At 40.9% G+C, this 57,671-nt stretch carries 44 protein-coding genes and 7 pseudogenes (1 of these 51 cut by a window edge); 27 read left to right on the forward strand and 24 right to left on the reverse strand.

Annotated features, from left to right (window positions below; genetic code table 11):
• On the forward strand, positions 1-254 hold the end of the coding sequence (locus FD724_RS09225) for a radical SAM/SPASM domain-containing protein (protein WP_256874499.1). It extends 1,069 nt beyond the left edge of the window; 254 of the gene's 1,323 nt are visible here — the last part of the coding sequence; its start codon lies off the left edge, out of view; its stop codon occupies positions 252-254.
• Between the two features lie 672 nt (positions 255-926).
• Here FD724_RS09225 and FD724_RS09230 read toward each other — a convergent pair.
• From FD724_RS09230 to recQ, 3 genes are all read right to left on the reverse strand, one after another.
• Positions 927-2,120: an MFS transporter gene (locus FD724_RS09230; RefSeq protein WP_179072402.1), complete on the reverse strand. Its 1,194-nt coding sequence runs from the start codon at positions 2,118-2,120 to the stop codon at positions 927-929.
• A gap of 12 nt (positions 2,121-2,132) precedes the next feature.
• Positions 2,133-2,696 (reverse strand): Uma2 family endonuclease, encoded by a 564-nt coding sequence (locus FD724_RS09235; protein ID WP_179072403.1) that lies wholly within the window; start codon positions 2,694-2,696, stop codon positions 2,133-2,135.
• A gap of 103 nt (positions 2,697-2,799) precedes the next feature.
• The gene (gene recQ, locus FD724_RS09240; protein ID WP_179072404.1) at positions 2,800-4,959 is read right to left on the reverse strand and encodes a DNA helicase RecQ; all 2,160 of its coding nucleotides are present in this window, start codon (positions 4,957-4,959) and stop codon (positions 2,800-2,802) included.
• Positions 4,960-4,987: 28 nt separating this feature from the next.
• Here recQ and FD724_RS09245 point away from each other — a divergent pair, with 28 nt between their 5' ends.
• Complete coding sequence (locus FD724_RS09245; protein WP_159402468.1) at positions 4,988-5,155, forward strand: hypothetical protein; 168 nt, start codon at positions 4,988-4,990, stop codon at positions 5,153-5,155.
• Between the two features lie 7 nt (positions 5,156-5,162).
• On the opposite strand, the gene FD724_RS09250 is transcribed toward FD724_RS09245, so the two are convergent.
• The 4 genes from FD724_RS09250 to FD724_RS09265 form a co-directional block, all read right to left on the reverse strand.
• On the reverse strand, positions 5,163-6,176 hold the full coding sequence (locus FD724_RS09250) for a hypothetical protein (RefSeq protein WP_179072405.1): 1,014 nt from the start codon (positions 6,174-6,176) through the stop codon (positions 5,163-5,165).
• A 328-nt stretch (positions 6,177-6,504) separates the two neighbouring features.
• Positions 6,505-8,067, reverse strand: coding sequence for an AAA-like domain-containing protein (locus FD724_RS09255; RefSeq protein WP_179072406.1), 1,563 nt, complete (start codon positions 8,065-8,067; stop codon positions 6,505-6,507).
• 360 nt (positions 8,068-8,427) lie between these two features.
• The gene (locus FD724_RS09260) at positions 8,428-9,813 is read right to left on the reverse strand and encodes an AAA-like domain-containing protein (RefSeq protein WP_179072407.1); all 1,386 of its coding nucleotides are present in this window, start codon (positions 9,811-9,813) and stop codon (positions 8,428-8,430) included.
• A 222-nt stretch (positions 9,814-10,035) separates the two neighbouring features.
• Positions 10,036-10,698, reverse strand: a complete 663-nt coding sequence (locus tag FD724_RS09265) for a class I SAM-dependent methyltransferase (protein WP_179072408.1) — start codon at positions 10,696-10,698, stop codon at positions 10,036-10,038.
• A gap of 70 nt (positions 10,699-10,768) precedes the next feature.
• Between FD724_RS09265 and FD724_RS09270 the strand changes: the two genes are divergently transcribed.
• The 4 genes from FD724_RS09270 (at position 10,769) to FD724_RS09285 (ending at position 16,201) form a co-directional block, all read left to right on the forward strand.
• Positions 10,769-11,044 (forward strand): hypothetical protein, encoded by a 276-nt coding sequence (locus tag FD724_RS09270; protein WP_179072409.1) that lies wholly within the window; start codon positions 10,769-10,771, stop codon positions 11,042-11,044.
• A gap of 31 nt (positions 11,045-11,075) precedes the next feature.
• Positions 11,076-13,097 carry an alpha-amylase family glycosyl hydrolase gene (locus FD724_RS09275; protein ID WP_179072410.1) on the forward strand — a complete coding sequence of 674 codons (2,022 nt, stop codon included), beginning with the start codon at positions 11,076-11,078 and terminating at the stop codon, positions 13,095-13,097.
• Between the two features lie 178 nt (positions 13,098-13,275).
• Positions 13,276-14,898 (forward strand): IS1634 family transposase, encoded by a 1,623-nt coding sequence (locus tag FD724_RS09280; RefSeq protein ID WP_179072411.1) that lies wholly within the window; start codon positions 13,276-13,278, stop codon positions 14,896-14,898.
• Positions 14,899-15,262: 364 nt separating this feature from the next.
• Positions 15,263-16,201: a phosphoribulokinase gene (locus FD724_RS09285; RefSeq protein WP_114084002.1), complete on the forward strand. Its 939-nt coding sequence runs from the start codon at positions 15,263-15,265 to the stop codon at positions 16,199-16,201.
• 105 nt (positions 16,202-16,306) lie between these two features.
• On the opposite strand, the gene FD724_RS09290 is transcribed toward FD724_RS09285, so the two are convergent.
• Entirely contained in the window at positions 16,307-16,879 is a 573-nt protein-coding gene (locus tag FD724_RS09290; RefSeq protein WP_179072412.1) for a hypothetical protein, read from the reverse strand.
• A 169-nt stretch (positions 16,880-17,048) separates the two neighbouring features.
• Between FD724_RS09290 and radC the strand changes: the two genes are divergently transcribed.
• Together radC and FD724_RS09300 are read left to right on the forward strand one after the other, a co-directional pair.
• Positions 17,049-17,780: a DNA repair protein RadC gene (gene radC / locus FD724_RS09295; RefSeq protein ID WP_179072413.1), complete on the forward strand. Its 732-nt coding sequence runs from the start codon at positions 17,049-17,051 to the stop codon at positions 17,778-17,780.
• Between the two features lie 231 nt (positions 17,781-18,011).
• Positions 18,012-18,284 (forward strand): annotated as a pseudogene (locus tag FD724_RS09300) (transposase); the annotation flags it as partial.
• A gap of 89 nt (positions 18,285-18,373) precedes the next feature.
• Here FD724_RS09300 and FD724_RS09305 read toward each other — a convergent pair.
• Positions 18,374-18,748 (reverse strand): hypothetical protein, encoded by a 375-nt coding sequence (locus tag FD724_RS09305; RefSeq protein ID WP_179071699.1) that lies wholly within the window; start codon positions 18,746-18,748, stop codon positions 18,374-18,376.
• Between the two features lie 118 nt (positions 18,749-18,866).
• Between FD724_RS09305 and FD724_RS09310 the strand changes: the two are divergent.
• Together FD724_RS09310 and FD724_RS09315 are read left to right on the forward strand one after the other, a co-directional pair.
• Positions 18,867-20,263 (forward strand): annotated as a pseudogene (locus FD724_RS09310) (IS4 family transposase).
• A gap of 210 nt (positions 20,264-20,473) precedes the next feature.
• Positions 20,474-20,974: pseudogene (locus tag FD724_RS09315) on the forward strand (transposase); the annotation flags it as partial.
• A 419-nt stretch (positions 20,975-21,393) separates the two neighbouring features.
• Here the strand turns inward: FD724_RS09315 and FD724_RS40300 are convergent.
• Positions 21,394-22,361 (reverse strand): annotated as a pseudogene (locus tag FD724_RS40300) (IS110 family transposase).
• Positions 22,362-22,676: 315 nt separating this feature from the next.
• On the opposite strand from FD724_RS40300, the gene FD724_RS40730 reads away from it, so the two are divergent.
• Together FD724_RS40730 and FD724_RS40735 are read left to right on the forward strand one after the other, a co-directional pair.
• Positions 22,677-23,057 (forward strand): transposase, encoded by a 381-nt coding sequence (locus tag FD724_RS40730; RefSeq protein ID WP_256874500.1) that lies wholly within the window; start codon positions 22,677-22,679, stop codon positions 23,055-23,057.
• A 108-nt stretch (positions 23,058-23,165) separates the two neighbouring features.
• Positions 23,166-23,633, forward strand: a complete 468-nt coding sequence (locus tag FD724_RS40735) for a transposase (RefSeq protein ID WP_256874501.1) — start codon at positions 23,166-23,168, stop codon at positions 23,631-23,633.
• Positions 23,634-23,745: 112 nt separating this feature from the next.
• On the opposite strand, the gene FD724_RS09325 is transcribed toward FD724_RS40735, so the two are convergent.
• Both FD724_RS09325 and FD724_RS09330 read right to left on the reverse strand, forming a co-directional pair.
• A complete protein-coding gene (locus FD724_RS09325; RefSeq protein WP_179072414.1) occupies positions 23,746-29,142 on the reverse strand; it encodes a translocation/assembly module TamB domain-containing protein in 5,397 nt (1,798 codons plus the stop codon).
• Between the two features lie 877 nt (positions 29,143-30,019).
• Positions 30,020-30,217, reverse strand: a complete 198-nt coding sequence (locus FD724_RS09330; protein ID WP_012407746.1) for a hypothetical protein — start codon at positions 30,215-30,217, stop codon at positions 30,020-30,022.
• 485 nt (positions 30,218-30,702) lie between these two features.
• Here FD724_RS09330 and FD724_RS09335 point away from each other — a divergent pair, with 485 nt between their 5' ends.
• The 7 genes from FD724_RS09335 (at position 30,703) to FD724_RS09355 (ending at position 37,798) form a co-directional block, all read left to right on the forward strand.
• Entirely contained in the window at positions 30,703-32,568 is a 1,866-nt protein-coding gene (locus FD724_RS09335) for a Mu transposase C-terminal domain-containing protein (RefSeq protein WP_179072415.1), read from the forward strand.
• A gap of 3 nt (positions 32,569-32,571) precedes the next feature.
• On the forward strand, positions 32,572-33,114 hold the full coding sequence (locus tag FD724_RS09340) for an ATP-binding protein (RefSeq protein ID WP_256874502.1): 543 nt from the start codon (positions 32,572-32,574) through the stop codon (positions 33,112-33,114).
• Positions 33,115-33,116: 2 nt separating this feature from the next.
• On the forward strand, positions 33,117-33,350 hold the full coding sequence (locus FD724_RS40740; protein ID WP_256874503.1) for a hypothetical protein: 234 nt from the start codon (positions 33,117-33,119) through the stop codon (positions 33,348-33,350).
• Complete coding sequence (locus FD724_RS09345) at positions 33,343-33,858, forward strand: TniQ family protein (RefSeq protein ID WP_256874504.1); 516 nt, start codon at positions 33,343-33,345, stop codon at positions 33,856-33,858. The genes FD724_RS40740 and FD724_RS09345 overlap by 8 nt, the downstream gene beginning before the upstream one ends.
• A gap of 313 nt (positions 33,859-34,171) precedes the next feature.
• Complete coding sequence (locus tag FD724_RS09350) at positions 34,172-35,218, forward strand: ATP-binding protein (protein ID WP_179072417.1); 1,047 nt, start codon at positions 34,172-34,174, stop codon at positions 35,216-35,218.
• Positions 35,202-35,888 (forward strand): hypothetical protein, encoded by a 687-nt coding sequence (locus FD724_RS40745; RefSeq protein WP_256874505.1) that lies wholly within the window; start codon positions 35,202-35,204, stop codon positions 35,886-35,888. Before FD724_RS09350 ends, FD724_RS40745 begins: the two co-directional genes overlap by 17 nt.
• An 86-nt stretch (positions 35,889-35,974) precedes the next feature.
• Entirely contained in the window at positions 35,975-37,798 is a 1,824-nt protein-coding gene (locus FD724_RS09355; protein ID WP_256874506.1) for a S8 family peptidase, read from the forward strand.
• A gap of 112 nt (positions 37,799-37,910) precedes the next feature.
• Here FD724_RS09355 and FD724_RS40750 read toward each other — a convergent pair whose 3' ends face one another.
• The 8 genes and pseudogenes from FD724_RS40750 to FD724_RS09390 all read right to left on the reverse strand — a co-directional run.
• Positions 37,911-38,042: a hypothetical protein gene (locus FD724_RS40750; RefSeq protein WP_256874507.1), complete on the reverse strand. Its 132-nt coding sequence runs from the start codon at positions 38,040-38,042 to the stop codon at positions 37,911-37,913.
• Between the two features lie 2 nt (positions 38,043-38,044).
• Positions 38,045-38,650 (reverse strand): hypothetical protein, encoded by a 606-nt coding sequence (locus FD724_RS09360; protein ID WP_179072418.1) that lies wholly within the window; start codon positions 38,648-38,650, stop codon positions 38,045-38,047.
• Positions 38,650-38,997 carry an STAS-like domain-containing protein gene (locus FD724_RS09365; RefSeq protein ID WP_179072419.1) on the reverse strand — a complete coding sequence of 116 codons (348 nt, stop codon included), beginning with the start codon at positions 38,995-38,997 and terminating at the stop codon, positions 38,650-38,652. The genes FD724_RS09360 and FD724_RS09365 overlap by 1 nt, the downstream gene beginning before the upstream one ends.
• 16 nt (positions 38,998-39,013) lie before the next feature.
• Positions 39,014-39,889 carry an ATP-binding protein gene (locus tag FD724_RS09370; RefSeq protein WP_179072420.1) on the reverse strand — a complete coding sequence of 292 codons (876 nt, stop codon included), beginning with the start codon at positions 39,887-39,889 and terminating at the stop codon, positions 39,014-39,016.
• 70 nt (positions 39,890-39,959) lie between these two features.
• Positions 39,960-40,421, reverse strand: coding sequence for a restriction endonuclease subunit S (locus FD724_RS09375; RefSeq protein ID WP_179072421.1), 462 nt, complete (start codon positions 40,419-40,421; stop codon positions 39,960-39,962).
• Positions 40,422-40,488: 67 nt separating this feature from the next.
• A complete protein-coding gene (locus FD724_RS09380) occupies positions 40,489-41,058 on the reverse strand; it encodes an IS630 family transposase (RefSeq protein WP_179075367.1) in 570 nt (189 codons plus the stop codon).
• On the reverse strand, positions 41,040-41,549 hold the full coding sequence (locus FD724_RS09385) for a helix-turn-helix domain-containing protein (RefSeq protein ID WP_179071244.1): 510 nt from the start codon (positions 41,547-41,549) through the stop codon (positions 41,040-41,042). The genes FD724_RS09380 and FD724_RS09385 overlap by 19 nt, the downstream gene beginning before the upstream one ends.
• A gap of 64 nt (positions 41,550-41,613) precedes the next feature.
• A pseudogene (locus FD724_RS09390) lies at positions 41,614-42,109 on the reverse strand (transposase); the annotation flags it as partial.
• Between the two features lie 174 nt (positions 42,110-42,283).
• On the opposite strand from FD724_RS09390, the pseudogene FD724_RS09395 reads away from it, so the two are divergent.
• The 4 genes and pseudogenes from FD724_RS09395 to FD724_RS09410 form a co-directional block, all read left to right on the forward strand.
• Positions 42,284-42,601: pseudogene (locus FD724_RS09395) on the forward strand (alkaline phosphatase PhoX); the annotation flags it as partial.
• Between the two features lie 272 nt (positions 42,602-42,873).
• Positions 42,874-43,812, forward strand: a complete 939-nt coding sequence (locus FD724_RS09400; RefSeq protein WP_179072422.1) for a ferritin-like domain-containing protein — start codon at positions 42,874-42,876, stop codon at positions 43,810-43,812.
• Between the two features lie 23 nt (positions 43,813-43,835).
• Entirely contained in the window at positions 43,836-44,594 is a 759-nt protein-coding gene (locus FD724_RS09405; protein WP_179072423.1) for an isoprenyl transferase, read from the forward strand.
• Positions 44,595-45,779: 1,185 nt separating this feature from the next.
• Positions 45,780-47,699, forward strand: coding sequence for an iron uptake porin (locus tag FD724_RS09410; RefSeq protein ID WP_179075457.1), 1,920 nt, complete (start codon positions 45,780-45,782; stop codon positions 47,697-47,699).
• 237 nt (positions 47,700-47,936) lie between these two features.
• On the opposite strand, the gene FD724_RS09415 is transcribed toward FD724_RS09410, so the two are convergent.
• Entirely contained in the window at positions 47,937-48,101 is a 165-nt protein-coding gene (locus tag FD724_RS09415) for a hypothetical protein (protein ID WP_159402432.1), read from the reverse strand.
• Between the two features lie 203 nt (positions 48,102-48,304).
• A complete protein-coding gene (gene trxA / locus FD724_RS09420) occupies positions 48,305-48,622 on the reverse strand; it encodes a thioredoxin (protein ID WP_114082710.1) in 318 nt (105 codons plus the stop codon).
• 460 nt (positions 48,623-49,082) lie between these two features.
• Between trxA and fabG the strand changes: the two genes are divergently transcribed.
• From fabG to FD724_RS09435, 4 genes and pseudogenes are all read left to right on the forward strand, one after another.
• Positions 49,083-49,829 carry a 3-oxoacyl-[acyl-carrier-protein] reductase gene (gene fabG / locus FD724_RS09425; RefSeq protein ID WP_179072424.1) on the forward strand — a complete coding sequence of 249 codons (747 nt, stop codon included), beginning with the start codon at positions 49,083-49,085 and terminating at the stop codon, positions 49,827-49,829.
• A gap of 638 nt (positions 49,830-50,467) precedes the next feature.
• Complete coding sequence (chrA, locus tag FD724_RS09430) at positions 50,468-51,688, forward strand: chromate efflux transporter (protein ID WP_179072425.1); 1,221 nt, start codon at positions 50,468-50,470, stop codon at positions 51,686-51,688.
• Positions 51,689-52,264: 576 nt separating this feature from the next.
• Positions 52,265-53,228: pseudogene (locus FD724_RS40305) on the forward strand (IS110 family transposase).
• 637 nt (positions 53,229-53,865) lie between these two features.
• Positions 53,866-55,083, forward strand: a complete 1,218-nt coding sequence (locus FD724_RS09435; protein WP_179072426.1) for a glutathione S-transferase family protein — start codon at positions 53,866-53,868, stop codon at positions 55,081-55,083.
• A gap of 234 nt (positions 55,084-55,317) precedes the next feature.
• Here the strand turns inward: FD724_RS09435 and FD724_RS09440 are convergent, their stop codons facing one another.
• Both FD724_RS09440 and rppA read right to left on the reverse strand, forming a co-directional pair.
• Positions 55,318-56,580 (reverse strand): cell wall metabolism sensor histidine kinase WalK, encoded by a 1,263-nt coding sequence (locus tag FD724_RS09440; protein ID WP_179072427.1) that lies wholly within the window; start codon positions 56,578-56,580, stop codon positions 55,318-55,320.
• A gap of 337 nt (positions 56,581-56,917) precedes the next feature.
• Positions 56,918-57,589, reverse strand: coding sequence for a two-component system response regulator RppA (rppA, locus tag FD724_RS09445; RefSeq protein ID WP_179072428.1), 672 nt, complete (start codon positions 57,587-57,589; stop codon positions 56,918-56,920).
• Positions 57,590-57,671: the final 82 nt, after the last annotated feature.

Here is a 57,671-nt window from a genome sequence, read left to right on the forward strand (position 1 = left end):
TATCCTCTGTTGACGCTCAAGATCCTTTAACTGTTGTGCGACAAGATAAAACAGGTATTCAGAATTTATCTGTTGAGGAAAAAGAAGGCTGTCGTACATGTGAGTGGAAATACTGGTGTACGGGTGGTTGCTCTTTGGCTACGTTTAAGGCTACAGGTCGTTATGATATTCAATCTCCAAATTGCAATATTTATAAAGCTCTATATCCTGAAGCTCTCCGCTTAGAGGGCTTACGCCTTCTCAAATATACTTAAGTTAGCTAATTTCACTTCTTACCTCTGTGTTCTCTGCGCCTCTGTGGTTAAATTAATTACTTTTTAACCGCAGAGGCACAGAAAACGCAGAGAGAAAAGAGATTTTACGAGTCAAATTGAAATTATAAGAATATATTTAGTTAGCTTATAACCGATAAAAGAAATTAAAATGCTGCTTTGAAGCAATTGTACTAATTTTGCTTCAAACTAAAAATATAGTAAACACCAATTTTGAAATAAGGACGATCGCACATGAGTTTAATCGATGGTATATTACTGACGCTGCTAAATACTGTTGCTTGCCTTGCGCTGCCTAAATTGCTAGTAATTCTGTCTGCAAAAAGCCAAAACACTTCACCATCGCGCTCTACTGCAACATCAAAAGATTCTAACTCTGAAATCCCCAGTTTTTCGTAAAATAAGCTGATTGTGTCTAGATATCGCTTTGATGAGGAGAAAATTTAGTTATTGGTGCAAAGCGATATCTTAAAGAAAGTTATGCACATTTTTTTCGGAAAATAACGAGTGTGCATATTTCTCCAAAATAAAATTTTATAGAGAAAAAAGCTGGTCTACAGTACAACGAAAACCAAGTAATAGAGAATAATTGTAGTATTACTACTAAATAAAGTTTTTAGCAGCTTGATTTGACTTTGTTACCGCGATTTTTTGTTATTCTTTATTTATTTTTACTATAATTTTTTTAGGTCTGACGATAATAAAAAATCCGAGCAAAGTAAAAACTAACATTTGCCAAGTCACCAAATTCCAGCCACCAAGATTCCAACATAATAGACCAATACTAGTACCTACGGAACCGCCGATAAAATAGATAGTTATGTAAACTGTGTTGATTCGACTATTCGATTGAGCATCAAGAGTGTATATCCTTGCGACATTGGTGACTTGGATTGCCTGCACACCTACATCTAGTAACAATACAGCAACAGCGATCGCGATCGCTGAACTAGAAGCAATTTTAGCAATTACTAAACTTGCAATCACGAGCGATACAGCAATTGTCAAGGAACGTTGCGAGTTACCTCGATCGGCTAGCTTACCAAAAACTGGAGCCATCAATGCACCTGCGATCGCCACAAAGCCATACATCCCAATTGTGTCAGATTGAAAATTGAAAGGCGCTCCGCTTAAATGGAAAGTTAGCGTTGTCCAAAATGAGCAAAATACACCAAACAATAACCCACCAATTAAAGACGCTTCTCTTAACAAAGAAAAGCGTTTGAATTGTTGAATTGTTGAGTTTAATAATTCCAAATAATAACCGTTAAATTCATTTTTAACATTAGGTAAATATATATTTAGTAATACAGTAACAATTAAAACCATTACTGCCGAAAATCCATATACATAACGCCAATTCAACCATTCAGCAATATATCCACTAAAAACCCTTGCTCCTAAAACTCCAATTAATATACCAGTAAAAATGTAGCCTACAGTTTTGCCTGTAGTTACTCTATCTATACTTGCTGCTAAGGGAAGAATAACTTGAGCCGATACTGTCGCAATTCCAATTGCTACACTCAATATCCAAACTTCGATGATGTTTTGTGAAAAGGTCATGAGTATCAACAAACAAAACAAACATATAAGTAAGGAAAGAATTAACTTTTTCTTGTTTATTTTATCGCCCAAAGGGATTAAAAAGAAAAGTCCAAAACCGTAACCAACTTGTGAAAGTACAGATATGCTACCCACTTCGCCTTCACCAACTTGAAAAGAAGATGCAATATCTTTGAGGATTGGCTGATTATAATAAATGTTGGCAACACAGACACCAGATGCGATCGCCATAATCAGTACCTGGACTTTAGTTAATCCGCTACTTGAGATTTGTTTTTCCATTTAACCTAAAATTTATACAGGAAAAAACTGGTTTACATTACAGCTAAAACCAGGTAATAGCGGAGAAATTATATTATCACTACTAAATAAGGTGGCTACCAATTTAAGTTGACTTTGTTCGCGTTGATAGACCTCTAGTTTACGCGATCGCCAATCAGCAATCCAATATTCTTTTACTCCTCTGGAAGAATAAAGTTTAAGTTTCGCTTCCTTATCTCGTCTTAGGTCTTCGTTGCTAGCAGACAAAACTTCGACTACTAAATCTGGTGCGCCAGTTAAATGTCCCGCTTCATCCAACATTACCGCCAAGGTTTCCTTTGTAGCCCAAACTACATCAGGAATCACATTATCTGATTCTGAAAACAAAACGCCGGGGTTGATTACAGTTTCTCCTAAACCAGTAGACTCTGACCAAATGTTAAGCTGTTGGAAAATTTTGCCACAAGTTTGCTGATGTTTAAAGTGAGGTGTCCTGGTCATAAATAATTCTCCATCAACTATCTCGTAGCGCGTCCCCTCATTTTCTGGGAAGAGTTCCACATCATGAATTGTCCAGCGTACTCCTGTATTAAGCATCTGACTCGTTAGGTAACTCCTTTAATCTTGCTTTTGTATTTTAATAAAATAGAATTCATCATTCATACTAACTGATTCTGTATTCTGTGTTCTTCTTTAATCATCACTTGCGATTGTCGCGCCGCCACTTACACCGTACTAAGCGAATTTCATCAAAAGTGTAGCTTTCACCTAATTGTTCTTTAATGGGAGTGAGGGAAATGTCACCGAGTACTTCTAAAACTTGCCAAATTTTTTGTTGATGTTCTAAAGGTACTAATTGATTTAAATCAACTGGCTGATTTTTCTCAATTAGTTTTTCTAAATGATTGCTAACTGTTGCCGGACTAAGGTTCCGCTTTTTGGCAATTTGAGTGATATTTAAACCTTGTTGATGTAATTGTAATGTTTGTAATTCGGTGTAAGAAGAAGATGATTTGGGAGAGGATACGGAAGTAGCAGATTTATTTTGCAAACCTTTTTCTTGGCGGTAGGCGCGAATTTCTGTAATAAACTTTTCGCCATATTGAGCGAGTTTATGACTACCAACACCAGAAAGTTTGGCAAATTCAGTTAAGTTTTGGGGTTGCACCTGTACCATCAATTTTAAAGTGGAATCGTGGAAGATGACGTAAGGTGGTACAGATTGCTCATCAGCCAATTCTTTACGTAGCGATCGCAACTTCTGTAATAATATTTCTGCTTCTTCTGCTTTTTCACTCCCCTGTTCCCAGGTAATCTTTTGGACTGTGGTTACAGCTAGCGAAACTGTGCGTTGTTTTCGCATTACTTCCCAACTGTGGGCATTTAGTTTTAAAACTGAGTAACCATCGCTAGTTTGTTCTATTAACCCTTGATGTAAAAGCGATCGCCCCAACATTCGCCATTCATCTACAGTTCTATCTTTACCAATACCGTAGGTGGAAAGCTTATCGTGTTCGTACTGGAGAATTTTATCTTTTTTTGCCCCTCGTAACACATCAATTATGTGTAGCATCCCAAATCTTTCTTTACAACGCGCCACACAAGATAAAAACTTCATGGCTTCAACTGTCCAATCTTGCATGGGTTTGGGATGACGACAATTATCACAGTTACCGCAATTCCCAGGAAACCTTTCGCCAAAATAACCCAGTTGAATCGTTCGCCGACAATCAGTGCCTTCAGCGTAATCGATCATTTGCCGCAGTTGTTGTTTAGCAATCAACTGTTCTTGAGGGTCAGTTTTTTGATCGATACTCCATTCAATTGTTTTAACATCACCAAAGCTGAAAAATATTGTACACCGAGATGGTTCTCCGTCTCTACCTGCCCTACCCGATTCTTGATAATAACTTTCTATATTTCTAGGCATATCAAAGTGAACTACCAGCCGCACATCGGGTTTATTAATTCCCATACCAAAGGCGACTGTTGCCACCATCACCCGGACATCATCTCGAATAAATCGCGTTTGATTACTACTACGTTCCTCATCAGTTAATCCGGCATGATAAGGCAGAACACCAATCTTATCATTTTGTAGTTTAAAAGTTAGTTCATCAACTTTTTTACGAGTTAAAGAATAAATAATTGTCGAACCTTCTGTTTCTCGAATTAGTTCTAATAATTCAGCGTAAGCATATTTAGTTTTAGGACGAACTTCGTAATAAAGATTTTCACGGTTAAAACTGGCAAGATGGATGCTTGGTTGCTTTAATCCTAATTGTTGAATGATATCACTACGGACGCGATCGGTTGCTGTGGCGGTGAGAGCGACGGTAGGAACATCAGGATAGCGTTTCCGCAGAGATTTCAACTGGCGATATTCTGGACGAAAGTCATGTCCCCATTCCGAAACGCAGTGCGCTTCATCAATAGCGAAGCTAGAAATACCGATTTTTTCTTTAACTAAATCAAGAAATGGGAGAAACCTTTCACTGAGGAGACGTTCAGGGGCGACGTATAGTAATTTTACTTTACCACTGAGGATAGCTTCTTCCCGCGATCGCACCTTGTAAGCATTCAAACTGCTATTGAGAAATGTCGCGTTAATATTATTATTTCGCAGTGCTTCTACTTGGTCTTGCATCAAAGCAATTAACGGCGACACCACCACCGTTAATCCATTTTTTAACAATGCTGGTAGTTGAAAACACAGAGATTTTCCCCCACCAGTCGGCATCACAACCATTAAATCTCGATTTTGCAGCGCATCTTCGATAATTTGCCGTTGTCCGGGGCGGAATCTGTCGTAACCGAAGTGATATTTTAGCGCTTGTTCGAGATGGGGATACTGAAGCATAGCGATCGCTTTTTCGGGGGCTGTCTGCGTGAGTAGTTATGAAGATATCAGGATTTTAACTCACATCATCGGCAGCTTTGGTCACACCTGCATTTCTATTGGCGATGTCTACGACGGGCTACGCCTACGCTTGATTTTCAAGATTGTCGCTACAAGATTAGCGATCGCACTTATACATATCCACCTGTTCCTCTGAATTATCTTCACAAAGTTGGGTAAACAGTATCTCCAGCTTTATGTAAGTTGATCTGGTGTCCTCTGTTTATTCTAACTTTGGTATCTGTGGGAAATAGCAAGTTCGCAGCTACATCCTGTTGCCGAGTGTCAGGGAAGTCCAATGCGATCAGTGTCCGTACATGCGAGGGTGGCATCCAATTCGGAAACATGGTACTACTTTTTGTGGCAGTACCATTACTCCAGCGCCACATCAGATTGTGGACTTTAGTCGCGGAACCTTGAATGCTCACTTGCTGAATACCATTTGGTAGGCCACCGTTGGTATAAGCGTGAAGACCTACAGGACTGGCTGGGTTTGGTAATCCACCGCTAACCGGTAGCGCATTAAAAATGTGCCCATCGAGGTTGGCTTTAATGTTGTTGCTCAAAAGAGCAATGGTTTTTTGTGCCCTAGCCCCTCTTCTATGCTTATCACCTCTTTTTTGCTCATTTTTTACAGTTTGAATCATCCCCTGTAAAGCCCCACCATTTTGCTGCACCATCGGCTTCATTTGCAATTCTTCTTCCTCTTCAGGCAAAGACTCGCGCTGAAGTTTATCGCTCTGTGGCTGATGAATACTTTGCACAACCTGACGTGCTGTTTCGTCTGCCTCTTGCTCGTACTTATCTCCAGGTTCCCCAATTGTTAGCTTTGCCTGAATTGGTGCTGCTATATGTGGTCTTCTTAGTGGAATATTGGCAAAGTTATGACCAAATCGAGTTGCGTGTTCCAGTCGAGAATTCAATAATCCATCCATCTTGGCTTGCAGCACAGTCAGCCTTTCCTGTCCCTCTGGCGTAATCTTGCCATATTTTGCTTGTAATTCCAGTCCAGTTGCCTCAATACTTTGTTCTGCAAAGGTAATATCCTCTATGTCTGTTTCTGTCACTGGTGCAACTGATGCTTTTTGAACTTGGCTACCAAACGGTCTATAGGCCAATTTAGGATTTTGTTCTGCTGCATGGGAATTGCTATTGATAGATGAGGAAGTCTTTGACAATTTCTTATTCTGCATTGTTTTTAGAAGTTATTAATTTGCACTTAACCAGGTATTGAGCTTTCGGTCTACTGAAATTGGGTAATAATTTTATCGAAAGAAACATATATTTAGTACTGCATAAAATTATTTTATTAATTGGCAAATATATTCATCTATCCACAGATACAGAGTTCTATTTCACCAATGCAAATTTCATTAATAAGTTGAAAATATTTTAATTCGTATCGTCCAAAAAATAAATCTCTTGTGGGGTGATGGTAATCTTGCCATTAGCTGTGCAAATTAAATGCACGACAGCTTACTACAAAATTCAAAATCCAAAATTTAGTCAGCATCCACCTAAGCGAGAATTTGCAGTTATTACTTTGCCTTGATGTCCTACTTGGGTGCATTTTAACTGTGATTCTAAAGCATCAATCTTTCGTAAAAGCGACACTCCCCACACTATAGAAATCACCAACTTGATTGTCATACCCGCTAGCAAGAGTGTGACTATTGTAGAAGTTTTCTTTTGTTGAGCTAATCTTTTTTGTTGTTCTGCAAGTCGTGCTTCAACTTCTTTGGCACGTTCGGCTTCTAATGCTTGTTGCATTTCTCGCCGATCTAATTCTTCACTAGCAGCTAAAAATCGATAATCTAAGTTGCTCAAGCTTTTGCCATGTGCCCAGGTTTGGGCATCAATCAAGGCTTGTCCGCGCAATAAGCGAGATTTATCATTTTCTTTTGAGGCTATCCACGCATTGAAGGTTTCATAGTAGGGGCGCAAGTAAGCTAATTTTTTTCCAACCCATTCTAAGTTGAAAACTTCTTCATAAATTCGGTTTTTAATTTGGAGAAAACCTTGCTTTTTAATCACCAAGCCAGACAGCAATAGTTCTACTTGTTCTCGACTATCATCGGCTGCTACTTCCACTCCTTGGAGGATTTGCTGATAAATTCCTAGCAATCTGGCGGCGATTTGTTCGTTTCTGAGGATGCGATCGCGAATTGTCCGCAAATGCTCCGGTTCATCTTGTGATTCCCATTGATCGATAATGTGCGATCGCACCACATTTTCTATCCAAAATTCTTCTGTACCAGGGGGAATTTTTAACTTTCTACCCACATCATCTTGAGATAGACTGACAAGTAACCGACACAGCTTTTGAGTCAGAAATGGTTGCCCTTTTGTCCAAGCTAATACTTCCTTTAAAACTTTTTGGGGATGATTGTCTTTAATATCCAGTCCTAAAGATAGTGGTTGAGCTTCTTCAAATGTAAAACCATTTACTCGAATAGCTTTACCAAAATTAAACTTCGTAATGTGATTTTGATATAAAATTAAGTCTGAAGGTGTAGCAACACCGAAAATTGCAAATGTAATCCGCTCATACTCTGGATCAATCGCTCGTTGATTATAACAAAACCGAATCAAGCTAAAAAAATCATCCACAGAGAAATCGAGACCGAGAATACTATCAATTTCATCAATAAAAATGAATAGCCTTTCGTTAGGAAACTGAACTAACAGAATTTCTGAAATAAATCGACTAAGTTTCTGAGCCAAAGAAATATCACTTTTTTCTTGCCACCAAGTTTTTAAATTGACTTTTCCTAACAGTTTAAAACCTAGCCACAAATCGCCTACAACTCCCTTATACCACTGTTCTGGAGTTATATTTTCGCAACCAATATTAGTCATATCAATGGTGACACATCTAAAGCCTTCTTGTTGCAAGCGATGCTTGGTTTTTACCATCAGTGAAGATTTGCCCATTTGCCTACTACTTAGGATGTAGCAAAATTCACCCTGCTTTAAGGCTTCGTAAAGTTCCACATCCGCTTTGCGCTCAACATAGCTAGGAGCGTCACTGGTTAAAGTGCCACCAACTTGATATCGATAACTGTTCATTTGATTTAAAATTTTAAATTAGTTCTCGTTCTTAATAAATAAATTTCTATCGGGACAATTGTTGAAGAAGAATTCAGAAGTCAGAATGAAGACGCGACGCTCGAATACTCGCTAACGCTGCGCTATTAGTGTGGGATTCAGACCCGTGACTGATTGTTCGCGCTTGCGTCTCGTAGAGAAGACCACTAAATCTTTGATTTAGTGGGGGTCTTAAACCCCTGTATTCATCCACTCTTTCGTTCAAAATTCATTCTGAATTCTGGCTCCTGACTCCTGAATTCTGTTTCGATAAAATTCATATTAAGAACGAGAATTACTTATTTTGATTATTTATCTTTCAACAGTCTACCAGAACTATTACTATCCTGAGTGCTTTCCAAGCTGTTGACTAAAGTAAAGGCGATATAACTCACACATAACATGAGCTTGATTACCGTTGAGTTTAACCAAACCCATACTTTCTAGCTTATAAGCAGCGATCGCGTCTAGCTCTACTTTTTCATCTGTTGCAATTACCTGTTGCATAGCTGACATTAATTTTGGGTCTTTTTGCAGTAAGCTCAACAGTTCCCGTAAATGCTGACTGTAAATTCCCACTGGTGTAGATGCAGTTTCTAGTAATACTTCTAATGTCATTTCCTCCTGACATAGATGATAAAGCGCAAGGCTCACCAAATAAGGATGTCCTCCTACCATTGCTTGTAAGGGTGCAAGGCGTTTTGCCCCTTCGGAGTCGGCTGCACAATTTAGTCCATAAGACAATGCTAAATTCTGTACCTGATTGAGAGTCAATGGTGGGAGCGTAATTGTGATCCCAACATTGAAAGGCGATTGGTTAAGCTTTAGTGGAATATATATTTCTGTGGTGTGAACTACCACCATCCGTAGTTTTTGCCAGATTTGATCCTGCTTTGCTTGTTCGTGCCAAAATCGCAGCATTGGCAAAAAATCTTGGGCAATATTGGGATGTTCAAAAACTCGATGAACTTCATTCAAAGCCAAAACTAGAGGACTATTATCAATGTATTGCAGTAGATATGCTTCAAAATAGATTTTGCAGCTTACCTTGCTGCCCATTTCCGTGTCCCAAAAATCATCTAGAGAGGGAAGAAGATTTAACTGTCTGCTGACATTGACACAAAACCAACGCAAAAATTTATCAAGAGAAGCAAAAACGTCTTGATCGGCTTCTTGAAAGTCCAAATAGACAATTTGATAACCTTGCTCTCTAGCATAAGCAATCATCCGATTGAGCAGCGAACTTTTTCCTGTCTTTCTAGGTGCTTTGATTCGGATTAAGCAACCAGGGTATAAAATCTCATTACAAACAAGTTCTTCCAGAGGGGGGCGGTTGATGTAAAGAGGAGAACCCAGTGGTACGGGGCCGCTAGGAAATTCAATTTTGCTTGCTGAAAATGAGTCTGGAGACACCATTTCTAAATTAGATTTTTCATTAAATTCTTGTTGGCTCTGATTTTCCCGATCGCCTATTTTTTCTTGTAGGTATTTCTTCAAGGCTAAATGCAGATTTTTTTTGGTTATTTTTTTTCCAAGTGCGATGGAAAGGTCTTGCCACAACTCAGAGCCAACTTCTTTGATGTAATTGTCGCGGTAGCCTGATTCCTCTGCCATTTCACCATAAGTTTTGCCCAACCACGACTGAGACAGCACAAAGCACTGAATGGAAGCAAGAGGCTTGTCTTGCAGAATTGTTTCTACTGCTTGCAGAATATCTTCCACGGACATTAAAGTTTAAACAATTACTAGATATAGTTATCTATTTTGATCTATTAATAATATACAACCGAATAAATACTTAAAAAAAGAAAAATAAATTTCTAAGAATACAGTTTTTTAAACTATAATTTAATATTGCTTACTTAAAAAATCTTGCTAATTTTTAAGCAAGATTAGGGAAAGTCAAGTATTAAACTAAGCGGATTTGGTTTTAGAAAAGTTAGAAAGACATCACTTTTTCAGTGCCAGAGTCAAACCATCTGCGATCGCTACTAAACTCAGACTAACTCGCTGGTCTTGATGCAGCTTTTGATTAAAGGCACGAATCCTTTTAGTTCTATTATCCTGTACTTGGGGGTCGGCAACCCTGCCTGACCAAAGAACATTATCGATCGCAATTAGTCCCCCCGATCGCACTAATTGCAGCGATCGCTCATAATAAGCATCATAGTTGCTCTTGTCTGCATCGATGAAAGCAAAATCAAAGGTTTCCGCCTCTCCCGTTGCCAATAACCGATCTAAAGTCTCCAAAGCTGGGGCAATGTGCAGTTGAATTTTATCTGCCACTCCAGCTTGCTGCCAATAACGCCGAGCGATCGTTGTAAATTCTTCACTCACATCACAAGCTACCACCTTCCCATCGCTCGGTAACGCCAAGGCTACCACCAGGGAACTATAACCTGTAAATACCCCAACTTCCAAAGTTTTTTTCGCTCCTAGCAACTGCACCAGTAACGCCAAAAATTGCCCCTGTTCAGGAGCAATCTGCATTCTACCTACTGGATGCTGGGCTGTTTCTTGCCTCAATTGGGTTAAAATTTCTGGTTCTCGGAGAGAGACTGATAGTAAATAGTCATAAAGGTTTTGTTCGAGTCCTAGTGTTTGAGTGGTCATAACGTGCGTTTTTCTTTTACCTAAATCTCACACACTAATTATCTGTTTTTTAGGCTTAAAGCCCTTACCAATGACAAAGGACAAATCCCGGATTTCTCACGATACTGTAGGCAGGGGAGTGTGGGGAGTGTGGGGAGTGTGGGGGGTAAGACTTCTTCCCCATCCTCCCACACCTCCCACACCTCCCACGCCTCCCACACCTCCCACACCTCCCACGCCTCCCACACTCCTAGATTTCTCACAAGTGAGAAATCTAGGAAATGACAGCCTTTACCAGTTAGCTTTAATTGCGCCGACCGACTTATCATCTGGAATAAAGCTCGGCTGTTGTGTAAGAACTTCATAGCTCGAACTTTCATGACTTAGAGGTTTTTCTAATGCCTATCGATCTATTAAGCCGTAAAAAAACTCATTTTGTCTTGTGGCGTGTCGGTGCTTCAGAACTAGCTCCCACTCTCTACATTGGTAACACTACTCCCGAAAGCCCAGACAGATTAGCTCAATTTAGAGAAATTCCGCTTCATCAATCAGCAGAATTTCCAGAATTGTGGGAAGTTTCGGCTAAAGAATCTGGTCTGACTGAAGGACAGGTATACTTTTACTGGTTTAAAGTCCGCAACTCAGACCCCTACGCAGCTGCCAATGCTAACCAAATTCTCTACTGTACAGATCCAACCGCGACAACTGTAGATCGGCGCTTTCCTGCACCAACGCCGTCAGAATCAGGAGGCGTTAATAGCTTCGATCCGGCAAGCGTCGTGCTTTATCAAAATGGGACGTTGATTCCCTGCGATCCCGAAGGGCAAACTGTAAATTGGGAAGGCGATCCTCCTTTAGAGACACTGCCAACCAATAATCAACTGGTGATTTACGAATTACCGACCCGATGGACAAAGATTAACCCAAATGGATTGATTGAAGAAGGAGTCGGGACATTTCGTGACGTACTGGCACTGTTAATACCAGAAGCGATCGCTCCTACTTTTCCCATGCTCACCGCCTTGAATAACCGCGCTCATCTTGCGGAACTGGGAATCAACGCCTTAGAACTTCTGCCACCAGAAGACAGCGATGATAATCTCAATTGGGGCTATGGTACAGCAAATTATTTTGCAGCAGATTTTGACTTAGGCCGTCCAGATAGCCAGTCAGCACCGACTGCTTCAACTGATTTAGCTAATCTGATTAAAGCCTGCCATCAGCAAGGGTTGCGCTTTTTTGTTGATGTGGTCATGGCATTCTCGCGGAATAATCCTTACCATAACGTTAATTTTTTGGAATTTTACATCAAATGGGCCAGTGGCGATCCAGAACAAGGGTCAAGAGATGGCTTTGGTGGAGATTTATTTAAGTACAACTATTGGGTAGAGGGCTATAATCCCATTACTGGGCAAAAGTCATGGCTTGTGCCAGCCCGTGAATACTTAAAAGCCCATATTGCCCACTGGTTGGAATATTATCGGGTTGATGGTCTGCGGTTGGATAGCGTGAACAATATTGCCAACTATGACTTTTTGCAGGAATTTAAGGATTTTGCCCGCACCCTTTGGGACAAAAGAGGCGGAAGTGGCGTTAGCGAAGCGGTAGCGACGTTAGGAGCGTCTCGCTTTCTCGTAGTTGGCGAAGAGTTGAGTGTACCCTTATCTCTCATCCAACAAAATCGTCTGGATGGACTTTGGAATGAAAAGTTTAAGCAAATCATCCGACAAGTCATTTTAGGTAAGAATGCCTGGGATGAACCCAGCTTTGAGTGGAGTATTCGCAAACTGATTGATTGCCGAAACTTAGGCTTTACAGATGGTTCTCAGGCGGTAAACTATATAACTTCCCATGATGTTGGCGGTTATGGTAACGAGCGTTTCTTTAGCTACTTGGTTAGTAATGGAATTGCTGATACTGAACCGCGTATTAAGTTAGCATTTGTTTCCCTGCTTACCTCTGTAGGAATTCCCATGATCCTGGCCGGAGATGAATTTGCCGATCAACAAGATTTGCCTCCAACAGACGATCATAAGCAAATTGACCCAGTTAACTACAGCCGTGTAAAAGATGATTGGCGGCAACGAATTTTCCAATATGTTGCGAGGTTGGTTCGCTTGCGTAAAACTTCTGATGCTTTAGCTGTGAATGATACTAAATTTATTCATGTTGACTTTAATGAGGGTAAGCGAGTTCTAGTCTGGCAACGTGGTAATAAAGCCGATCAATTAGTAGTTGTAGTGGCGAATTTCTCTGACTACGGCACTCCTCCTACTTCTGAGTACAGAGTCCCGAATTGGCCTGCAACCCCAGTTGGCAAGCAGTGGAAGGAAATTACTCAAGAACGGATAGTTCCATCAGAATGGGTAGGCAGAGAAGGCATCTTCCCCTGGGAAGCGAAAGTGTATGCTCTAGTTTAATGGTGATACCGCTCGGTAAAAATGATGTTAGGTCAGGTATGGTAAGCCAACCTGACCCAATACTGCTCGTTAAGGGCAAAAGGAATGAAAAGCATGATATATAACCCAGATTCCGCAGGTGCGCTCATAAATGCGGTATTTTTGAGAATGACCTAAATGCTTGCTGCATTTTAGAAGCATGACAGCATCACCATTAGATATCAGGGTACAGGATATTGACCACTGCGGCATAGTCGCAGGCATCTGTGATGAGATGAATCTAGTAGAACAAATTAACCGACTGTTGGGAACTCACTCTCAAGAAATCATTAGTGCAGGTCAAGTTGTCAAAGCAATGATTTTAAATGGATTAGGGTTCGTGAGTGCGCCATTATATTTGTTTGAAAAGTTTTTTGTTGGGAAAGCTACAGAGCATCTGTTAGGAGAAGGAATACGTCCAGAACACCTAAACGATGACCGTTTGGGTCGAGTATTGGACAAATTATATGAGGTCGGACTAACTGAAGTATTTGTGACAGTTGCGCTTTGTGCAGCACGTAAATTCGGGGTAAAAATGGACAGTTTGCACCTCGATTCAAGTTCATTCCACGTTGATGGTGATTACATCAACAAGGCAACACAAGACAAGGCCGAACCAGGAGGAATCGAAATTACCTATGGCTATTCGAGAGACCACCGCCCAGACCTGAAACAATTTATCATAGACTTGATGTGCAGTGGGGATGGAGATATTCCCTTGTACTTAAGAGTCGGAAACGGTAATGAATCGGACTCGGCGATGTTTGCGACCATAATCGCGGACTTCAAACGCCAATGGCAAATAGATGCTTTATTTGTTGCAGATGCCGCACTTTACACCGAAGAAAATTTGCGACAAATGAAACAATTGCGTTGGGTATCGAGAGTCCCAGCTACTCTAACTGCTGCAAAAATGCTGTTAGAAAACATACCAGAAGTTGCATTTAATAACAGCGCAATGCCTGGATATCGAATTGCACCAAATTGTAGTGAATATGGTGGTGTACGACAGTCCTGGTTAGTTGTTGAAAGTCAAGCGAGAAAAGAATCTGACCTCAAGCAGTTGGAAAAACGTTTGATTAAAAAGTTATCACTTGCCCAATCTGAACTTAGGCAGTTATTAAACCAAGAATTTGCTTGCTCAAAAGATGCTCTGATTGCTGCACAACGGCTCAGTTCTAAATTACCCTTACATCAACTGGCTAATATTCAGGTTAAGGAGTTAAAAAAACATACTGGACGTGGTAGACCTAGTATTGATTCTTCCCCCACTTTTTACTACCAAGTTGATGCAACGCTAGAACCCAGGGAAATAGCTATCGACATCGAAACCAAACGCGCTGGAAGATTTATTTTAGCTACCAATGTCCTCAATATTGAAGAACTCAGCGATGACGATGTTTTACGTGAATATAAAGCACAGCAGTCTACTGAGCGTGGTTTCCGATTTCTCAAAGACCCTTTATTTTTTACTTCCAGTGTCTTCCTCAACTCGACTGAGCGAGTTGCTGCATTAGCAATGATTATGGGTTTGTGCTTGCTTGTTTATAGTCTGGGTCAAAGAGCTTTACGTCAAGCCTTAGAACGGGCAAAAAAAACTATTGATAATCAGTTGGGTAAACCAACTTCTACTCCCACCTTGCGTTGGGTGTTTCAATGTTTTATGTCAATTCATTTAGTTACCGTCGCCCAAATCAAGCAAATCGTCAACTTAACCCATGAAAGGCAATGGATTCTCCAGTTTTTGGGCGCTCCTTGTCGAAAATATTATCTTCTTTCTTAACTAACCTGCGGAATGTGGGATATAAGGTTTCCCCCCTGTAACCTTTTCCCTTTCCCCCTGCCCCGAATGGGAGGTGTGGGAGGATGAGGAAGAAGTCTTACCCCCCACACTCCCCACACTCCCCACACTCAAAAAGCCAGTTATATCAGGGCTTTGCGATTAACTTAGTGCCATTCCCCCCTGCCCCCTTGCCTCTTTTGACTTATCAGCTATGTAGATGGCAATAAACCAGCGCATAGATATTTTATATGTAGAGATATTGCATACCAAGGCTTTGCTTGAGTTACTTGCCGAAACCCTTCTAGAATTAAAACTATTGTAGGGAAATTGTATTAATAAACTTACTTTTATTCTGGGAGGTATGATGAGCCGTCCAATAATTCTTGGTATTGTCGGCGACAGCGCTGCTGGGAAAACAACACTAACGCGGGGAATCGCTCAGGCACTCGGCCCAGAAAATGTCACAATCATCTGTACAGATGATTACCACCGTTACGATCGCCAACAACGTGCAGAAATTGGCATCACTGCCCTCCACCCGGACTGCAACCATCTGGATATTATGCAGCAACACCTGTCGCTGCTACGCACAGGGCAACCAATTCTTAAGCCAGTTTATAGCCATAAAACAGGGACATTTGAGGCACCTAAGTATATCAAGCCAAGTAAATTCGTCATTATTGAAGGATTACTCGGTTATTCTACTCGTGCCGCCCGTGATTCTTACGATGTGAAAGTTTATCTTGCGCCTCCTGAAGAATTACGTGCTAAGTGGAAAGTCAAGCGAGATACGCAAAAGCGGGGGTACACACCTGAACAGGTGCTAGCAGAATTAGAAAAACGCGAACCAGACTCATCACAGTTTATTCGTCCACAAAGGCAATGGTCTGATATAGTCATTAGTTTCTATCCACCGACTGATGAAGATGATGAAAGCAATGGACACCTAAATGTCCGATTGGTACTACGTCCGACAATTCCCCATCCAGATTTCACCGTAATTACCAATTCTAGCTATGGTAATTCTGACTCAGCCATCCGCTTGGGACTAGACAGGGATATGAGCAAGCCTGTGGATGTCTTAGAAGTTGATGGTCATGCCACCTTAGAACAGGTGAATAAATTAGAGCATATTATTTGTTCTGATATGCCCCATCTCCGAAATCTTTGCGATCGCGAAAGTAATCCTGAACTGGGTAAAATTGCTGGTACAACTGGAGAGACATTGCAAAGTTACCCCCTAGCTCTCACCCAGCTAATCATTACCTACCACATGCTCAAAGCAACGCAAATTTATCAATAATCAGGGAAGATGGAGGGGTTTTGCGAGTTTGCGATCGCGTATAGTGTTGGGCTGTTGAATTATGCGATCGCACTATACTTATGCTACTCAAACTTTAGATATTGCTCATGATTGTGGCTTGACGGGGGCTTGCAGCAGTTCAATATTTCTAATCTCAAGAATGCCACTACTCTCAAATTGCACACTAATTTGAACTTTGGCAGCATCGGCTTCTTTTTTAAAATGGGCACGCGCTTCGTAAGACTTAAAATTTTCCGTTGGTGAAACTCCTGTAGACCATGAAGTTGTTCTCATTTCACCCCATTGTCCTGGTCTACGTAAACCTAAACTCACTTTAATTGGTTTTTCTGTGTCTAGCGCTTTCGCGTTAAATTGACAAGCAAGAACACACTCTTGGACATCGGGCGATGCAACTTCAAACAAGATGACATTTCGCAAAGGATCTGTACTAATCATTAACTGCTGAGTATTGTCGTCATAGGCTTCAATTCGCCAGCTTTCTCCGACAATTGCAATACCTCCCCTTGTCACTGTGGAATCGGCAGGTGTGAATCGACGAATCAGCACAAATGGCTCTGTGGGTTCAGGAATGCCAAAGCGCTTTTGCAAATCGTTACCGACTTCTTGAATTTTAGAGTCAATGAAACCTTTGAGATTGTTGAATATATCGTCAAACATAGCGATCGCCCTAAATCATATTATTTTTAGTTTTCCCTTTGAAAGTTGCAAATGAAATTACCCATATAACCTTACCAAGGTTAAAGATTTTCTCAAATAAAGGTGATTTTGACAGCAAACGAGGGATAACTAAGGATAGTTTGATGCGTGGTGACGATTTTCTTAGTTTATGACCTATTGCCTCAGAATTGCCGACCTACCTACAAATGAGCGTCCGCGTGAGCGATTAATGACGCATGGTGCCAAAATTTTAGCCACAGCAGAGTTAATCGCAATTCTTCTAGGCACTGGTCAAGGTCCAGGAAAACTATCTGCTGTGGGTTTGGGACAATTTATTTTGAGCGAATTAGGCAAACACCAACGCGATCCTTTGGCAGTTTTGCGAGAAGTTAGCCCCGTAGAGTTGATGCAAATTTCTGGTGTTGGCCCAGCGAAGGCAACAAGTATATTAGCAGCAATTGAATTGGGCAAACGCGCCTTTCAATATCGACCGAATGACGGAACATTGATTGATAGCCCCCTTGCTGCTGCTGCTACCCTCAGTCAAGATTTGATGTGGCAGACACAAGAACGTTTTGCAGTGGTGCTATTAGATGTTAAGAATCGCTTGCTGGGTACGCAAGTAATTACCATTGGCACAGCAACCGAAACCCTGGCCTCTCCGCGTGATATTTTTCGGGAAGTTATTCGTCAAGGCGCAACGCGGATAATAGTTGCCCACAACCATCCTTCTGGGAACCTTGAACCTAGCCATGAAGATATAGAATTGACGCGCCAGTTGTTAGCAGGGGCGCAGCTTTTGGGCATTCCGGTACTAGATCATCTGATTTTGGGTAATGGCAATCATCAGAGTTTACGGGAAATAACAACCTTGTGGGATGAACATCCGCAAGGGGATTAGTAGAAAAAGCAGGGAGCCTCAATCTACAAAACATCCTCAAGCATAGATGCTAATTCTTTATTTAACCGACCAGACTTAACAAATTCTGCATAAGTAGGGCTTGCTGAAAAAAAAGAAAAGGTTACATTCTCTAGATTCTCAGACCAAAGAAGTATATTCAGGTGCAAGACTTGAAGGTAGAATAGCCCAAAATGCTTGCATCACAGTGGTTATTCCCAACACAGTGTATCATTGTTAACTACGTACCGAAAAGAAGAATCAACTCCAATTCCAGCAGAAAGTTTTGAGTTTCCATTTGAGGGAAAGTTATCATCAGATAATCGTTGGGTAATAATGACCGATTTAATACCCTGGACAGAATTTGAGTCGGAATATTCTGCCGGATTCTCCGCAGAGATAGGGGCACCAGCAAAGTCATTTCGGATGGCGTTAGGTGCATTAATCATTAAAGAGAAACTAGGTATAAGCGACAGGGAAACAGTAGAACAAATCAAGGATAATCCTCAATACTGCTCGGTTAAGGAGAAATAGAGGGTAAAACAAGGAAGATTTTGTTCGCGTAAACTGTCCGCGAACAAAATAAATAATTAGACTTACTTTTTCTCTTTGAGGCTATCGTACAAGTCCACCCAATTTTGACGAAGAGAGTCGATGCACTCTGTTAAGTAATCGATTTGGGTTCTTCTAGCCACAGAAAGAACAGCATTAATATGGGCAGAGCTTCCAGCCTTACCCAAATGCTTGTATTTGCTCAATTTGTTAGGTTGAGTTGTGGAAAAAATTGGTTTGGTTGCATGTAACTTATAGTACCAGTAAGCTTGCTTTTTCCCGCGTGCTTGGTAACGCAAAACGCAACAACCAGGTGGTGCAACTTCCCCCGAAGTCTGAATTTGTTGAATGGAGAGTTGTAACGTCGCAATGGCTTGTTGTATGAGTTCGGCTCTAGAAATAATGTCAGAGTCAACCATCTGGCAAAACAAGAGTGCTTATGGTGATCGCAGTGTTCGCGTATTGATTACGAGAACAAGTCCGAATTTAGTTTATATTATTTTACAGCCAAAATTAAACGTAAGTACCGTCTTGTTAATGTCACTTGTTAACTTTGAGGTTCAACAGCCATACATTACCCCAAGCCAATTACTTCTGGCAATGGATAAAGTAATTCCATCTCAAACCATAACGAACGCAATTATCAGTACTTCTTCTGTTGGACAACGACAACGAATACTTCCGACTCATGTAGTTGTGGTTTTGGTAATAGCCATGAGTTTTTGGTCATCGGACTCTATTGTATCGGTGTTCAAAAATCTGATTCATGGTTTCGCCAGTTTACGCATACCGGAATTAATACGTTTTAAAACACCAACTTCTTCATCAATTACCGAAGCACGGCAACGAACCGGAGCATCTGTAATGACACGTTTGTTTGAGATGGTTGCAAAGCCATTAGCAACGCCTTTAACACCAGGTGCTTTTTGGGAGGGTTAAGAATAATGGCTGTAGATGGGACAGTAATGGACATTCCTGAGACTCAAGAGAATGCCAGAGTATTTGGTTATCCAGGTTCGCGTCCTGGTACATATCCAGCATTTCCTAAAGCCAGATTAGTTTTTTTACTAGAAGCAGGGACTCATTTAATTACTGATGCATTCATTAGTCCTTATCGAATTGGTGAAAGAAAAGGAGCTTTAAAATTATTACGAAGTGTTAGTGATGGGATGTTGCTGATGTGGGATAGGGGACTACATTCATTCAAGATGGTTAATGCTGCAATTAAACAAAAATGCCATATTCTTGGACGTGTACCAGCCCACGTTAAATTCGAGGTCGTTCAAACTTTTGACGATGGTTCTTATTTGTCTTGGATTGGACCTGATGGTCAATCTAAAAAGAAGGGTGCAACCCGAATACCCATCCGTGTAATTGAATATGTTGTTGAAGAGAATGGGATAGAAAAAGTTTATCGTCTGATTACTGATTTGATGGATATTACAATTTTCCCAGCTTTACTTCTAGCGACTGAGTATCACCAGCGATGGGAAGCAGAGAATACTTTGGATGAATTAAAAGTTCATCTTTTAGGGCGAAAAACTCTTATCCGCTCGAAAAATCCTCGTGAAGTAGTCCAAGAAATTTATGGCTGGTTACTGGGACATTACTGTATACGTTGTTTAATGTTTCAAAGTGCTGAAAAAGTAGGATTATCACCATTACGTCTAAGCTTTACTGGCAGCCTGAGAGTGGTTAGACGCGCTATCCCTTTGTTCCAGATTGCAATAGAAATGTTCCCAGATATCAATGTATTTTTTAGCTGGTTAATTTCGGAAATAAAAGATTTAAAAATTCCACCACCACAGCACAGAAGTAATCCCAGAGTCGTCAAGAAAACTCGCTCAAAATTTCCGAGTAAAAAACGATGTCATAGAAATAATGGCACTCCTCGACAACTATTATCCTTTCAAATTTTCAGGAAAGCAAGTTGAATACATCTATTATTTAGGCGATACCGTAAATTGTTCATTCTCAATTTATAGTTCAACAGGTTAAAAATCTTCTCAGCAATTGACAATTAAATTTTTCGAGAGTGCCTTTAGGTACAAGCAACGTTTTTAGCTGTTTTTGTTCTCGTAAATCATACGCGAACAAATTATGATTTATTCCACTATCTATTTTTCCTTAACCGAGCAGTATTGCGATTAATTCAACTTGGTACTATTCGTCGTGGCGCACCAGTACTGACTTTACGTCTAATTGAAATAAAAGTCGGTAAAACTAGCTATTCTTACATTACTTCTGTCCTAGACCCGCAAATATTACCTCCCTACGTTGTTGCTGACTTATATCGGAAAAGATGGAGGATTGAAGAAGCTTTCTATGTGGTCAAACGTTTATTGGGACTTTCGTATTTATGGACTGGTTCTATTAATGGTGTGAAGTTACAAGTGTGGGCAACTTGGCTCTTTTATGCAGTATTGGTTGACTTGGGAGATGCGGTTGCAGACGAATTATCTCTGCCATTTGACCGCATTTCTTTAGAGATGATTTTTCGTGGTTTATATCATTTTAGCGTCGCCTATGACAAAGGTAAGGCGGATGACCCAATTCAGTACTTCGCTGCCAAAGAAAATCAAGATTTAGGAGTAGTTAAAGCCCTGCGAAAACCAGTCTCCAAGCTGGATTTATCGCCTTTTCCCGCACCCTCTTGACAAAAGTGCAATCACTCTAACCTCTCACTGATGCTTTTAGACAGACCTTGCTTAAATAACTAGTCAACTCAAAAGAATTGCTTTTTTATGACTTTTTCAGCAAGCCCTACTTATGTAGCGACTGTCTTGAATGTCAAGTGCGATCGTTAACAAAAAAGTGGGACTCTTAACATTGACGCAACTGGGGAACGCTGCGCTAGATTCTGCGGTGGCTGGTACGGGCAAAAAGACTTGTGGCTCTTGGTTAAGATGGTAGCAGCCCGCACCAGCCACTCCGCTTCGCCGCAGAATCTTCCCCAGTTCCTGGATTTCCGGTGGAGATAGAAAAGAGCATAAAAAGTTGACCCAAATGCCGCAATGGGATGATCGGGGGGATTATTCCAAAGTATAAAAACGTTGAGTTTTTATTAAGCGTTGGCAATGGGTTGTAAGTTGTCAGTTACACGCCAAGGCAAATTATCTCGAACCATTGCATTTAGAATGACTAACATTTTATGAACGCAAGCAGTGAGAGCTAATTTTTTCGATTTACCACGTTCGACAAGGCGCTCATAAAAGGCCTTGATAACCGGATTATGACGCATAGCAACAACAGCACCCATATAAAGAGAGAGTGGCACGAACATGAGCGCGACCGCCATTAATCATGCGCTGACCTTTGTGTTGACCACTATCATGATTAATTGGTGCAACACCAACTAAGCGAGAAATTTGTTTGGCAGTTAGCTTCCCTAGTTCTGGTAAATCCGAAACCAGAGTTGTCGAAATTACTTGACCAATACCAGGAGTACTTTTAAGTAAATTAACTTTATCAATCCATTGAAGATTGTTTTGCGTCAATTCGGCAATTTTTTGATTGAGTTGTTTGAGGTGTTCTTCCAGGTATTCAATATGAGCCTCAATATCTGCCAAGGCTTGTCCACGAGTGCGTGAGCGGCGATTCTTTTCGGCTGTCTGCATCTCCACTAATTGTCGTCTGCGACTAATTAATTCCGATAATTGACGCGCCGTTTCGGATTGAATGGCTAAAACTTGGGGTTTCATCGCTTCGCCAAAATGTGCCAATATTTGTGCATCAATGGTATCAGTTTTGGCTAGCTTACCCGTAGCCTTAGCAAAATTTCGTCCTTGACGGGGATTAATTAATGCTACTGGTAAAAGTGCTGCAAGGAACTTGGATTACTAGTTCAGTTTCTAATCCTCCGGTTGCTTCTAGTACAATCAGATTTAAACTATAGGATAAGAGTAGATCCACTAGATTTGATATTTCTGATTCTGTATTTGCCACAATCATAGCTTTACCCAGAGGACGGATATAAACATCTAATGTGGCTTTACTCACATCAATACCTACCCATTGAGCAATATTTTCCATATTTCACTCTCACGGATTGTGTTTGTTATAGTTGATTCTCATCCCCTTGATTACACTCATCCTTGCCCGATACGGATTGTATAATCTAAATATCAGTATTTAAATTTTTGCCCCTGGCGACTGTTCGAGTTCTGTCAAAGAGATTGTTGTAGTGACCCATGCTACAAAGCGGTCTTTCTTGACCAAGGTTAGGACGGTCTACTACTCTTTCTAAGATACAAGGTTGGGTGGAGTGAAACGCAACCCAACATTATAGCGGTTATTAGTCTAGTTCAGTACACTAGAAGAGAGCAATTCTACTGATAATTGGTGGCGATGAAAGCTTACTCTCTCGACTTGCGCCAGAAAATTGTTGATGTTTATGCCTGCGGTGACATTTCCCAACGAAAACTGGCTAAAAACTTTGGAGTCACCTTAAGTTTTGTGCAAAATTTACTCAAACGCCATCGAGAATTGGGCACGATAGTCCCCAAGGTGCGGATTGAGCAGACACCAACAAAGTTGAATGCCGAACAGCTCGAAATTCTGCGCCAGCTCGTCACAGCACAGCCCGATGCGACGTTAAGCGAATTGCGGGAACGACTTTACGAGAAAACAGAGGTCTTAATTGGGGTAGCCACGGTGAATCGGATGGTTCGTTGGAAACTTCACCTAAACCTCAAAAAAAAGTCTCCACCCCACCAAAAAAGGCAGTGATGAAGTCCAACTAGCCCGATTTGAGTACTGGAAACTCTTGAGGGGCATACCCGTCGAAAATCTGATTTTCTTAGATGAATCGGGAGTCAATCTGTCTTTCATCCGCAAATGTGCCCGCGCCTTACCAGGAAACGAGCTTATGCTCAAAAGCCCAACCGCAAAGGAAAAAATGTCTCGGTAATTGGTGCCATTAGCTTGAAAGGATTGCTCACCCAATGGAGTGGTTTAGGTTCTATCGATGCCTTGACCTTTGATGCCTTCATCGCTCAAAAACTCATACCTCAGCTTTGGCCTGGCGCAGTCGTGCTCATGGATAATTGCTCGATCCATAAAAGTGATGAACTTGAAGCTTTGATCATCGCTGCTGGTGCTCACCTGATTTATCTCCCCCCCTACTCTCCCGATTTTTCACCGATTGAGAATTGTTGGTCTAAGATTAAGAACATTCTCCGTCGCATCGGTGCAAGGACATACCCTGATTTACTCCAGGCATTAGATGCGGCATTTGCAGAAGTGACGATAGAGAATTTACTCGGCTGGTTTACTCACTGCTGCTACTGTACTTCAGAAGACTGATAACCGCTATACCACCTTATTTATGTTGGGTTACGCGATCGCTGCACCCAACCTACAAAACTACAAAATTACGGTTCTCAAGGTAGACGAGGTTTAACTGAATTATATTAGTCTAAAATCGAGTTTCATACTGAACTTGGAATAGATTTTCATCCCCTAAATTAGTTGAGCCTCGCATCAAAATTTCATCATTGAGTCGATAAAGGACGTTATAACGGAAAGACTCATCGCTAGAAAGAGGGCGTGATAAAGAAGCAGAGAAATTTCTATTAATATTAAACACACCTTCTGCTGATAAATTCAGAACTGAAGCTGTCTTTGTTTCATTACTAGTAGTAGGGGTAGGAAATATCCGAAATTCGCTGAAACCAACAGCTTGACCGATCGCAGTAATAGTTCCTTGTAAACCACCTAAAATGGTAGAACTAGCGAAATTAGTCAGTCCTTGTCCTGCATCTGCTTGACCGAAAGAACCAAGAATCGAGCCACCTAGCAAAGCAACTATTTCTCCACGACTACGGCTAGGTTCACTCGTCAGTTCCAAATTGTCGCCCAATTCACTCGCTGGCCCGTCCACTCTTGCTTGAACGCGAACGGTACGTAAAGTACCGAAGTTAGTCGCAGAAACATCGCTGATTTCAGCAGACAATGGGGATTCCAGAATTCGGCTGTTCGTTGCTGATGCTTCCGGTACAATCGCAGTCAGCCGAACATCCAAAGTAGGGTCAAGTCCTTGGCTTGGAGTAAACCGCGCAGTTTGTTCGTAGCCTCGCGCTAAAGCAAACTCAGTAGAAAATAAGCTCAGTCGTCCACCTGTCAAACGAATCAATCCTTCAGGAAGTGGCTTGGCTAATGTACCATTAATGGTCAAGTCGCCTTTTGCCTCAAAGTTCAGTATGGGCTGACTTAATGCGGCTCCTCCTGGTACAAAGCTTAGTAGGGATTCAGTGGTAACATGAACATTGTCATCTAGACTCAACCTTAAATCTGCAAACTCTACAGGTAAATTGGGTGGAGTTGCTGCGGTGTTAGCATTATTATCTGGTTTAGTAACTCCGCTAGCGCTACTCTCTGCTGTAGTCACTGCGCTAGCGTTACTTTCTGGTGTAGGTGTAGCATTAGCGTTAACCTGTTCTCTATTTAGATTTATGACGTTAGTGTTAGCTTCTGTTGTAGCTGCTGATTTTGTCTTAGCAGTATTTCCAATAATCACTCGACCATCACTTAGCCGAATCTCTCCACCAATTACGGGTTTTAAGGCTGTTCCGCGAATTACAGCATTGCCGCCGACACCACCTTCATACAATCCTGCAAGCTTAAAGTCGAGTTTGTCTGCTATTGATATTGTCAGGGGATTCGCTGTGGCTGGTTGAGGATTGAGAATTGGCAAGATACCTGATGCAGTTATTTGCCCTTCATTGTAAAGAGCTTGAATGTTGTTAACACTCACCGTACTACCATTAAATTGTGCTGTCCCTGTTACATTCGTTAGGGGTTCAGATAAAGCTTGAGCGCTAATAGTTGCATTGTTAACTGTGGCGTTTCCATTGATAATTGGTTCGTTTAAAGTACCCTGAACGTTTAAATTTACTTTTCCTTGACCGTCTACCCAAGTTACTTGATTATTGGTAAACAGATTTAATAGTGCCAATCCTTCATTGTTCACATCGGCGTTGATGCTGATTTGATTGGTATCTGGTTGCACCTCGGCAAATGGTAACGGCGCAGGTACGCTACCTGTAATCGTAACTGGTTGCGTTCCTGTTACTAGTAAGGTACTGTCGAAATTCAAACGAGCATTATTGTAGTCAAAGTTCACCTGTCCACTTTGTACAGGTTGCTGGTTGAGAGTTGCATTCGCCAGTGTCACATTCCCTTGCACTCTGGGATCTTGTAAACTACCTCCTAATGTGGCATCAGCATTTACATTACCAGTGATATCTATGGGATATCTTTCTATAAAAGGTTGTAAAAGTGATAAAGGTAGACTTGCTACATTCAACTTTCCAGATAGCTGTTCAGTTCCTAACTGTCCCGAAAATGCCACCAGTCCTTGATTTATCCCAATACTCAAGGGCGAAAGTGTGACGATTCCATCGGCAAAATTGCCTTGAGCAACGACTTGATTAATGGAATATTCACCCCATTTCCAGTTAGCACCTTGGAAATTAAAGCCGACATTCAACCCAGATTTTAATGAACCATTAGCTGTAATTCCGCCACTCAAAGCACCCGTTAATTCTGCAAGGGTAGGTAAAGATAAGTCTCTTTTTGCCTCTAATTGCTGTTGTTGTGTGATCGATGTTGCAATTTTTGAAAAATATGCAAGCTGTGTGAGCAAATCTGAATTGGGCAAACTGATAGGCTTGGTATCAAGTACCTCTGCTCCAGCCAACGTTGGAGGCTGCAACCCTGTGCCAAGGTCTTGAAAGTCGAAGATATTAAATGCTTGCAAAAGTCTCTCGATTCTGGCTTGGTCTAAGTTAGCTTGGAATTGAAATTGCGGGTCATTCCCTGTTTGCACATTTCCACTTAAGGCGATGTTGCTATCTCCAATCCGCAATAGACCATTAGCCAAGCTAGCAGTACCATCAGCATAATTGATGCTGCCGCGAAATTCATCTGCTGCAACTCTGGCAACACGAGGCCCTGCGATCGCAACGTCTCCCGCAACTGCATAATTATTAAGATTGACAACTAAATTTCCCGATAGTTGCCCCCCTAAAGGTTTCAATTGATTGTTCGGTAAAAAGCCCCCAATCAAAGCTATAGGAAACTGTTGGGCGTTGATGAGTAAGTTCTCTCCCTCGGTTCTACCTGTAGTAACTGCCTCATCCCGCTTGACTAAAAATGAGGTTGGACGATAATCTGCACCCAGGTTAAGCGCAATCCTGTCTTGCTTGCCGGCTAATCGCAGACTTGCTCCTTGTCCCCCTTGAAAATTCACGTTTCCAGTTAAAAGTGGGTCAAATGCTAAATTACTAACCTGGAAATTCCGCAGTTGGATATTGCCGTTAGCTTGAGGTACATCTGGAGTACCTGTAACTTTTCCATTAAAATCAAGTAGCCCCGCTAACGCTACGTCTCCAGGAACTTGAAAACCAGTATTTTTTAAGTTGAAATTCTGTGCCAGTACATTTAAATCAAATCCCGCAATTTTAGGTGCGCCTGTTGGTGGAGACTGAATTGCGATCGCACCATTAGCACTCAATCCTTGAGTACTTGCGTTTTCAACTATAATCTGCTTTCCATCCCACTGAAATTGAGCCGTTAGCGGTTTTGCCAGTAGCGCTACTCCTTGGGAAAGGCGGATTTGCCCTGCGGCGCGAATATCTGCAAGCTGGAAAGATTCTGTTGTCCCTGCTAACTGAAGATTGCTATTAAGCCGTCCTCGCAGTTGTGGTGAGAAACGATTGAGTTGAATTTGAGAAGTTTTGACAGATCCTTGCCAACGTTGTTGTGCGAGTTGACCTTGAGCCACAATTGTCCCACCTGCCACATTCAACACCGCACCTGGTAACAGGATATTCTCTCCTTGTTTGGCAACAACAACCCGTCCGGTAGTGGGATAGGTTGCTGTAGGCGCTTGCACCTGCGCTACTGCTTGCAGGTTGCTCAGAGTGCCGGAAATATTGGCATTTGCCGATACATTCCCAATGGTAATGCCGGGTGAGGATTTGTATGCTCGTGCGATCGCATCCCCTGGTAAATTTTGGGCTTGTACATTCAACGCCACCCTACCTTGAGGTGCAAGCTGAAGTTGACCACTAGCTGTTACTTGCCCTCCCACCTCTGGATTTGCTTGAACGCGAGCAACATTGACGTTTAAGGGATTACCCAGAGAACCAGAAACTTTAGCGTTCGCAGATATACCACCAAGATTCAGGGGAGTTGAAATATTGTAACCTTGAGCGATCGCATTTCCTGGTAAACCTTGAGCTTGAATACCTATATCTACTTGACCTTGGGGAGCGAGTTGAATTTGACCACTGGCTGTAATTTGCCCCCCTGTTGGCGGCGTTACCTGAACACTAGAAATATCAAGGTTCAACGGCTGTTTGCCAAGTGAGCCAGAGACTTCTGCTTTTGCCGAGACATTTCCAACTGCGATCGGTAAACTAACGCCATAGCTACGCGCTAATATATCTCCGGATACTCCGTCAACTTGAGCATTAAATCTTACGTCGCTTTTGGCTCCCAAATTAGCTTGACCGCCTCCTGTGATTTGACCACCGGCTGCGGGGACTATTTTCAAATTAGAGACAGCAAGTTGAGATGCCGTTTGAGAAACATTCAAGCGGAAATCAGTGTTGACAGCTTTGAAGAGAACGCGGTCAACTTGAATAGGTTTTGTGTTGCTTACTGTACCGCTAACAACTGGTTTTTGAAGTGCGCCTAACACCTGAATATTTGCTTGAATTTCGCCACTAGCTGGGACTGACGAATTTACATTCAATGTATCTAAAATATTTTTAGCACTAACTGGTTTTATCTGAGCAGAGACATTAAAACCAGTTTGATTATTAATTGTTCCATTAGCCAGAATGGGAACTTTGCCAAAGTTCGTACTCAAATTTTCTAAAGCAACTGTCTGACCTTGAAATGAAAATCTTCCATTAAAATTAGAAACTTGCTGAGGGATATTTTTAATTTTGGCAATGATCTGATTAGCAGTGGCCGTGCCTGTAATCGCTATATCTGACAGTTTGGGTGGAATCTGAACTGCTAAGTCAGCATTTAAATACCCTGCTTGCAAGGCAATTGGTAACTCAATCAATCGACTTATATCAGATGCTTGTAAATTTTGTGCTTGCAGCTTGAGATTAGTTTGTTGAGCCTTTAGTTGTGTCTCACCAGAGATTTTTATTCCACCTCCCCTAGCGAGTTGAGCATTGATGTCATAACCAATCCTTTGATTTTGATCAAAAAATCGGGCAACACCACCAACTTGATTTAATATTACTGAACCTTTCGGTCTAGTTGGTGCGGCGAACGGCATCAACTCTACATTTCCATCTTGAATCTGAAGTGTTTGCAACTCTGTTTGAATAGCACCTTTTCCTTCCCCAGCCTTAACTTGGGCTGTAACCCAACGACCATCTCGATCCTGTTGGATGTACACATTGGGCTGAACTAACGTTACATTTAATGTCAGTTTTCGAGTTAAGAGAACTTGCAAGGGTGAAAACTGCACATCCAAGGCTTTTGCTACCACTTGGTCTGCATCGGTGGTAGTTGCTGGTATCGATAAAGAGCTAAATCTCAAACTATAGAGCGAAAAACGTTCAACTTTCCCTACTTTTACCGGTCGCCCAAGCAATTGTTCGAGATTTTGCTGCACTAATGGCGCTAAATCCTTATATACATAGCTTCTAGCCCACCAAGCACCAACTGCAATTCCAACCAGCAAAACGACACCGAGAGCCAAACTGGTACGTCCCAAGAGGAGGAGCCATAAACGAGGATTAGATGGTTCCTGATTATTTTTTGAATTTGGAGAGCGCGTCATTATCGTTACTAGTACCAGTACTTTTTCTGGAGTGAGCCGAGAGACAGGCTAGCCGCAGTTGTATCAGCAAGTTACAAGCTATGGTTTCATAATATGAAGACTTCTGCAAGAACTTTGCGGTAAGCTGCTTATATTCTCCAGGAGAAGCTGCCCCAACGATACGCTTTGTAAATGTTTCATGTTATTCCATAATCTTGCATAATTCCTGAATATTTTATCGTCTTCAAATTTATAAACTTCGCTGGGCTTATAAGGATTATTTAGAATTTACTTGTTAAAATTTCTATTTTTAGACAGGTTTTATTGCCTGAAGTATTATTCTTCATAAATCAGGTAATATTTGAATATTAAATTACTTTGTGATCACTTCTGTATATACAACCCTGGTTAGAAAATAAACTTTTGTATAATCTAACTTAGTATAGATGACAAAAAGTAATCTTAGAGGTTGTTTTAAAAGTGTTTTGCTGTGACTTTAGGCACTTTTAGATCCCCCCTAACCTCCCTTAAAAAAGGGGGAACCAGAATCAAAGTCCCCCTTCTTAAGGGGGATTTAGGGGGATCTAAAACTATTTGATACCGACAAGAGGACTTTTTAAACATCCTCTTAGCTCGACTTTATCCAAAATTAAGAACTCTGCTTTCCTTATATCTTAGGCAGCAAGCAATTACTAACAAGATTATCGACTTATCTAAAAATTTAGGAACCTGATACCATTTCTTTGCGAGTCTGCGCCAAACCCTTTTAACTTCTTTCTTTACTTTGTGTCCTTAGCGTCCTTTGCGGTTCGTTTTCCTTTCTTGTAATTAAACATGGTTTAGCGCATCTTCATACAGAATTGGTGTGAGCTTTTAGATTACTCCATCGCCAACCCGATCATTGCTCGCTTGAATCATCAATCATTTCTGGTACTAAAGCTGGGTTACTCTTGCGTTCTTCTGGCGATTGCTCCCGAATAACATCGTCAATTCTCGCAGGGTGTTTGATTTTGTCGAGTAGTTCTGGACTTAGTTGCGACGGTTCACCTTCTGGATTCGATTTTTCAGCTTGACTAGGAACTGTTTCCTTATTCATCACTATTTCCTAAAACTTATACGCCAAGCTTAAGTCCTTCTGTGGTGAGGCATACACTATCTTGAGACTTATTTCACGCAGTGACAGGTAACAAGTTCTGTTAATCTTTGGGTTGCCGATTGTCTAAAACTCCATGAGTTTAGCAGCGATCGCGTGCCTTGTGTAGTCCAAAAAATTCAGCTACATTAAGTCCATAGGAAAACAGTTGACAAATAATTTGTACATTCGCACATTATATGTCGCAATTCGCAAATCATGTCGCAACTGCCTTTAATCCCTGAAAGCTTTATCCTGTAAGGATCATAAACTATTTACTTACACAAAATCAGAATTTGCTCAATTCGCATATTCTATGTCGCAAATCCTGTTTTCGCAAATTAAAGGTCGTTTGTTAATATTTAACCATTTCGCAAATTGTATGTCGCATTCTTGGTCAATTAATGGTACATTAGTACAATAATTATTCATGAGTGTTTTTCACTCCAATGGCAGACAAACAAATTGAATTCACGGAAGAATCAACGCAAGTCCCAGATGCTATTTTTCTTGACAAGAATAATTTTGTTGTAGATCCATCCCAAATTATTCTGGAAACATCAGATAGGCATAAACTGGCATTTAATCTGATCCAGTGGCTTGCTGAATCACCAAATCGCATGATTAAATCTCAGAGAAAGCAGGCTGTTGCAGATACACTCAGTGTTTCTATTCGCCAGGTTGAACGTCTGCTCAAGCAATACGATGATGACAGGTTATCAGAATCAGCAGGAGTACAACGCTCAGATAAGGGACAATATCGAGTCAGCAAATACTGGCAAGAATTTATCAAAACAATTTATGAAAAGAGTATTAAAGACAAACATCCAATTTCCCCAGCATCTATAGTTCGCGAAGTAAAGCGACACGCGATTGTGGATCTTGGGCTTAAACCAGGAGATTATCCTCATCCAGCTACTGTTTATCGAATTTTAGATCCTTTAATCCAACAACATAAACGGAAGACAAGAGTTAGAAATCCGGGTTCGGGATCTTGGATGACAGTTGTAACACGAGATGGGCAACTACTGAGGGCTGATTTTAGTAACCAAATTATTCAATGCGACCATACTAAGTTGGATATTCTCATAGTTGATAATGATGGTAATTTGTTGTCTGACCGTCCTTGGCTAACCACTATTGTGGATACTTATTCAAGCTGTGTTGTTGGTTTTCGCTTATGGATCAAACAACCAGGTTCTACGGAGGTAGCTCTTGCCTTAAGACATGCAATTTTGCCCAAAAACTATCCTGATGATTATCAGCTAAATAAAGCCTGGGATATATGTGGGCCTCCTTTTCAATATTTTTTTACTGATGGTGGCAAAGATTTTCGCTCAAAACATCTCAAAGCCATTGGTAAGAAATTAGGATTTCAGTGTGAACTACGCGATCGCCCTCCCGAAGGTGGTATTGTAGAACGAATTTTTCAAACCATTAATACTCAAGTTCTCAAAGATTTACCTGGTTATACAGGGGCAAATGTTCAGGAACGCCCCAAAAATGCAGAGAAAGAAGCCTGTTTGACAATACAGGATTTGGACAAAATTCTCGCTAGTTTCTTTTGTGATACTTATAACCACGATCCTTATCCTAAAGCTCCTTGTGATACGAGATTTGAACGCTGGTTCAAGGGAATGGGAGAAAAACTACCTGAGCCTTTGGATGAGCGAGAATTGGATATCTGTTTGATGAAAGAAGCGCAACGAGTTGTTCAAGCTCATGGCTCTATACAGTTTGAGAACCTGATTTATCGAGGAGAATCACTCAAGGCATCTAGGGGTGAATTTGTAACACTGAGATATGACCCCGATCATATCCTGACTTTATATGTTTACAGTTGCGAAACTGATGATAATTTAGAAGATTTTTTAGGCTATGCTCATGCCGTCAACATGGATACTCATGACCTGAGTTTAGAAGAATTAAAAGCCGTGAATAGACAGCGCAGTAAAGCTCGTAAGGATCATTTTAATTATGATGCTTTATTAGCACTAGGTAAACGCAAGGAACTTGTAGAAGAGCGCAAACAAGACAAGAAGGAAAAAAGAAGAGCAGAGCAAAAACGTTTACGTTCTACATCCAAGAAAAGCTCAAATCTTATTGAATTACGCAAAAGTAGGGCTTCCAAATCTTTAAGGAAGGAAGAAAATCAGGAAGTTTTACCTGAAAGAGTTTGTAGGGAAGAAATTAAACTTGAGAAGATAGAACCACAAGTTCAGGAAAATATTTCAACACAAACTAATACTCAAGAAGAGCAGAGACATAAGTTAGTAGTCTCTAACCGTCAAAAAAACTTGAAAAAGATTTGGTAAATTATGGCGCGATCGCAACTTGCAACCCAATCCTTTGTTGAAGTCCTAGCCCCAAAGTTAGACCGGAATGATCAAATTGCTAAAACTAGTGATATTGAGGAACTTTTCAGAAGTTGTTTTATCACAACTGACCGGGCTTCGGAATGCTTCAGATGGTTAGATGAACTGCGTCTCCTCAAACAATGTGGTCGAATCATTGGCCCAAGAGATGTTGGTAAAAGTCGAGCATCGCTTCACTATCGAAATGAGGATAAAAAACGAGTTTCCTATGTAAAAGCTTGGTCAGCATCGAGTTCTAAACGTCTATTTTCACAAATACTGAAGGATATTAACCATGCTGCACCAACAGGTAAGCGACAAGACTTACGTCCAAGATTAGCTGGTAGTCTGGAGCTATTTGGGCTAGAAATTGTGATTATTGATAATGCTGAAAATCTTCAAAAAGAGGCGCTTTTAGACTTAAAGCAACTTTTTGAAGAATCTAATATTCCTATTGTCTTAGTTGGAGGTAAGGAATTAGACGATATCTTGCAAGATGTACAATAGAATTGGATATTTTATCTCTTCCAGAAGCGTCTAATTTAGCTGAAGGAACTATATTTGAAATTTTAGCGCTTAGTACAAGTGCGCGAATGGGGCTTCTAGTAAAGATACTTACAAAGGCAGTTTTACATTCTCTAAAAAATGGATTTAGCAGAGTTGATGAAAGCATTTTAGAAAAAATTGCTAGTCATTATGGCAGAAAATACGTTCCCCTCGAAAACAAGAAGAGGAATGAATGAAGATGATGAAATTCTTGCAAAACTAGGCTATGTTGAACCATACGAAGGAGAGAGCATTAGTCATTATTTGGGGCGTTTGCGTCGATTTAAGGCTAACAGCTTGCCTTCAGGATACTCTCTAGGAAAAATTGCTGGTCTTGGTGCTGTTACGGGACGTTGGGAAAAACTGTACTTTAACCCATTTCCTACTCGACAAGAGTTAGAGGCTTTGGCATCTTTGGTAGGAGTTAATGCAGATAGATTAGCGGAGATGCTACCGCCCAATGGGGTGACGATGAAGCCTAGACCAATTCGGTTATGTGCTGCTTGTTATGCAGAAGTACCTTGTCACAGAATTGAGTGGCAGTATAAGGATAAACTTAAATGCGATCGCCATCAGTTGGGTTTATTAACAAAATGTACTAACTGTGCGACACCATTTCCAATTCCTGCCTATTGGGAGGTAAAGCAATGCCCTCATTGTTCCCTGGCTTTTGCAAAAATGGTGAAGCGTCAGAAGCGTCGTTAACAAAGGTGATGGCTAATTTTATGCTATGTGTCAACTCAAGAATATACCCGTTGGGAGAAGTTTCGGTTCCTCCATATACTAGTGTTAAATGATACTGATATCAGGGCATAGGGCGGTGGTGGGTAGTTGCAATCCTCCAAAGAACAAGCGCCGGACAGTAGAAAAATCGATCTCAGCTAGAGAACTTGAGGGATTATTCCTGTCAGGTGTAATATTTCAGTGCTATGATAAATAGCTTTTCATCTTTTTATAGTACAAAAATACTATAAAATTAGAGTATGCAGAGTATCCGAATTCCGGCTCTAAAATAAATATGGCGCGTGGCGAAATAATTAGAAAACTCTTCAGAAGCTTCTCTCGCAATGAGAGAGAAGAGTTTTTAGTTGCGGCCAAAGAACTGATTGAAGAAGAGAGAAATAAAAATCATATATTGCTTGCTAGGGATCTAGAAAAGCTGCTTGAAAATGGGAATGGATACACTAAACCCTTAGCTGCTAACCCTACCCCCTGGAACCAGTTTGCTGAACCACCTAAAGATAAAGATACTGGGCTTGCCTTGCTTGAGGTAAAACAATTCGATCTGACATGGGATCACATCGTCCTCAGTGAAAAAATTTTTGATACCCTCCAAGAAATCGTTCTCGAAAACCGTAAGCAAGATATACTCGCAGCTTATAATCTCAAGCCCAAAAACAAATTACTCTTCTGCGGCCCACCTGGCTGTGGTAAAACGCAAACCGCAAAAGTCCTCTCCAGCGCACTGGGGCTGCCGCTGGTTTACGTGAACCTAACGGCAGTATTCTCTTCTTACTTAGGTGAAACTGCAACGAATCTTCAGAAAATTTTTACCTACATTGAAAAGGGTGAATGGCTTGTTTTGTTTGATGAGTTTGATGCGATCGCCCGCGACCGGGATAATTTAAATGAACATGGTGAAGTGAAACGGTTAGTGAATAGCCTGTTACAACTCATCGATAACGCAACCAATCAAAGTATATTTGTCGCAGCCACTAATCATGAAAAACTTCTAGACGGTGCAGTTTGGCGACGATTTGATGAAGTTATTTTTTTTGATAACCCATCACTTGAACTGCGGACGGCTCTTTTAAGCCGTTATTTATCTGCTATCCGTTATACTGCTATTAATCTGTCTGCTTTTGCTGCTCGACTTGATAATGCGACTGGAGCAGACATAGAGCGTATTTGCTCTGACGCAATTAAAGCTGTGATTTTACGGGGTGAACGTACCTTAACTGCTGATGACTTAGAGGTGGCGATAGCGCGTTTTTTAGAAAGACAAAGTATAATAGCAAACTCAAAAGAATTATTGAAGTCAAACCAAAATGGGGAGCCAGTTTGAACACCTGAAATTACCGAGAATAATAAATATTGAATTACCTCGGCGATCTACTGGTGGTTTTAGTGGTACAAAACGTACTAATGTCAGCGAACACGGTAAGGAACTATTAGGTCAAATTTCTACCCTAATTGAGCCTGTTAAGCAAAAAACTAGTCCTTTCCGTCTTGACCCAAAATTAATTTTTAAAATCAAAGTTGCTGAAAATTATTCTTTTTCAGACAACTTGGTAACTCAAACAGGACTCAATGTCCTAGCACGTGAACCGAATAAAGCCATTGTTGTCTTTTCATCTGACAATGAGCTAACTGAATTTAAAAAGCGATTAGAGAGTTACAGCCAAATTAAAGATGGGCCAAAGTATGAATACTTAGGGGCAATTGATGAGCTAGTTCCCCTCGAACCACAGGATCGCATTGGTCGTTTGTTAGAACTCAAGCCTGTAGAACCAGGTGAACTTGCAGCTTTAGATTTGGAACTTTGGCACACAGGCGATCGCAAAGAGATACAAAATTACTTGGATAAGATTGCCCAAGTCCTAGAGGAATTGTCCAGTGGCACTGCTCCTATGAGAATGAGTGATAGATATATAGGTGAATATCTATGTCTTGCTCGGATTAAAGTCACTCATGAAGTTTTAGAACTAGGACTTACGCAAAACTACACACGGTAGGGGCAATTCATGAATTGCCCCTACTTGAGAATCAGGGTTTCAACTATTGTTTGCGTAAGTCCTAAGAACTATTGCTGCTAGAGGAAATGGTCAAAGAAATTGACCGCCCTCCCCAACCCGCCTTTGAAACAGCTGGTGATTATAATCTGCCCATTTATAATTTTCCCGAAGTTGTTCCTCCACCTGAAGATAATTGCGGCATTCTTGTTATTGACTCTGGTGTACAGCGTGGTCATCCTTTGATTGCTCCTGTACTTGGTGAGGCTGAAGTATTCCCAGATGCAAAACGGCAATTCATAAAAGGTGGTGCTGATGATGTAAATGGACATGCAACAAGTGTCGCTGGCATTGCTATCTATGGAAATGTTGAAAACTGTATTCAACAGCGTTCCTTTGAGCCAACAGCTTGGTTATTTTCCGCTCGTGTAACAGATGAGAATAACAAATATGATGAGGATCTTCTCTTAGAAACTCAACTTGATGAAGCCATTCGTGCTTTTGTTGAACAATATCCTAATTGCAAAGTCATAAATATCTCGCTAGGTAACGCGGATCAAATTTACCGAGATGGTTTGAAGCAGTTTCGGCTAGCTGCCAAAATAGATGAAATTGCTTATCAATACCAACATAAAAACATTTTGTTTGTAATTTCAGCGGGTAATGCTTTCTATGAAGAGGCAAAGTCAAATGAACAACTACGGACTGACTACCCAAATTATCTGCTGAACAAGAGCGCTCGAATTATTGATCCAGCAACTTCAGCAATTGCATTGACCGTAGGTTCTTTGTCATTTGGTCGCGGTAGTATTACAGAACCTTCTGATATTCGTCGTCAGGCGATCGCAAATTTATCAGGATACCCTTCTCCATTTACCAGAACTGGCTTTGGCGTAGATGGAATGATTAAACCTGATGTTGTGGACTTTGGTGGAGATTTAGTATTAGACCTGAGTTATCGAGAAACTTTAGGTCTACCTAAAGTCAATGTATTGCCAGATAGTGTAGCTGGTGTTTCTGTTCTAACTCTATGCAAAGATTTCAAAAGTTCTTTATTTCATATCTGTAGTGGTACGAGCTTTGCTGCACCTCGTGTTGCTAACCTTGCTGCTCAACTTTTTACAAAATATCCACAAGCCAGTTCTAATTTGATTCGGGCGCTTATTGTTAACTCTGCGGTTCTTCCCAAGGAAATTCCAGCAGAATTTAAATGTAATGGGAAGAAGTCTCAAAGTAAACAAATTAGAAAGCAGTTAGCTATCTATGGCAATGGACAGCCTGATTTGCAACGTGCAATGTATTCGGCGGAGAACTATGTTGTTCTATCCGAAGACAATATTTTGATAAAAGTAGGCTATTTTCATATTTATGAAATTCCCCAGTTGCCACCTGATTTTATTAAGGTAAAAGGCACCCGGATATTGTCAATTAGTTTGGCATTTGACCCGCCAACTCGCCCAACTCGCGGAGACTCATATCTAGGAGTCACAATGGAATTCGACCTTTTTAAAGGGATTGATCGCAAAATTCTTATGAATGCTTATGAAGCTGCTAGCAAGACAAGTTCCCCTGATGAGTCTACAGAAAATACAAAAAAAAAGTTAACAAAAAAATATGGCGCTGGTATTGTTGTCAAATTATCTCCAGGTTCCACTGTTCGGAAAAAAGGAACACTGCAAAGGGGGCAAGTTGAAATAACGCCTAGAGCAACAAAATATAATGATGGGCCCATGACCCTAATTGTGAGTTGTAACCGTAAATGGGCAAATCCAGATGAAATCGAAATGCAACGTTATGCCTTAGTCGCTTGCATTAGCCATTCTGATTCTCAAGTTGACTTATACAATCGTATGAGGCTCCAGATTAACCAGAGAAGCGATAGAGAGCAAGAGCGATTACGAGGAAGAGTTTAATTGATAATCCGGCAATGGAAGTCAGCAAGCTATAACTTTCTAAGACACAGGAATTACACCTTGGCTCGTTTATAAGGATGCGATCGCACCTCCCAAGTCAAACTCCACAATTTCAAGCGATCGCTTCATCAATTTGTCTTCCTAGTACCTGCTTCACCAATAAAGTTAAGGTAGTGTATGGTCTTGACTTTTGCGGAGATGGCAGAATGTCAAAAGCCGATTTAAAGGATTGAGGTGGTCGCACTTCTATCTAACCAGAAGTTTGCCTTGAGTTTTCGCTGCTGCGATCGCACCACTATTTGCAGTAAAAACTTTAATACCTGGGACAGTCACATAATCACCATCATCGGTAATTATTTGTGTAACTCCAGCTTTGCCCATCGCTTCCAGTATCAGCAAGTCGTAGCCGTCAAGTAATTGGGTTTGAAATCTGGTTAGCGCCGCATTGCTTGTTTCTTCGCTAACCAAAACATCTGTGCATACAGCACTAGATATCACCTGACTCCAAGCGGCTTGAACTTCTGCTACAACTTTTGCTCTCTCGGTTGGGAAGTTATGACGGTATTCTTTAGATTTTAATGTAGAAGAAAATATTTCTCTTTCTGTTTGCTCAATGTTGTGTGCTAATTCTGCCAATGAAAGACCACAGTAGGAAAGCCATGAATTAGCAGAAATGGCTTTAGCAATGTAGGAAGGATATTCTGTAATCTGATAATAACGAGATGAAATACTGGCATTAGTATAGGTATACCAATACCAGGCGTTTGTATCTACTAAGAAAATATCATCATTTTTCGGAGTGTCAGACCGGATATCAACCACTTCAGCCTGAACTGTGTAGTTGACTGGCATTACTGTGTATTTGCTTGTTCGCTGATAACTTGGTCTACTCTACTACGGAAATCAGGGTCGGAGTAATACCGTTTGGAATTTTCGATGACTAGTTTGAGTATTTGTTTACCAACCGTATTTAGATTGGAGAATTTGAGCAGACGGTTTAGGGTTTCTGGCTTAATATCCCGGAGTAATTGTCCAATAGCAAAGTTAAAGAACGGGGAAGCAAAAATTTCTACTCCTGCAAAGTCTAGCTCAACTTCATTAAGAGCTAATAATTCTGGATGAACCAAATCGTACACTTTCTGACCATCGCCAGGTGTAATACAGTTTTTGCCTATTAGGGTTAGGATTTCGTGTTTCATAGTCCGCACATCACCCTTAAAACAACGGCTCGTCATCTGGTTCAAGCTCCAAAGCATAATACGATTCGTCGCACAGGAGTGTAATATTTACCAGTGTTCCTCCAAAGAAACTTTGTCTATTTTCGTAAACTTCCTGTTTTTCATCTATTGTCGCACATCCATCATGGCTTAAAATTTGAAGTTTTCCCTTATTTATATGAACGAATTGTTTTAAATAGTCAAGACCAATACCACCCGTGACTCGTCCACCCCTGGTAGTTGTCCCCTTTTGAAAAGCCCATTTTAATGCTTGGTCTGCTGGTAAGTTGGGATTTTTCTGGAAATCGCGCACATTCTGAGGGATTCCTACGCCAAAGTCAACCACTGTCAGTTTAAGTTTTTTTAGTTCAGGATAATGTTGTCCGCAGCTAAAGACCCCTATATCTGTGCGTCCATGTTCAAAAGCATTGGCATAAATTTCTAACACTGTTGCAACAATCAGCTTTTGCAAATTTTGGCTCACATGAACCCAGCCTCTACCAAGCCATTGTTCGGCTAGGTATTGAACCAATTCATCTTTATTTTGCTTTGGATCTTCTCGATACGGGATAGAGTTTCCCTGCCAAGGTGCCATATCCTGGCAAAAGGCATACATAAACCCATTTTGTTGCAGATTTCTCTTGACTTTTTTATGAAGAGTATGTTGTTGAAAAGTGACTTTTCTACTTTGTGATTCAATTAACCGAATTAATCCACCCAGAAAAGCTACTGCGTTTGGTCGTAGAAACCAACATTTGGAAAAGTCGAAGATTACTTCTGAGCAGTCTTGGTTGACTTTTTGCCAAAGTTGAAACAAGCTATCAAAGTCATCTAGGTTATCGTTGACAGTTGGAATTTGAAGAGTAAGGCTCACAATTCCCTTTTGAATGCTTCGTTAAGTATCGATTTTAGCAGAGATTGTAAGAGTAATTTGTGAGTTTTCTCTACAATTCTCCTTTGAATGCTTTGTCCAATATAGAAGGTAGTAGCGCATCAAGTTCTGTCATCGCTTGTTCTCTTAAGTGTTTCATTGTGTCTACTTTGGTTTGCAGTTCATCAAGGTAGGCGACTATGCGACTTTGTTCGGGGAGGGGTGGTTTAAAAATAACAAAAGCTTTTAATTGCCTCTGATTAATAGTTGCTAAGTTAGTAGTTTGTTTTGACGCAGTTTGAAAGTAAGCCTTCCCATATGGGGAAGCAATTAACGCCGATAGGTAATAGGGATCGAATTCATTAAGATTTATGCGAAGTCTATAAATATGATTTTGATGAATACAATTTGGTATTTCTTCTTGCCAAACTGTACCTCGACCTAATTTATCCCAGTCACCACCTTCAGTCAGAAGAATATCTCCTGGCTGTAACTGCCATTTTTCCCGTTCGTATTCGTAACAGGACTTACGCAACTGGCACAGTGCGATCGCATTTTTATAGTAGTTATGTACTAGAAGGTGGTGGTGTACTCATACCAATTTAATATGAAGCTGCATAGAATAAAGCTTCCAGGATAAAGTTGTAAGAAGAGACAGAAATTACCTGCTCAAAAGTAAGTTGGTCGAATATTTCTTGGATGCGCTCGCGTAAAGCTTGTAAAGAAGAAAAAAGTTGATTTTTGAGTGGTTTTTTGAGGAGTTGCCAAAGTCTTTCAATGGGATTGAGTTCAGGGGCTGAAGGTGGTTGAAACAAAGGAATAATATTTTCTGGCCAACGGAGTTTTGAACTTGTATGAGCCGGTGCTTGGTCAATCTGTAAAATTGCATAATCCGAGCCTAATTGCACAGATAGCCAGTCCAAAAACTGTTGAAAACACTCGCCATCTAGTTTTGGATATTCATAAAGAAAGTGGTCTCCAGTTAATGGTTCAATTGCACCATAAATCCAAAAGTTTTCCCTCGGCCATATCACCTTAACAGTGGGCTTGACTCCAAAAGCTGTAATCACTTTTCCTGTAAGAGTTTTGAGTCCAACCCTAGTTTCATCCTGGCACAGGTAGCGAACACACTTGCCGGGTGCTAAATGTTCTTCTAGACAATTGAGTATGATACCGAGTTTTTTTTAAACTCAGATACCAACTTTTCGTCCTGCTTATGGCTTTGAGGGCGAGGCACTTTTAGTTTTGCCCCCAATCGATATCGAACCCACGCATAAACCGTTGCATACTCTATATCTTGTCCATGTTCTTCTTTTAACCACTCAACTATTGCACCATAGCTACTAAAGCCTTTTCCTGTTTTTAACTCCTCCTCAAGTGCTGCGATCGCAGCATCATCGATTTTCCGTTTTGCTCCTGGTGCTTTTTTGATTTCTAATAAGCCTGATATCCCATCAGTTTTGTACTTCTGCAACCATCTCGTGACCGTTGAAGTATCTCTTGCCAAGCGTTTTCCAATATCTTGCTGCTCTTTAACCTGCCCGCTTTTTATCCACCACAGCATAATAAGCTTTTCTTTCTGGGTTCCTAAATTCGCTGTTTGTAAACGTTTTTTAAGTTCTTCTTCGCTCTCTGCGATTTCAATCTTAAAAGGGCGGCTCATGGTTCTTTTAATTTATCGAGTTTGTTTCCTCTATTATATGCAGCTTCATATTAAATTGGTATAACATCAATTTATTTGTCGCATACCAAGTGTCCATCAAGACAGCTTGAAATGGTAAAACCTTATTATACACAAGGTTTTGCAGCATCTCCATCACATGGTCTATCTTTGTTTTTCTTTTCTCGTTCTGGGTCATAAATGCGATAGTCAACTACCCAAAACTTTCCGAGTTCATGATTTACATATACACAATTTACTAGCCCAATCCCTTGAATTACACCATGCTCATTGCCACTATATTGGCGTTTACTTGGCTCTATTTCAATAGCATATCGTTTATCAATTACTGTGTCATCAAAAACCAAGTAGGCGTTCTCATTTATTTCTATTAAATCTTTCACGTTATCCCAAAGAATCCGAGGTGTTAATTTTTCGTTCTTTAAATAACGGTTGATTTTATCATGACTGATCTGCTCTAAATGCTCTGCCAAATTTGTCAGCGTATAATTAATCTGACTACTTAACAAGTACTGGCAATAGTTAAGTTTAGTAAATCTCATAAAGCTACAGGATTTATTTTATGCCTCCTCAGCTAATCTTCTCATGATTTGATGAATACTTAATACAGCCGATTACTGTTACTAATTTCAGCAATGTTCTCTGAGTACACCACCACCTTCTAGTACATAACTACTATAAAAATGCGATCGCACTGTGCCAGTTGCGTAAGTCCTGCTGGAGATGGGCAGATTTGGCGTTATTCGCCCACTAATAATACTGTTGAGCTATATATTGAACCCAACAATTCTGGTGTGCTAGACAATCCAGACAATATTGTGGTTTTCCCCAACCGGGATATCTTTCTCTGTGAAGATGGGGATGGAACGGATTACATTCTGGGCATCACTCCCAGTGGAAGTCTTTATAAGTTTGCTAAAAATGCCCTCAACACATCAGAGTTCGCCGGGGTCTGCTTCTCCCCCGATGGTCAGACGATGTTTGTCAATATGCAGAGTCCAGGAATAACCTTTGCTATCTGGGGACCCTGGTAACGCTACATCCTGTTTCAGCCTAGCCAGAGCGATCCCCCTGACTAGGCTCTTATCCTGACTTCAATCAGACAGTCTGACTTGATATACTCCCCCGAATCCACTTCGCTAAATTCGGGGGATTCTAGGCTCAGACAGCGATATTTTCTATAACCAACTTTTTCCCCGACTTTTACAACCCTATCACATCAAACTGCCGACTTCAGCCGACTGACAAAAGGAAGTGCGATCGCTTAGGCTATTGGGCATAGAGATAAAAATTTAAGTATAAAAATATGCTTAACACCCTCAGCCCAATCACAGAAGACTTAGCAGGTCAAAGCTATCCCAGTCCTCATTATTTGCAAACACAGCGCCGCATCCGTTCCCTCATAGACAAATATATTGCAGTCGAACAACTACATAACCGCCTGCAAGATTTACCGATACAGTTTGCCAATCCCCAACCGCGTCCCTGGAAACTCATCGACTGGCAAACAATTAACCGCAATCAAATTATCGGCTTAGACGCAGAGGTATTTTTATCTATATTGATAGGTGCGATGGATACAGAAGCACCAATTCGCGGCTATACCCAAACAAGTCGGCAGTATTTAGAAAAATTGCATCCTCAAATGGCTCGGTTTGTTGGTGGAACTGTCGGTGAAAATGGCGAACTGCTGGAACTTGGTTTGTGGGAAAAGGAAGAACGTCAGCACACACCAGCATTAATCAAAGTTTACACCCAATTAACAGGCGAGAAAATTACCCCAAAATTTCGTACTGTTAGAAGCTATCTCCCCACAGATGATGCTCACGAAGACTTATATCGCCACGGCTTACACCGCATTGCCACAGAATACGGTGCAACCTGTCTCTATATTTGGTTGATGGCTCACACCACTGGCGCACTCCAGGATGTTTTAGAGGAACTAGCACAAGATGAAATCAATCATACGACCAAATTCTGGGGGTTTGGAGTCTGGACTTTCCCTGATACTGGGTTGACACGAATTGGACGCACACTCATCAAAACGCGATCGCAAAATTATCAGCGCAACAACCTCATACGTACCCTCCGCCGCATGATAGCTACCCTCAGCTGGAATGCTTGGTCATTGACTAACAAAGCAACTCTCCTCTTCACCTTCACCTATACAATGCGTCGTCTCTGGAGTTGGAACAATAGCCTCACACCAGAGTATCTGCAAGATTTATTTGAAACTACTCATTAGTAAAAACAAAGGACAAAGGACAAATGACAAGTGACAAATCAAAATTACCCAGCGATTTAAATCCCCAAAAAATACCCCAACATATCGCCGTCATTATGGATGGTAACGGAAGATGGGCAAGCAGTCGAGGATTACCGCGCATTGCTGGACATCGCCAAGGAGCAAGTACGCTCAAAGAACTATTGCGTTGCTGCAAGGATTGGGGAATCAAAGCGTTGACAGCCTACGCTTTCTCAACAGAAAATTGGCAACGTCCTGTTGAAGAAGTAGATTTTCTGATGCATTTGTTTGAGCGATTACTACACCGTGAGTTAACTCAAATGCATCAAGAAGGTGTACGAATCTCGTTTATTGGAGATTTATCGGCTTTACCTAAGTCTCTACAGATGCAAATGGAACGTTCAATGGCGAAGACGTTGAACAATCAAGCAATCCACTTTACTGTTGCAGTCAATTATGGTAGCCGCAACGAAATTACCAGAGTTTGCCGTCAAGTAGCTCAACTCGTAGAACAGGGCCAACTCAGTGCGGAAAAAGTGAATGAAAGTCTTGTAGAACAACACCTCTATACGGCAGATAATCCAGAACCCGATTTGCTGATTCGTACTAGCGGTGAGATGCGATTGAGTAATTTTCTTTTGTGGCAAATGGCGTATACAGAGATGTATTTCACTGATATTCTTTGGCCAGATTTTAATCGAGAAGCATTTCATCAGGCTTTGTTGAGCTACCAAAGTCGCGATCGCCGTTTTGGTCAAGTTAAAGCTTCACTGTCAGCTTAGGGTATTTGGAAAACCTCTCTCTTAAATTTCCCCCTTCCCATGTCGGGAAGGGGACTAGGTTTTTTGTTGCTATTAAGCATAAAGTAAAAGCACCCACAGTACCAGGATGGTATATGAGCGCTAATAAATTAAAACATTATTGAGGATAATCTATCTGCTATGACAGACCGAAGTAACTATAAGAATAGCAGGCAGTGGGTAAATAAACTGCAAGGGTAGTTACAAATGTTTTGTTAAAAATAGTACTTACTGTAAGGTATTGCTTCTTTTACCAAAATGTGATATCATAGGCTCCTAGTTTAAAAATTTCCTGTATGCGATCGCTGTAAAGGTTCTCTTGGATGAAACTGGTTAACAACCGTAAGAGAAATTATTTACACCGTTTTCCTCCCGATCTTACCTGTACTTCAATCAAGACTGCGATCGCGGTCTCTTAATTTTTTTGAATAAATTATCCTTTGGTAGGTATTGAGCAGAAATCCTGATACTGTTGGCGAAAGTGTTACACCTAAAAGCTGCAACGGCAGATTGAAGGTTTGAGCTTACATAATACTTTCAAATACAAATATGTATTACATTCGCTAACAATATCAAATTCTTGGCTCAATATTTATATTCTTTATCACAAAATCAGACTTAAGTAAGTTGGCGTTAAAAAAAACCAAGTATCTTACGAAACATAAATATGCTTAAAACCCTTACTAATGACCCTTACGGGTTCGCCAGTCACTCATGGGGGAAACCCCCAAGACCGTGCTGGCTCACCAATGACAAAGGACAAATGACAGCCTTAGCCAGTTAGCTTTAATTTCACCGGCCTACTTATTTAATTATTATTTTGTCAATATAGCAATCCGATTTTAGATTTGAACAGAGAAAATTTGGAAGGCTTATGAATCAAGTATCCTACGGAGCTTACTGTTCAACAACCATTTATTATTTACTATAGTAATTATAAAAACTATCAATATAATTTTTTGTTAATTCTTTCCAAAAATAGTATTTACTATAATTTAATACTTGCGATATAAGCTGATGTTTCGGTAAGTCAATTCAGAAAAAATCCTGATATCCAAAATTTAAAGTTGACAAGATTATCTTGCTAAAAATACTTTAAATTTACTTATCAATCAATTTTAAAATCGCAATTAATTTTTCCCTGTTTTATCGGTGTTAGGAGTTATGATGTCAAAATATCTACTAGCTTCTGCTAGTGGGGTGGGCTTTTTGTGTTTAATTGCCGGGTTTTTACCTGTGCAAGCCCTTCCTAGTTTAGAAATTGCAGATAAAAATGTAGCTGTTAATCAAGATGATAGCAGCTATCAAAAAAATGATTCTTATCAAAGCAATTTAACAAACAATATTTCCAGTCAATTGCTGATAGCTAATGATAGTCAAAAAAATTTCCCCTCAGTCAATCAGCAGCAAAAAAATCAAGACTTAGGAGTAGATTCTGCTGTTAAGTTTGGGCAGCCAATCACAGCACAATCTGCAAGCTCATCTCCATCATCAGACAAACTTGCACAAGTAACATCCGTATCCCAATTGTCTGATGTACAGCCGACTGATTGGGCTTTTCAGGCACTCCAATCTTTAGTTGAGCGCTATGGTTGTATCGCAGGTTATCCGAATCAAACCTATCGCGGTAATCGGGCGATGACTCGCTATGAATTTGCTGCTGGCTTAAATGCTTGTTTAGAGCGAATCAACGAACTGATTGCCACTGCAACTGGTGATTTGGTCAAGAAAGAAGATTTAGCTGCGTTGCAGAAACTACAAGAACAATTTGCGGCAGAATTGTCAACATTGCGTGGTCGAGTAGATGCTGTAGAAGTTCGCACAGCAGAATTAGAAGCAAATCAGTTTTCTACGACTACTAAACTTAATGGAGAGGCAATTATTGCTGGTATTGGTGCTAGTGGTGGCGCTCCTAATGACAGCGACCCGAACATCATCCTAGTCAATAGAGTGCGATTAAACCTCACCACTAGCTTTACTGGTAAAGATTCATTAATTACTGGATTGCAAGCCTATAACTTTTTGGGTGGAGTCGATGGACAGGGTAGCTTACAACAAAGTTTAGGATTAGCTTCGCCGCTTTTAAGTTCTAGTAGCGCTCGTACCAGTTTTGAGCCGCAATTTCCGGGGTTAAATGTCAATACTTTGTCGAGCGTTGGCGCAAACAGCATTCAGCTTTACAAATTGCTGTATATTTTTCCCGTAGCTAATAAATTAACCTTGTTTGCGGGAACTGCGGCGGAAACATCAGATGCTTTCCCAGCAATTACGCCTTTTTATGGTGAAGGACAAGAGTCAATATCTCGTTTCGCCGGTTTAAATCCTGTAGTACGGATTTCTGGTGGGACTTCAGGTACTGGTTTAGCATCGGCGGCGGGCTTTATTTATAGTATTTCGCCGAATTTGGATTTACGAGCTTTATACGGCAGCGTAAATGCCAATTTACCCCAAAAAGCTGCTAGTGAGGCACTACCAGGAGTTTCTACAACACCTTTGGGAGGAGGTTTATTTAGTGGTAGTAGTGTTATTGCCACACAGTTAACCTTCAAGCCAAGTCCCGCTTTTGATATTGGTTTAAACTATGCCCACAGTTATCACGAAATCAATATTTTGGGTACAGGATTAATTAGTAATGATATCGGTGCTTTAGCAGGGGTTGCAGCAGGGACACCGGTCACACTCAACTCTGTTGGCGGTACGGTAACATGGCGATTGTCTCCCAAGATAGCCTTATCTGGCTACGGTGCAGCACTATTTGTTGATGCTGCTTCAAATAGCGTGAATGCTTCCACCACTTTTACAAGTTGGATGGCGGGAATTCACTTTAGAGATTTATTCAAGTCAGGAAACACTGCTGGGATTCTTTTTGGTCAGCCGCTTTTCCGTAGTGATACTGGTGGTTCTGCTCAACTTACGCCCACAGGCGACAATCGGGCGACTCCTTACCATTTAGAAGCCTATTATCGCCTTCAAGTTAGCGATAATATCAGCATTACCCCTGGTGCGTTTGTTCTCTTTAACCCAGAAGGTAACAGCAACAATGAGACTACGACTGTAGGCGTACTTCGGACTACTTTTACCTTTTAACGATAGCTCCAAATAGCTATCGCACCCTAACTAGCAAGCAAATATCCTCACAAAAATAACACTCCTGAAAAGGAGTGTCGAGGATAAGATAAATAAGTAGAAATTTGGTGGACGATTATCGAATAATAATATTATCTTTTTGCCCAAAATCTTTTATGCAAAACTGGTGAGATGCTTAGGTTAGCTATGCTAAGAATAAAGTGCGTAGCCAATCATAGATATCGCCTCACACATAACCTAATTGTTTCTTTTACCTGAGTTACCAGTTGGATTTGAAATTTGGTGCTTTTGTATAACCCGCTCAATTTGGCAAGTCACCGCATCTATTCTATATTTAACCTTATCAAAATCAATATTCACCCAAATATAGGCTTTGTCAGGTCTTTGCTGCTTATAATTCATATATTGCTTTACTTGTCAAGATATTTTGTTATATCTATACAATATAGCTATCTCAATTTTTAAACTACTTTCTCTAGACGTATAAGTAAATATGCTTAATATTTACTTAAGATTTTATCTGCTAGAAGTTCAACCACTATTCACTAAAAGAGACGCGACATTTCGCGCCTCTAAGAAGCAAAACCCAAATTCTAAGTATTAGCTTAAACTTTTGTTTGTAGATATTGCACCAACTGCGGTGCTTGCATCACTCCCTCTATCCTATCCACAGGCTGACCCTGCTTAAATAGTACTAAAGTTGGTAGAGCAGCAATTTGATACTGAGTAGCCAAATCTGTGTATTTTTCTGTATCAATTTTTACGATCCGTAGGCGATCCTTAAGTTGGAGATTGACTTGCTCTAAAATTGGCACCATCATTTGGCATGGGCCACACCAGTCAGCGTAAAAATCTACTAATACAGGTACATCAGAAGCAGACAGCATCTCTTCAAAGCTGTTAAATTCTTTTTTAGTTGCCATGTGACACACGCCGATTTTCAATTGTTTGTTTCAATAGTAATTCTTAGTAAATAAAATCGGTACAAGTTTATGGGTTTTGTTGGGAAAATATTAGATTACTCAATATAGATTGATTTATCCGCAAAAATCTTAAATTTTTATAATAAAATACATATATCGTGTGTGTTTGTGTATATGGATTAGATATGTATTTAAACCTATTTTAGCTGTCTAAATAAGGGAAGTTGGCACAATAAAATCATACTATGTAAAGAAAAATTAACTAGGCTAAAACCTTTATACCTATTGCCTTATTCCAAAGCTAAATACAAGGTATAACTTATCTATAAAATATCTAATTTGCAGGATGACAGCAAGATTGCCTCCCTAAAGAGTGAGATTTTATCTAGACAATATTCAGATGTTCCCTAAATCACCATAAGATAATTAGCGCGGTATTTCTAAGATTGAGGAACATTAAATGACATTATTACAAGGTAAAGTCGCAATTGTCACAGGTGCATCACGAGGAATTGGCAAAGCGATCGCAATTGAATTAGCTTCACAAGGAGCGATCGCAGTTGTCAATTATGCTAGTTCGAGTGCTGCGGCTGAGGCAGTTGTTACAGAAATTACAGCAGTGGGAGGCCAGGCGATCGCTATCCAAGCAGACGTTTCTAAAAGCGATCAAGTAGACGCACTAGTTAACGCCGTTATGGAAAAGTTCAGCCGTGTGGATATCTTAGTCAATAACGCAGGGATTACCCGCGACACACTGCTTTTGCGTTTAAAGCCAGAAGATTGGCAAGCTGTGATAGACCTGAATTTAACTGGTGTTTTCTTATGTACACGCGCCGTCAGTAAAATCATGCTCAAACAGCGATCGGGGCGAATTATTAACATTACCTCCGTTGCTGGGCAGATGGGCAACCCAGGTCAGTCCAACTACAGCGCCGCCAAAGCAGGTGTAATCGGCTTCACCAAAAGCGTTGCCAAAGAACTGGCTACTCGCGGTATTACCGTTAACGCCGTCGCCCCTGGCTTCATCACTACCGACATGACCAGCAATCTCAATAATCCCGAAGATATCCTAAAATACATCCCCCTCGGTCGCTTCGGTCAGCCCGAAGAAGTTGCTGGGATGGTGCGCTTCCTAGCCGCCGATCCTGCCGCCAACTACATCACTGGACAAGTTTTTAACGTCGATGGCGGAATGGTAATGGCTTAAATAACGCGATGTGCAACTTATTTTTCAAACACCACTTCCATTCCTCTCCCCCACAGCGAGAGAGGCTTTGATTCTTGCTCCCCTTCCCTTGTAGGCTATCCATTACCCGGATCTTTCTTAACATTTACGAGAGTATTCACTCACGTTTTTTATAACCCTGATTCGTTCGTCATTAATTCTCAATAAAAACCTACTTTTAGCGAGAAGATTAAGAGGTAACTTGTCAAGTATGCCTTACACCTCAGTGTTTAAGATGCTTAGAAAACAAGCGTTTCAAGATTGTAAAGAAAGATGTGACTAATGGATAGCCTTGTAGGGAAGGGGTTGGGGGTTAGGTTTGAGAGAAAGTGGCACACAGCGTTAAATAGTTCTGAGTTAACAGTCATTGCAATGAGGTAGGAGGCTGAGGGTAGTTTTCCTCCTGCCTTCATCTGAAGAGATATATTTACGTTGACAGACAACATAATTCTTCTGTAGAGTGAGTGCGTAATACCGTTTCACTTTCAGGTTGATAGGAATAGATCGCAGGGGACAGAATTAGAGACAAATCTATTTGTATCAAGCATTTCGTGAAATGGTATAAGCCCTAATCTTAAAAGATTAGTCTAAAACTGAATGAAAAATATTCCCTAGCAAAGATGACTAACTCAGCACCAAGTCGTTTGGGTGAACTCGCCAAACTGTTTTTTAAACTTGGCGTTATCGGCTTTGGGGGCCCGGTTGCCCATATTGCCATGATTGAAGATGAAGTGGTTAAGCGTCGTCAGTGGTTGACAAGGGAGCATTTTCTAGATTTGCTGGGCGCAACTAACCTAATTCCTGGGCCAAATTCCACAGAAATGGCTATCCATATAGGATACATCTATGCAGGTTGGCTGGGGCTGATTGTCTCAGGTGTCTGTTTTGTCTTACCTGCGGTTCTAATTACTGGGGGGTTTGCTTGGGTTTATGTTGCCTACGGCACTTTACCTCAAGTAGCTCCGCTCCTTTATGGCATTAAACCGGCTGTTTTAGCAATCATTATTAATGCACTCTGGGGCTTGGCAAAAAAGGCTGTGAAAACTCGCCAGTTGTTAGTGATTGCTTTGGCTGTGGCGTTAATAACATTATTATTCAAATTAAATGAAGTAATTGCCCTATTAGTTGGGGGATTGCTGGGTATGGTTTGGTTACATTCTGGCGATAAAAACGACAAACCAGGAGATAAAGCCAACTTTCTAATTGCTAGTCTTACCACAGGCGCGACTTTAAAGGCATCAACGGTTGTTGCTGCATCGGTAGCTACCGCATCTACTGCAACCAACGTTTCTTTATGGCAGTTGGGCTGGTTTTTTCTGAAAGTCGGTAGTGTCTTGTTTGGTGGTGGCTACCTTTTGGTGGCTTTTCTCCAAGGAGGATTAGTTCAAGAATATGGCTGGCTGACACAACAGCAGTTGCTAGATGCGATCGCAATTGGTCAATTTACTCCTGGGCCAATACTTTCGACTGCTACATTTATTGGATATATCATTGCTGGCATCCCTGGCGCAATCGTTGCCACAATCGGAATTTTTCTACCTTCTTTTGTTTTCGTTGCTGCCCTGAATCCCTTAATTCCCCGCTTACGGGCCTCTTCTTGGAGTAGAGCATTTTTGGATGCTGTGAATGTTAGTGCTGTAGCGCTAATGGTTGTTACCACCCTGCAACTGGGTGTAGCCACCTTAACATTACCACAAGCCCCATTTGTAGATTTTCTCGGCTTGGCGATCGCGATCGTCTCAGCCATTTTAGCTATTCACTTCCGCATCAATGCTGCATGGCTAGTCTTTGGTAGTGCTTTTATTGGATGGGGCGCTACACTCCTGGGCTACACTCGTTGAAATTGCATGTTTTATCAGAAAAATGGGTTTAAAACCCCGTGTTTACTTCGGCTACGCTCAGTAACCATCCAGCACGGCTTTAAAGTAATGAGTAAGGAGTAATGAGTAATGAGTGAATGAAAAATGGGTATTTACTCATTACTCATTACTTATTACTCATTACTCCTTCTTCCCCGTGCGTTCACGGCGGTAAGGATGTCAACAAAACAGAATTTTGGAGTCATGCGATTTCTTGGTGAGGCTGCGCCAAATTTTCTAGGCAATAGGCATAAGGGTTTTAGACGTAGGTTGGGTGAAGCGGAGCGCAACCCAACATATATCAGAATGTTGGGTTACGCAAAGCCTCCACCCAACCTTGTATCTTAGAAAGAGTAGTAGACCGTCCCAACCTTGGTCAAGAAAGACCGCTTTGTAGCATGGGTCACTACAATAATCTCTTTGACAGAACTCGAACAGTCGCCAGGGGCAAAAATTTAAATACTGATGTTTAGATTATACAGTCCGTATCGTGCAAGGATGAGTGTAATCAAGGGGATAAGAATCAACTATAACAAACACAATCCGTGAGAGTGAAATATGGAAAATATTGCTCAATGGGTAGGTATTGATGTGAGTAAAGCCACATTAGATGTTTATATCCGTCCTCTGGGTAAAGCTATGATTGTGGCAAATACAGAATCAGAAATATCAAATCTAGTGGAGCTACTCTTATCCTATAGTTTAAATCTGATTGTACTAGAAGCAACCGGAGGATTAGAAACTGAACTAGTAATCCAATTGCAAGCTGCACTTTTACCAGTAGCATTAATTAATCCCCGTCAAGGACGAGATTTTGCGAAAGCTACGGGTAAGCTACCAAAACTGATGCCATTGATGCACAAATATTGGCACATTTTGGCGAAGCGATGAAACCCCAAGTTTTAGCCATTCAATCCGAAATGGCGCGTCAATTATCGGAATTAATTAGTCGCAGACGACAATTAGTGGAGATGCAGACAGCCGAAAAGAATCGCCGCTCACGCACTCGTGGTCAAGCCTTGGCAGATATTGAGGCTCATATTGAATACCTGGAAGAACACCTCAAACAACTCAATCAAAAAATTGCCGAATTGACGCAAAACAATCTTCAATGGATTGATAAAGTTAATTTACTTAAAAGTACTCCTGGTATTGGTCAAGTAATTTCGACAACTCTGGTTTCGGATTTACCAGAACTGGGTCAACTCACTGCCAAACAAATTTCTCGCTTAGTTGGTGTTGCACCAATTAATCATGATAGTGGTCAACACAAAGGTAAGCGCATGATTAATGGCGGTCGCGCTCATGTTCGTGCCATTCTTTATATGGGTGCTGTTGTTGCTATGCGTCATAATCCGGTTATAAAGCGCCTTTTTATGAGCGCCTCGTCGAACGTGGTAAATCGAAAAAATTAGCTCTCACTGCTTGCGTTCATAAAATGTTAGTCATTCTAAATGCAATGGTTCGAGATAATTTGCCTTGGCGTGTAACTGACAACTTACAACCCATTGCCAACGCTTAATCACAACTCAACGTTTTTATACTTTGGAATAGTCCCCCCGATGATCCCATTGCGGCATTTGGGTCAACTTTTTATGCTCTTTTTTATCTCCACGGGAAATCCAGCAACTGGGGAAGATTCTGCGGCGAAGCGGAGTGGCTGGTGCGGGCTGCTACCATCTTAACCAAGAGCCACAAGTCTTTTTGCCCGTACCAGCCACCGCAGAATCTAGCACTGCGTTCCCCAGTTGCGTCAATGTTAAGAGTCCCGGTTTTTTGTTAACGTTCGCTTGACTTTTAAGACAGTCGCTACAATTTTTTTGCTTTGTGTCCTTCTCTGACTAAAACAAGCCAAAAATATAGATATGGTAAATCTTGCTTTCAAACTATTTTCATGTGATAATCACCATTAACTCCGGTAAATCTATAAAGTTAAAGGTGTTTGTGGAAGTAGTTGAAAAATTAAGTTTTTATCTGTACAAACTGGTATAAACATAGCTGTTTATAGCTTGATGGCTGCATCTAGAAAAAGTTTTCTACTTTGTGTAGTAACAGACATCATAATTTGAGTTTAAAATTCTAAATATTTAAAGATAAATTCTTTGTGTCAAGTTTTATCTATATTTCCATTACCCAATCTAAATTTTTCAAGGTGAAATATGTCAATTCAAGACACCGTATCTAATTGGGAAGAACTATTAGAAATTGCCCAAAAAAATACACCTGCTCGACGGGTGCGTAGACCAGGGCAATCCCCTTCCACCGCTCCCATTCCTAGCAGCCTTCATAAACTACCACCAGATACAGAACCACCAGTATTGCTCTACCGCGATACTAACTCTTGGTGTCCATTTTGCGAACGGGTTTGGTTTGCTCTTGAAGAAAAAGAAATTCCCTTTGCAACGGAGTTTATCGACTTGACTAACAAGCCTAAATGGTATACAGATTTAGTTCCCACGACCCTTGTTCCGGCTGCCAAAATTGAAGGAAAGTTAGTCTATGAATCTAAAGAAATTCTGTTAGCATTAGAAGAACAATTTGGTTCAACTTTGCTTCCTGAAGACCCAGAAGAAAACGCTGTTGCTAGGCTGTGGCTTGAAGAAGCTGAAACCAATGGTGTGAGAGATATCGCTTACAAATTCCTCCGACAAGCCCCGGAAGATCCTAATGAATTAGCAAGCTTACAGACAGCTTTTGAAGCTAAATTAGACGAACTTGAGCAACTTCTAGGAAAGTATTCTGGCCCCTACTTTTTGTCAACATTTAGCGTGGTAGATATTACCTATAGCCCCCATTTAGATCGCTTGGCGGCTAACTTACCTGTTTATCGGGGATATCACCTCAAGGGAAATCCTCGGTATCCTCGCATCAACGCTTGGTTTGAAGCACTCAGACAGCGCCCTGCCTATCACCGCGTCAAATCGGATGATACCACCAACAATTTACTTCTACGTCGCCGATGGGGTGTGATACCAATCAGCAATCCTTTGCCCCCAGATCCAGCACTTAGCAAGGAAATCCAATTTAGGGCAGAGGCGGCTGAGAGATTGGCTGATAACCGAGAAGTTGCTTTAGGAGACATCCTGAAAAACTCCGGGGTGCAAGCATTGGCGGTTAATGGCGACACAACAGCCGTTAAAGAAGCAGTTGATTTCCACCTCAGATTGCTGGCTGACTATCTGATTAATGGCAACGGTGCAGCATTACCGTGGGGGCGCGTGGGCGGCAAAGACAACGCCGATCCGACTGTGGCTGCGGTTGGAGCCATCACACTCGCCTATGTGAGAAATCGCATCTGTGCGCCACGGGATATGAGCGCTGGTGCAGCAACTGCATTCCGGGCAGCAGCAGATAAGGTGTTGGCATCTCTTTATTAGCGATCGCTACCGACAGGTTAAGAGTCCTTTTGTCGGTATCAAAAGTTTTATATCCCAATACAGTTCAGTTAAGCATCTCTTTCTTCTCTCTGCGTTCTCTGCGCCTTGGCGGTTCGTTAAAAAAAATACTTTTCAAACAACCTTTTAGGAAAAAGATTTAGAAAGAGGTTTTCCAGATGCCATGAAAAGTCAGTTCCCCAACATCTTGCAAAAGTTGTTTTTGCAAGATGTCTATTACTTTAAAGGTAGAAAAATTTGTAAAGTTGTCCCTTTTTTTACTACACTTCTGAGACTAATCTGTCCACCGTGAGATTGAATTATTTGTTGAGCAATCGCTAACCCTAAACCGAATCCTCCAGTTTTGCGAGAGCGTTTCTTATCTACCCGATAAAATCTCTCAAATATATATGGCAAATCATCTTTGGGAATCCCAATTCCATTATCTATAACTTGGATTACAGCAGAATGAGACTGAGTAAATAAGTGTAACTGCACTTCTCCTCCAGCAGGAGTATATTTACAAGCATTATTAACTAAATTTACAACTGCTTGATAAAGCAAGTTAGCATCACCAAGTACAGTTACACTGTTATTAGGCAATTTAAAAATTAAACTAATATGTTGTGCATCTTGGTGTGTGACATAATCATTTGTTATCTGCACAAGTAAACTCTTGAGGTCAACTTCTTTTAACGATTCGGTGGGTAATTGCCCTTGAGAACGTGCTAGAAACAACAGATTAGTCACCAGAATACTCATTGACTGGCCGATATCAAAAATCTTTTGGAAACGTTGACGCTGCACCTCAAGGTCGGTAGATTTAGACAAAAAGCCAAACTGAGCATTGCTAATAATTGCTGTCAAAGGCGATCGCAATTCATGGGAAGCATCAGCTGTAAACCGTTGCAGGTGATCGTAGCTGTGGCGAATTGGTTGCATCGCTAGTCCTCCCAACCACCAACCAGTTAGGGCAATTGCACCCAAGGTAATTGGCACTGAAATCGCCAAAACTAGCCGAAATTCCGCTAAAGCACTTTCAATAGATGTGATTGGCATTGCTGCTTGCATATAACCAATTAATAAACCATCCTGGTAAACAGGCAACGTTACCTGACGCAGCCATACTTTATCATTGGTCTTGATAGTATCAAATCCACCTAATACCGAAAGGCGATCGCTCGGAATCGTACCAAAAAATTGCACTAGTTGCTTTTGGTCATCATACCAACTTGCATACACTAATCCTATATCTGGCAATGGTTCTACCATGCTTCCCAATAATGGCACGTGTTCCAAGTCTAGCTGTCGGCGACCATTGTATAGTTCCGACTTCACATTCGCTGCCATCACACTGGTTTTTTTATACAGTAATATATCCAGTTCCTCTAACTCATCTATGACTTCCACATAGTAAACTACCGCCGCAAACCCAATTAAAATACTACCCATTGTTAGGGTGAACCAACTTGCAAGATTACGACGGCTACGATTAAACATAAGTAAGTTGGCACAATAAAATTAAACTATGTAAATAAAAATTAATAGGCTAAAACCCTTATGCCTATTGCAATTTCTTTATTCTCTCAGTGCCGCGCCAGTTGCTTCTCCCAAGGGGAGACGCTGCGCGAACAAGTTGGGGAACCCGCCCAACGCACTGGCTTCTCTGTGTCTCTGTGGTTCGTAAAAAAAATTGACTTTAACAAAGAGTTTTAGCCTTAACTGAACCGTATTGATGCCTATTGCCTTATCCCAACGAAAATTATTTACGCCCACTTACTTAACTTGTCATTGATCGTTGAAAGAAAAATTTCAAGGCTTCTAATTCTCAATTTAATTATTGGGGATTTAAGCGATAGCCCATACCGTAAACTGTTTTAATCCAGTCTGCTGCATCCAATACTTGCAAGCGCTGCCGCAACTTGCGTACTAGGACAGTTAAAGCATTGCTTTCCGGTTCCATACCCCACTCCCACAATGCCTCTTCAATCTGGTTGCGATTTAAAACCTGATTAGGATGACGCATCAGGTATTCTAATAATTTTGCTTCACGAGGAGATAATTCGACTTTTACTTGACTTCGTTCTACATTTAATTCAGCTAAATCCAATTGCAAATCTGCTACCCGTAGACTATCTCCCTGCCAATTGGGGACTCTGCGCCCCAAAGCACGCACCCGCGCCAAGAGTTCCACTAAGTCTACGGGTTTGACTAAATAATCATCTGCTCCCGCATCTAAACCCATAACTTTATCAGGTGTGGTGTCTTTAGCTGTCAATATCAACACCGGTGCAGTTTTACCAGAGAGACGATACTGGCGACACAGACTTAAACCGCTAATTGTCGGTAACATCCAGTCTAAAATTAATAGATCGTAATGTTTTTGGGATATCAGCCACTGTGCAATTTCCCCATCTTCCGCAGCATCTACAATATATCCAGCTTCCGATAGAATACCTTGTAATGGTTCTAATTGTTCAAAATCATCTTCTACTAATAATATCCGCATACAACCTTTGGATGTAAATTCATGACAGGGTAATTTCCCGCACTATATTAATAAGAAGGAAGTCAATTTTCTCTTATATGTT

This window comes from Nostoc sp. C057, assembly GCF_013393925.1.
GTDB classification, from domain to species: domain Bacteria; phylum Cyanobacteriota; class Cyanobacteriia; order Cyanobacteriales; family Nostocaceae; genus Nostoc; species Nostoc muscorum_A.

Excerpts from the sequence above, each read along its gene's own strand:
- FD724_RS09230 (WP_179072402.1), bottom strand. The coding sequence starts at position 2,120 with ATGGAAAAACAAATCTCAAGTAGCGGATTAACTAAAGTCCAGGTACTG.
- FD724_RS09235 (WP_179072403.1), bottom strand. The coding sequence starts at position 2,696 with ATGCTTAATACAGGAGTACGCTGGACAATTCATGATGTGGAACTCTTC.
- recQ (WP_179072404.1), bottom strand. The coding sequence starts at position 4,959 with ATGCTTCAGTATCCCCATCTCGAACAAGCGCTAAAATATCACTTCGGT.
- FD724_RS09255 (WP_179072406.1), bottom strand. The coding sequence starts at position 8,067 with ATGAACAGTTATCGATATCAAGTTGGTGGCACTTTAACCAGTGACGCT.
- FD724_RS09260 (WP_179072407.1), bottom strand. The coding sequence starts at position 9,813 with ATGTCCGTGGAAGATATTCTGCAAGCAGTAGAAACAATTCTGCAAGAC.
- FD724_RS09265 (WP_179072408.1), bottom strand. The coding sequence starts at position 10,698 with ATGACCACTCAAACACTAGGACTCGAACAAAACCTTTATGACTATTTA.
- FD724_RS09270 (WP_179072409.1), top strand. The coding sequence starts at position 10,769 with ATGACAAAGGACAAATCCCGGATTTCTCACGATACTGTAGGCAGGGGA.
- FD724_RS09275 (WP_179072410.1), top strand. The coding sequence starts at position 11,076 with ATGCCTATCGATCTATTAAGCCGTAAAAAAACTCATTTTGTCTTGTGG.
- FD724_RS09280 (WP_179072411.1), top strand. The coding sequence starts at position 13,276 with ATGACAGCATCACCATTAGATATCAGGGTACAGGATATTGACCACTGC.
- FD724_RS09285 (WP_114084002.1), top strand. The coding sequence starts at position 15,263 with ATGAGCCGTCCAATAATTCTTGGTATTGTCGGCGACAGCGCTGCTGGG.
- FD724_RS09290 (WP_179072412.1), bottom strand. The coding sequence starts at position 16,879 with ATGTTTGACGATATATTCAACAATCTCAAAGGTTTCATTGACTCTAAA.
- radC (WP_179072413.1), top strand. The coding sequence starts at position 17,049 with ATGACCTATTGCCTCAGAATTGCCGACCTACCTACAAATGAGCGTCCG.
- FD724_RS09305 (WP_179071699.1), bottom strand. The coding sequence starts at position 18,748 with ATGGTTGACTCTGACATTATTTCTAGAGCCGAACTCATACAACAAGCC.
- FD724_RS40730 (WP_256874500.1), top strand. The coding sequence starts at position 22,677 with ATGAAAGCTTACTCTCTCGACTTGCGCCAGAAAATTGTTGATGTTTAT.
- FD724_RS40735 (WP_256874501.1), top strand. The coding sequence starts at position 23,166 with ATGTGCCCGCGCCTTACCAGGAAACGAGCTTATGCTCAAAAGCCCAAC.
- FD724_RS09325 (WP_179072414.1), bottom strand. The coding sequence starts at position 29,142 with ATGACGCGCTCTCCAAATTCAAAAAATAATCAGGAACCATCTAATCCT.
- FD724_RS09330 (WP_012407746.1), bottom strand. The coding sequence starts at position 30,217 with ATGAATAAGGAAACAGTTCCTAGTCAAGCTGAAAAATCGAATCCAGAA.
- FD724_RS09335 (WP_179072415.1), top strand. The coding sequence starts at position 30,703 with ATGGCAGACAAACAAATTGAATTCACGGAAGAATCAACGCAAGTCCCA.
- FD724_RS09340 (WP_256874502.1), top strand. The coding sequence starts at position 32,572 with ATGGCGCGATCGCAACTTGCAACCCAATCCTTTGTTGAAGTCCTAGCC.
- FD724_RS09345 (WP_256874504.1), top strand. The coding sequence starts at position 33,343 with ATGAATGAAGATGATGAAATTCTTGCAAAACTAGGCTATGTTGAACCA.
- FD724_RS09350 (WP_179072417.1), top strand. The coding sequence starts at position 34,172 with ATGGCGCGTGGCGAAATAATTAGAAAACTCTTCAGAAGCTTCTCTCGC.
- FD724_RS40745 (WP_256874505.1), top strand. The coding sequence starts at position 35,202 with ATGGGGAGCCAGTTTGAACACCTGAAATTACCGAGAATAATAAATATT.
- FD724_RS09355 (WP_256874506.1), top strand. The coding sequence starts at position 35,975 with ATGGTCAAAGAAATTGACCGCCCTCCCCAACCCGCCTTTGAAACAGCT.
- FD724_RS09360 (WP_179072418.1), bottom strand. The coding sequence starts at position 38,650 with ATGCCAGTCAACTACACAGTTCAGGCTGAAGTGGTTGATATCCGGTCT.
- FD724_RS09365 (WP_179072419.1), bottom strand. The coding sequence starts at position 38,997 with ATGAAACACGAAATCCTAACCCTAATAGGCAAAAACTGTATTACACCT.
- FD724_RS09385 (WP_179071244.1), bottom strand. The coding sequence starts at position 41,549 with ATGAGCCGCCCTTTTAAGATTGAAATCGCAGAGAGCGAAGAAGAACTT.
- FD724_RS09400 (WP_179072422.1), top strand. The coding sequence starts at position 42,874 with ATGCTTAACACCCTCAGCCCAATCACAGAAGACTTAGCAGGTCAAAGC.
- FD724_RS09405 (WP_179072423.1), top strand. The coding sequence starts at position 43,836 with ATGACAAGTGACAAATCAAAATTACCCAGCGATTTAAATCCCCAAAAA.
- FD724_RS09410 (WP_179075457.1), top strand. The coding sequence starts at position 45,780 with ATGTCAAAATATCTACTAGCTTCTGCTAGTGGGGTGGGCTTTTTGTGT.
- FD724_RS09415 (WP_159402432.1), bottom strand. The coding sequence starts at position 48,101 with ATGAATTATAAGCAGCAAAGACCTGACAAAGCCTATATTTGGGTGAAT.
- trxA (WP_114082710.1), bottom strand. The coding sequence starts at position 48,622 with ATGGCAACTAAAAAAGAATTTAACAGCTTTGAAGAGATGCTGTCTGCT.
- fabG (WP_179072424.1), top strand. The coding sequence starts at position 49,083 with ATGACATTATTACAAGGTAAAGTCGCAATTGTCACAGGTGCATCACGA.
- chrA (WP_179072425.1), top strand. The coding sequence starts at position 50,468 with ATGACTAACTCAGCACCAAGTCGTTTGGGTGAACTCGCCAAACTGTTT.
- FD724_RS09435 (WP_179072426.1), top strand. The coding sequence starts at position 53,866 with ATGTCAATTCAAGACACCGTATCTAATTGGGAAGAACTATTAGAAATT.
- FD724_RS09440 (WP_179072427.1), bottom strand. The coding sequence starts at position 56,580 with ATGTTTAATCGTAGCCGTCGTAATCTTGCAAGTTGGTTCACCCTAACA.
- rppA (WP_179072428.1), bottom strand. The coding sequence starts at position 57,589 with ATGCGGATATTATTAGTAGAAGATGATTTTGAACAATTAGAACCATTA.